The organism is Brevibacillus fortis (assembly GCF_003013395.1).
GTDB classification, from domain to species: Bacteria; Bacillota; Bacilli; order Brevibacillales; family Brevibacillaceae; genus Brevibacillus; species Brevibacillus fortis.
In genome coordinates, this window is the sequence record NZ_PXZM01000046.1 from 1 (window position 1) to 54,453 (window position 54,453).

Sequence of the window (54,453 nt, forward strand, 5' to 3'; positions counted from 1 at the left end):
GGTCTCCTTCCAGACATGTGCCAGGGCTAACGAAAAGCTAGTGTGTAGTAAGGAGCATTTACAACGTTTTGTTAGTGATTCACCGAAGCTTCTTTTGATTTCACTTTCAAAAAGGAAACAAAAGCCTCGTAGAAGAAGCGTATTTCCAGTCCAAGCGCCTCTGGAGCCCTACTTAGCGTAGGAATGAATGGCGGGGAATTTAAGCTTCACTTATGAGATACTTCTCCGAAACTGTCTACGTTTGAAGCGCTCCCGCCATTTATTCCGAAGCGGACAGTCAATCTCCTTTGCAGGGCGGAGGCCGAAGCGTAGACTGGAAATACGCTTCTTCCCCACGACAGCTACGCAAAAAATCCTCTTTCACAGAGAAAGAGGACAAAAATCGACAAGATTCTCGCCTCTTATCTGTCAGGTATTCTACCTGTTGGAGTTAGCACCTTGGCTCGAAAGAACTCAATCTCTCGTGCTAGGTTGCCGGGCTTCATAGGGCCATTCCCTCAGCCTTCTCTTGATAAGAGTAGTTTTTATTTTCGAAACGTTTGTATAAGTATATACAGAATATAATCTGGCAATTACCTATCTGTCAACTAGGTTTAGCGAAAGAATTTTCTTGATAAATATTCCAGTTTCTCGGCAAGTTCAAGAGGGATTTTGTTGTGTCTTGTCGAATTATCGTAGATTGATACAAGCCTAGCAAATATTTGCGATGGGGATGCTACATGAGTCTATTAAAAGAAGTTATTCTTCAATGGTTTTTCGCCATTATCCCGTTTGTGTTTTTCAACATTTATTACCGTGACAAAATGAGGAACTACAGCCGTTCCTTTATTGTCATCACCAGCTCAGCCTGCATGTTTCTCGCGATGACCTTTGCCCCGAGTGTCACGAATGGCATGTTTTTTGATATCCGCCATGTCATCATTCTTTTCGGACTTGTTTATGGCGGAGTCGAGATTGCCTTGCTTCTTCTGATTGAAGCCTTTCTTTATCGTTACTACCTAGGTGGTGAAGGAACATGGGTTGGCATGCTGATCCTGGCAGTCAATTTTCTCTTGTCACTCTTTATTTATCGGCACTACAAAGCCAGTTATCGGAAAACACTGTATCTTTTTATGACGAGTACGATTTTTTCTACAGTTGCTCTAGGGACTACGTATTACTTTTTTCCCACGTATGTAACTCAACACCTCGTTTACTACACCATGGTGATTCCTATACAAAACTTTTTCGGCCTCTGGTTATTGATGTCGCTTTTCAGCAAATGCGTTTCGGATAAGGAGCTGTTTATCCGCCACGCGCAAAATGAAAAAATCCAGACGATGAGCCATGTTGCTGCATCACTCGCACATGAGGTTCGCAATCCGCTGACGGCAGTCAAAGGCTTCTTGAAATTAATACAGGAATGTCCCGAGAATTTGGTAAAAGTCGATCAATACATTCGCATCAGTCTTGACGAAATTCAACGGACAGAAGCCATTTTGACCGAATACCTTGCGATTTCCAAGCCGCTCAAGGAACGGCATGAGCTCATTAATGTTAGCCAGCATCTGCATGCCATCCGTGAAGTCATGCTCCCCTTTGCCAATATGCATAACGTGGAGCTTACGCTGCAAGACTTTGAGAGACCTGTGACGATCAAGGCCAATCCAGACGAGTTCAAGCAAGTATTGGTGAATTTCATCAAAAATGCCATTGAGGCGTGTTCGGATATTTCGGACGGAAAAGTCACCCTGGACTTGCTCATAGAACGAAACAAAGCATTGCTGGTCATCAAGGATAATGGCATCGGTATGGATGCAGGACAGATTAGCCGCCTCGGAACGATTTACTTTTCTACAAAATCGAGTGGGACTGGTCTTGGATTAACGTATTCCTATCATGTCATTCATGCGATTGGCGGAACGGTCAATGTATCAAGCAAACCACGAGTAGGGACCAAATTCACCATTATGCTCCCGTATAAGGCACAGTAACTGCATGCAGGTTTTGCAGTGGGACTGTGCCTGTTTTCGTTTTTCCAAAGCAAAACACCAGGAGTCTCCCCCTGGTGTCCCTCTACTAGAATGGCAGCCATTTTCCGCTTATGGCATCGATTTCCCCATTGCTTTTCAGTACCTCTGCTGAATACACCAGGATCGGTTGCTCTTGGATCTTATTGTTTTCAAGCGGGAATAGATAGCGGGGACTGAGCGGTTTATGTTGGAGATAAACCTGCGCCGCCTCCTCCGCTGAAATCACCTTGGACGCATCTGGGAAGGTCTCGTGCTCATGCGGGAATGTCAACCTTGCCCCGATAATTTCTCCTGTCTGCCCGTCGAGCGTGACCTTATAATACTGATCCCGCACCAATACGCCGTTTACTTCCCGGACAAAGTTCAGTTCAACCTGTCTGCCCATCACGTAAATTTGCTCCTGCATCCGAACAGACTTCACCCGCGAATCCAAATACGGCTCCAAAAACAAGATCGCACGCTCCTGCAATTCTGCGACGGTGAGTGTCGTTTCACCTTCTCTCAGCTCAGGATAAGAAATCTTGAACGCTGTCGCCCGACTATCAACGGTAGTCAGCTGCATGATTCGTTGACCTTTTTTGGCAACGTATTCCCGTTCGTTGTCTCCCATCATATAAGCGGGCACATTGCTCCCCGTAAACGGATAGCCCTCTACCTTCTGACCGAAAAACTCCATGGCAGCCGCAGCCTCTTTTGCCGACGTAGCCATTGCCTTCTTGCCCCCTGGCATGACGGCGATACTGTCGCTAAAGGACTCTCCACCCCACAAGGTGGTTTTCACTTCCTTGCCTGTCTGCGCGTCAAGATACCCGGAGAAGTTTTCTTCGTAGCGAAGGACGTAGTCCACATCCTTCTTTCCAACTCTCTGATACGTCAACTGCATGACTTCTGCAAGCCCACTCTCGGCTTTTTTCGGCGAAGGTAACTCATCTATAGCTTGAAACTGCCCGATGTTCAGATTCATTCCCGTTGTATCGCCTGAATTGATGTAGCCAATCTGCCCCACATCGTTCATGCCGATCACATAGGAGTCTCCTTCTACCTGCACATCATTTACGTAGCGTTGCAATTGGACGGCGTCGTGCGAAACGGCATCTGCTCCCTCTTGCGTATCTAATTGTTCGAACCGATACTGCTCCACATTTTTACCCAGAAACGATTCCATGAATGCCTTCGCCTGTTGCTCTGTTCTCTCCTTGGAAGGCGCTCCCTCGATTTTCTCTTGCCCTGGAATTTTCTCTGCATCGAATCCAAGCAAGGCCCCGCTTTTGGCGTCTAGTTTCGCTCTCGCATATAGCGACACTTCTGTTCGTTCCTTATTGCTGAACGTGCGAAAATCAATGTTGTATACCTCTCGGGGGGCTTTCGTTACATAGACCGATTTTTCCGCTTCCCGAAATGGAGGATATTTCTCGTAGAGCTTTTCCAGCGTTCTGATCGCCGCTTGGCTTAACTCGCCTTCTTTTATTTCTGTCGATAAGAAGGAGCGGGGAACCAATTGCGCTTGCGATTCAAAACGAGATTGTGTGAACAACTCCGGAGTTACACCCATCATCCATACTGCTGCCACCGTTGCAGCGGAAACCGTCCATGTCGCCAGCTTAAGGACGATTCTTTTCGGGCGATTCATTTTGGTGCGCGCGCGTTGCACCAGCTTTGCTTCCAGCGCTTCGACGAATTCGCTCCTTGGCTCCGCATCCTTTGACCGAGGAAGAGCCGCGAAGAATTGCTCGTCATTTGGAGTATTCATTGGCCAACCCTCCTATCCAGTCGACATGCAAAACTTTTTTGAGTTCTTTTGTGGCCCTGTGAAAATCTACGCGAACCTTGGCTTCGCTTGTACCGAGGATTTCTGCCGTTTCCCGAATACTGTAGGCCTTGATGCCACGCAAAATCAGTACATTCCGATGATGTGGCTTCATTCGCTGCATAGCCTGTTCGATTTCCAGCTGTTCTTCCTTGGAAGCCAGCTCCGCTTCCGGCCTTCCCAGCAGAGAAGGTAACCCTTTTAACAATTCCATGCCAAAGAGCGATTGCACCCGCCTCTTCCGGTAATCATCAATGGCGACATGCTTGGCAATATGCAAAATCCATGTCTTCACACTGGAACGCTCTTCATATCTGGCCAAAGCGTCCAAGACCCGGATAAATACTTCCTGCGTCAAATCCTCCGCATGCTCGCGCTTCCCCGTGAAGTAGTAGAGATATTGATAGACATCGCGGTAATGCTCGCGATAGATCGCTTTGATCCGCGCTTCGTAATCGATTGTGTCCTGCACTGGATTTCCTCTCCCTGCTCGCTACTTGATAGATTGACCCGTTACCGCGTCAACCTTTCCGCCTCTCTCTTTCTGTTCATAGACAAGGACAGGTGTTGCCTGGTAACGTCCGTTAGGGGAAGGAAATACGTAGCTCAGTGTAAGCGGATTGGCTTTCAGCAATGCTTGTACCGCTTGCTCGGGCCCTACGACATTGGAGGCATCATCATAGGATAAATTAGCGTTAGCTACCGGAAAACGAGCAGATACAATGTCACCCGTATGCATGTCAACTTTTACGGAATAGACCTGACCCTCTACCATTATCCCTTGGTATACAGGGAAAAACAGAAAAGATTGCATGCCTTCTTCTTTGTTAATCATTTGTGGTATTAGCTCCTTCACTTCTGCGTCTAAATACGGTTGCAGAAACGCCATTGCTTTTTCCTCGGCAGCAGCCTCCGTAAGCCGCTTCTCTCTTGGTAGGCTTTCCATTACGTGGAAATACGTAATTTGATCATTCGTTGTCGTCACCAAGAACCTTTTGTTTCCAACCTTGGCATCATACTCTTTTTCCCCTTCAAGGGCCAGACCACCTTTGGTCATTTTAAACACAGTTCCTTCTGGCACAGGTGTAAACGTGGAGAGCGCTGTAGCTATCTCCTCATTTGTCTTGGCGAATACCCGCTGGTTCCCAGCTGTTACCGTGATTGGTTTGCCATACTTGTTTTTCGTGGTCCATCCGGACTCTATCTCGGCTCCTGATCGTGCATCCAAATATCCCGTGAAAACTGGGCTGTAGACAGGGCGGAAGCCAGCGCTTATGTCTTTTGCTTTTTGCTCGTAGCTGAGGTGCATCATGTCTTCTAAATGCTTGCTGATTTCGTCTGGCTGCTTAACCCCCGACGGAGCGGCGAATTTGCTTGTATCCATCTGTAATCCTGTAGCGTCGCCTGCGTTTATATAGTCCATCTTTCCTGCGCCATTGATGGCCACTACGTACCCATCCTCTTTTACCGGAATCTGATTCACGACACGGACGAATCGTACGTTTGCTACGGCCTCTGTGCCCTCACCATTCACTGTTACCTCTTCTATCCGGTATTGCTTGATGGCGTCACCGATGAAATCCTTCAGGATACTCTGCGCTTTTTCTTTTCCCATCGCTTCCGTAGGCCGTGCAGTTGGTTTCTTTCCGGGAATATCCCGGGCAGAGAAGGACAGTAGTGCACCGCTGTTTACATCGATTCTGGCATCCGCATACAGGGATACCTTCGTCCGCTCCTTGTTACTGAAGATGCGGAATTGGATGTGGATGACATCTCGCATCTGATTGTTTCGCGAAATGGCTTTCTCCGCATTTTTCAATTCCGGGTAGTGTTTGTTCAGCTTGTCTATCGTTTTCTGAACTGCCTGGCTCAATTGGGCTTGTGTCGATGTGGCTGCCGCGGCTTGTACGGTTACTTGTGGTTGCGTAACCCACAATGGGCTTGAGAAGAGCAAAGCAGCAGCTCCTACTGTGATCATCAGCTTTTTGGTTGCGTATGGTTTCATTTTGAATTTCCTCCTGGCTTCCTCTTTTTTACGTTCTTAGCCCAATAGTCGGAAGCAAAAGGGAAATGTTACAAGTGAACCAAAATTTTTATAGGGAACAAATGAACTTTTTTAATAAAGGTAAAAATATAAAAAATATCTAGAATCGAGATTTTCGTACTTATCCATTGGCGAGGCCTGTGGCGTAGTTAGTATTTTCATTCTCAGCTTCCCGATCAATTTCTTGTAAAATCTACAAGGTAAAAAAACAGCATAAAAAAGGCCAGTCAAGCCTTTGACAGGCCGCCTAGCCGTTGCGAGGTTTTGTGAGCAACATCCTTCACCCGTTCAATCAAATACTGGAGCCGTTCCTCCTTCAAATCATACGTGACAAATCCAATGCTCAATGCCCCGATTACCTTCTGGTTGTAGTCAATCACTGGTGCTGCGACGGACGCGGTATTTTCCGTCCGTTCCGCAAAGCTGACCGCATGACCAGCTGCTCTGATCTCCTGGAGCTTCTCCATAAAAGCAGGCATCTGCTCCTCACCCACGAGCTGGACTACCGTTTGCCTGGCTTCTTCCAGAGGCATATGTGCCAGCACCACTTTATTGGCTGCACCGATATGCATCGGAATTCGCAAGCCCAACTGGTCGTAGATGCGGATATTGTGCTGACTGTCTACGCGCTCAACGACAATCGATTCGAGTCCGCTAGGCTGACTGAAGTAAACACTTTCGTTCACTTCTCTGGCGAGTTCCTCGATCATCGGCTTGATTACTTTGCGATAATCAATCCGGTCAAGTACGCGCAAGCCAAACTCCATCCATTTAATGCCCAACGTATATTGCTTGGTCGCAGCATCCTGCTCGACCAGCCCATGCTTCATCAACGTGTACAACAGTCGATAAATGGTGCTGACCGGGAGCTGGCATTCCTTCGCTAAATCATTGATCGTCCACCATTTTCTATGCTCATCCGACGAAAGTGCCGTTGCAATCGCCATCGCTCGATCAAACGATTGAATCACGGTCATGCCCCCTTTTCTCTCTATCTTCTCATATGAAACTATGTTAAACCATTTGCTCTAATTTTGTGAATCGCAAAAAAACTCCAGATGGAATCATAGATTGACAGTCAGAAATCAGAATGTGTAAACTAATGAAGAACATTTCGAAATATGAACAATATTCTGCAATGTGGAAAAAGGGAGGCAACTATGTTCCAAGGCAGCCAATCCATGGTCAAAAAGATGAAAACCGTCATCATCAAGCATCCCCACCAAGCATTTATTAGCCAAGAACATCTCGATCAATCATGGAAAACCTTCAACTATACAGACCGCCCTGACTGGGATCGCGCTCTGCATGAATACGCCAAATTCGAATCGATTTTGCGCGATCATGTGGAAAACGTCCTGCATTTGCCACAATCCGATAAGACCGGACTGGATTCCATTTACGCCCACGACCCGGTGAAATTCACTTCCAAAGGGGCGATCATTCTCAAATCTGGCAAAGAGCTCCGTCAGGGAGAGGCTGAAGTATACAAAGCGTTTTTAGAAGAAAACAATATCCCGATCCTGGGGCAGCTCACTGGAGATGCCTTGTCAGATGGCGGAGATCTCGTCTGGCTGGATGACAAAACGCTCGCCATCGGCCTTGGCTTCCGCACGAATGAAACGGCTATCGTGCAAATTACGGAAATGGTTAAGGATTTTACCGATGAAATCATCGTGGTACAGCTTCCTTATGATCGCGGTCCTGCGGAATGTCTGCATCTGATGTCAGTCATCAGTATGGTCGATCATGATTTGGCAGTTGTTTACTCCAAGCTGATGCCAGTATTTTTCCGCCAGCTGCTCATCGACAGAGGCATTCAGTTAATTGAAGTACCGGATGATGAGTACGAAAATCTCGGCAGCAACGTGCTGGCACTCGCACCGCGTGTGTGCATGGTCGTGGCAGGCAACCCGATTACCAAGCAACGCCTTCTCGATGCAGGTGCAACTGTGTACGAGTATGAGGGTGAGGAGATTTCCTACAAGGGAACAGGTGGACCTACATGCCTGACAAGCCCGGTGGAGAGAAACTAGCAATCATAATGAATGCAAAAAAAGACCACAAGCATTGATATGTGGTCTTTTCGTTATGTCAGTAAAGTTATTTGGTAATAGGTATCACGCCATCCAGAGGGAATCTCTCAAACTCCAAACCGCTCATCTCCAGCTGATACGTATCCTGTTTCGGTACCTCGTAAGTAAGCGAAACGGTCTCTAGATTCTCTGCGATAATAAAATCCTTGCAATACTGACCTTCTACACGCAGAGTAATCTCCTCTGGTCCTTCGTTCGGGATGACGATGAAAAGCTTGCCTTTGTCGTAATACACCTTTTCTATGTTCAGCTTATTCTTTTTACCAAACGGGATGCTTTGCGGATATTTGGCATTCCGATCCAGCACGATGTTTTCTCTAATGGACCTATTCGCAGATACCTCGTCGAATCGAAGCTCGAGTTTTTCCGGTACCTCTTCAAAGAAGAGAGAGGGGAAAAAATGCATGGTATACTTGTCGCTGCCCTGAACCTGGGTAGCATCGCCACCTCGAACCCGTTCCAGATTCTCATTGATTCGGTCATCCAATACCGGATATTCCTTTCCAGTCCCATCTACCAGCTTCACATTCTCCAAGCGATACAACTCGAATCCATCCTGCAAAGCAGCTTCCAGCTCCGCTTCCATCACAGTCGGAGAAGCTATGATCTGATTTACTTTCAGCCTCGTCAACAGGCTGTCTGTTTCTAGCACAGCACCTACTTCTGCATCCGGTTGGATTACTTTTTCTGCTACAGTGACGGACCTTGGCAGGGGCAGCAACACCTCGGCTACCACTTCATCAGCTTCTTTCTTGCGCATATCTACAATTTGCACAGGCAGAACAGGCTTCGTCTGATTCATGAACTCCCGCATTTTTTTCTCGTCAATTCGGTAATTCGGTTTGATGATAAGATAATGCACACCATCGATTAATTGAAAATCTTTCGGAGCATGCCCTATTTCTTTCAGCTCCCCCAAATCTACACGAAGACTCCCATAGAGCATCTCGCTTCTTTTCGATTCATCCGGAATCCGCGCGATCTCCTCCATTTTTTCACCGGAGATTAACAGCGTAAACGTAATCCGTCTGTGATCGACCATGGCATCCCTGATCTGATAAACAAAACCGTCCTTCTCCAATTTCACCTCAGGCAGAATCGGATAGCCGTTCTTCAAAGCATGCATGAAACCTTCATCTGGTGTGATCCATTCAAATACTTCCTGGCCTCGCTCTGCCCCCGTCAGTCCCCACGAGCTTCCCTCAAAGGGCTGAACAATCTGGAAGAAAAAAGTAGCAGCAACAGCTACTCCAGCTACTCCAGCTACCCAAGAGGTTACCTGCCAGCGACGGCGACGCTTCTCACGCTGAATTTTTGTGAGTACTTCCTGCTCGAATTTTCCCAAATGAAACGGATATTTTTCACGAACGGATTGCTTTGCTGATTGACTCCATTCCCTCCACATGCGATCGTCGCTCATCCTTTTACCTCCTTCGACATGGTCTCCTTTAATTGCTTCCTGGCTCGATGCAAACGTGTACGGACGACCTCTTGCGAAACCGACAGAATATCCGACACTTCCGCAATCGACAGGTCTTCATAATAGTGCAGGAGGATAACCTGCCTGTACTTCGGTGCGAGGGATTGAATGTACGTGACGACCTCTTCCCGCTTCACCCGGTTCAAAATCTCTTCCTCTACCTGATTGTTTGCCTGCCGATCCATCAGGTCGCCCAAATGATCATCCATCGTCGGAAAAATGTTGCGAAACGACCACGACCGAAAATGCTTTTTGCTTTCATTCATCGCGATCTTGTAGAGCCAATGCTTGATCTGTCCGTCCCCGCGGAACTGATCGAGATGCCGATACGCTTTGATAAACACATTTTGGGTAATATCGTCCGCTAAGGCATGATTCTTTACCGTGAGACTCACCAGATGAAAAATCTTCTCCCCGTATTGCTGTATCAGCCATTTCAGTCTGGCTTCCCTTGTAACCTCCAGACTCGCTGGCATTGTTTCTGCTTCGTTCAACCCGTTCACCTCATCCGTTGATTGCTTTCTAGTAGGTATGATCCATCTCACGGCAAAAAGGTGACAGAAAATGCAAAAAGAAACCGCTGTGAGTTCCACAACGGCTACTTCGCTGTTTGTTCGTCCTTTTCCAAAAACCAAACCTCGTTCTACAGAAAATGCTGCATCCAAATATTCGGCTCGATATATATCACTTCATCCTTTTCCACGACAACCTGTACCGGAGCTAGTGCGTCTGGAATAATGTACGATCCGGACTCCGGGAATTTCATCCCTGTCCAGCCCTCCCAATCCGTCAAGCTTCCTCTGATCAGCATGGATTCCGGCGCAACCTGCATGATCGCAGCTCCCAGTTTCCAATGCGTGCGCACCCATGGATCAAACGGAGCGTCATCTGTCGTTTTCCACTGAACATATTTGTCCATTGGCGTGAGCGGGTACTTGTGCTTGAGAGATGGACGTACAGGTGCCACCAAGTATGCCAAGCCATTTTCCTTGGCGATATCCTTCATCGCCGTAACCATCTGCTTGCTGAGACCGAGTCCACGATAGTGGGGATCGATTGAGATAGAGAGTGCTGATAACGCGTTTGGCTGCTTTTCTTGGCGATAGTCTTCAATCCCTTGCAGAAAGACATCATCCCAGCCTTTTGGCAGCCCTTCCGCAGTGCCATCCCAATAAAATGGAATCGCATTTCCTACAGCCATCACCTTGTCAGCCTCGTCGTTCAGCATGAATTGATAAGAAGAGAACCAGTCATACAGATGACCGTAATATTCGTTAGCCACTTCGTCATTCAGCATGAAGGCAGACCAGCTTGCCTCGATTAGTGCATCAGCTTGATCGTTTAAATCCGATCTTTGTGCGAACGTGTAGATGTTGTATGACATGCTTGGAATCCTCCTACGAACTCTGATGTGTCTATCCTTCCATCTACTCCCTATTCGATTTTTTTCGACATTTCCCTCTTGGGGTGTGTCACACATTCGCTCCCTCTCTCGTTATATGGTCAAACCAAACGAGGAGCTGATTGGCATGAAAGAACTAACATGTGTGATTGTCGGAGGCGGGTACGCAGGTATCAACGCACTAAAAGCCATTCGCGAGACATGCAAAGGACGCCCGATCCGCTTCATCTTAATCGATAGAGAGCCTCATCACCTTCGCAAAGTCCTGTTGTTCAAACCAGCTGTTGCCAAAACAGACATCTCCATTCCGCTAAAAAGTCTGTTTCCAGAGGGCGTCGAATTCATGCAAGGTACAGTCACATCCATCAAAGGGAAGGAGAAAACCCTCTTATTTCGGAACAAAAACGGCCAAGAACATGCGTTACCCTACGACATTCTCGTCTTGGCAGTAGGAAGCGTCATTCGCCAACCGGAGCCAGAACAAGGCGGCATAGCTTTGACGGGCGTCGAGGCAGCCGAAGCGGTTCGAGATAAGTGGCTTGCCAACATGCGCCAAGCCGTCCATGAGAAACAGCCATCCGAACGCGAGCGATTATTGACGATCGCCGTTGCGGGAGCGGGCATCAGCGGGATGGAGACCTCTGCGGAGCTGGCTTTTGCTATGAGCGAGGAAGCGAAGAGCCTCGGCATCCATCCCAAAGAAGTCAGCGTCTATCTCATCAACGCACAAAATCGCTTGTTTGTAGAAGGCCCTGCCAAAATGGGGCGCAAGCTGGAGAGTGCACTCACAGATAGCGGCGTTACCATTCTCCATGGTCAAAAGGTACTTCATGAGCGGGACGGAATGCTGACGCTAGCCAGTGGTCGCACGCTTGCTGTCGGGCTGTGCGTCTGGTCGCTCGGACTCCTGCCCAATCCCGTATTGCGCAGCATGGGCTTGCCACTGACCACTCGCGGACAGGTGGTCGTCGATGAGTCTTATCGCGTAGCGGGAACACCGGGGGTGTACAGCATTGGCGATTGTGCACGCATCGTAGATCCAGCCAGCGGGCAAGCGGATACGATGACATGCAAGGAAGCCAGCGGTCAGGCGGTGCGTCTGGGCAAAATTGTGTTGGCAGATTTGGACGGTACTCCTGCCCCCGCACACATAAGCTACATGGACTTTTACTGCATTGGACTTGGCCCAGAACGCGGAATGGTTTGGACGAGAAAATGGGGACTCGATATCATTTTGACAGGGAAATTGGGGTGGAAGCTTCGCCAGTTCACCTGGAATATTGCCAGCATGATAAAATGAGGAAAAAAAAGAACGGATACGATGCCAGAGGAAGTGACTCAGCCATGGAAGCTCTGTACGAACAATATAAAGGGCTCATGTTCCGGCTCGCCTATCAGATGCTCGGCTCGGCCACGGATGCAGAGGATGTCGTGCAGGACGTATTCGTGAAGGCCCACGATGTCCCGCTTGCGCACATGTCCGAACCGAAGGCATACCTGTGCAAAATGACCACTAACCGCTGCCTCGATTTGTTAAAATCAGCCCGCAAAAAACGGGAACTGTATACAGGACCGTGGCTGCCAGAGCCCATCTCTACCCCTAATTCTGACAGCTATGATACTGTCATTACAAAAGACTTGCTATCCTATGCAATGCTCGTCCTGTTGGAGCGGCTGTCTCCCGCAGAAAGAGCGGTGTTTGTTCTGCGAGAAGCCTTTGACTTCCAATATGACGAGATTGCCGAACTGGTTGGAAAAACCGAAGCGAATTGCCGCAAGATCGTTAGTCGGGCTAAAAAGAAAATGGGGATCGCCCCAGAGGAACCTCATCACACCCCTGAAAAAGAGATCGGGGAAGAATGGATTGGCCGTTTTCTGTCTGCGTTGGAGCACGGAAATGTCGAGACATTGCTCACGCTGCTTGCCACAGATGCGGTACTGCTCTCCGACGGCGGCGGCAAGGTCACCGCAGCCCTGCATCCGATCTTATCCGGCGAACGCGTGGCTTCCTTCTTGCTCGGCTTGATGCGCAGCTTCTCGAAGCGTGCAGATTTCTCTGTAGAGCTCGCACCTCTTAACAACCAGACCGGGGTTGTAATTAGGCAGGACGGTAAAATCGACACCTTGGTGTTTTTGCATATCGAACACGGAGCCATTCACAATCTCTACTTTGTCAGAAACCCTGATAAGCTAAGATTCGTAGACTCATAGTCAAAGCGAAAAGCCACCATGATCAGGTGGCTTTTCTTCGTTTTATTTTACCGTTACCCGAACCGTTACTTCTTTTCCGCCGTAGCTTCCTGTCAGTGTCGTGCTACCAGTGGAGACTACTGTCACTTCACCACCGTCTACAGTTGCTACCTCAGGATTTTCCGATACCCATTCTACTTCATCGGAGACCAATTCTGTATAACCTCTTTCATACTCGGCATGAACTAGGAGGGTAAAGGTCTCTTCTGGAGACAGACGTAGTGTGGACCGATTCAGCTTTAACTTTTTCGGCGCTTTATCATCAACCACCAAAACTCTTGCTCGCGTGTACTGGTTGTCGTACTTGACAGTCACATAAGCTTTTCCGCTTTTTACTGCTTTGATCTCACCGTTTTTGAGCACTTCCAGTACATCTGGATCGCTCGAAGTCCAAGTGGCTTTTTCTGTGACGTCCTTGCTGCTCTTGTCACTGAAGGAAGCGGTTAAGGTCAACTGCTTATCCTGTTCTGGTTCTAGTATAAGCGTCGGCTCCGACAGTTGAATCGATTGGAGAGTCAATCCAGATACGCTTACCGGAATGATGAGCTCCTCTCCTTGATACTGGACGGTAATGACGGATTCGCCTTCTGTTTCTCCAGCAATAATGCGTCCTTTTTTCAAAGAGATCAGATCATTGTCGATGCTGTACGTCGTTTCTTTGTCATTCGTAATATCCTTGCGTTTTTTGCCGTCTCGTACATACACCTTGAGGTTCTTCGATTGTTTTGGTTTTAGTGTCAGCTCCTCTGGGGATGCTTCCAGGGTAAAGGTTACTTTTCGCTTCACGGTAACTTCTGAACTTGCGGTCTTGTTCCCGTCGAGCGTTCTTACGGTAATTGTTGTCTTCCCTGCGCTCTTCGCGGTTACGTTACCTTCCTTGTCTACCTCTGCTACCTCAGGGTTGCTGCTGGTCCATTCTACGGCTTTGTAGGAAGCGTACGTTGGCTTGATGGTTGCCTCCAGCTTCACGGGCTCGTCCCCAAGCGTCATGGTGAATGCCTCTTCCTCCAGTGTTACTTCGGAAATCGGATAGTAAGTAGGCTGCGGTGGTGGAGTCGGCTTATTCACGACGTTCACGATGCGTGTGACAACGTCAGCTATGTTTCCAGCCGAATCTTTCGCGTGATACTTCAGCGTATACCTCCCTGTTTGAATAGGAAGGATGTAGCCTTGGACCTCAGCCTTCAAGCCGCTTTCACGGTCCGTGATGGTTACTCCAGGATCTGTGAATGGAGTGCCTTTGTACAAGGTCATCGTCGCATCGCCATTTAACGTGATTACCGGCGCGGTCTTGTCGATACGTACCTCTACTTTTTCCTCATCACTCTTCTTTTGCGAACCATTGACCGCAACAGCGACAACCTCTGTGATTCCTTCGGTCGACACTGTAATTTTATCCGTGTATGTTTGCCAGGAGCCGTTGTTCAGCTTGTACTGAATCGTATTTCCTGGTTCGCCCGCCATTGTTACTTTGACATCCTGATTGGTCCAGTTGTTATGGCTAAGTGTCAGGACTGGTTTGGATGGAGCAGCTTCGACAGGAGTAATGGCATTGGAGGGTGCAGAGGGAACTGATTCCCCTATTTCACTTGTAGCCGTTACGGTAAATGTGTACTCCGTATCATAGCTCAACCCTGTTACTGTAATCGGGCTGTCCGTTCCAGTCGCCGTCAGGTTTCCAGGATGGGAGGTAACCGTGTATTTCGTGATTGGTTTTCCATATGAATTTGGTTGACTGAATCTTATGATTGCACGATCTTTATCCAGCACTGCCTTCACATTTTCGGGAGGTTCAGGCTTTTTCATGTGGTATAAGCCAAATTCCATAATGTTTGGATTGTGACCATCATTCGTATCTGTAAAATTGACTCTGACATAACGACTCTTCACAGGAGCAACCAACAATAGATATGTATCGAATGAATCATTTCCTGTTACTTTCGCATTCGCATCTGGAATATCAGAAAAAATAATTCCGTCACTACTTGTTTGCAAGGAATAATCTTTGTTACGATTAATGGCTGCATTTACTTCCCATAAATTAAACTCGGTTTCTTCCCCTAAATCTACCTGGATCCATCCCGTACGACCCGTATCACTTATCCAACTGCTTTCAATCCCCACCTGACCATCTACAGCTTTGTCTGGTGAATAGTTTTGATAGTGCCCGCCGGATGTCACTGTTTTCCCAGAAGCCAAATTCCCTACTCGAAAAGCAGCAACAGGGTTCTCGATCCCCATCGTCAGGAGAATGAAACAAAGCAATGTAGCCATTACTTTTCGAAAATGGAGATGTTCTTCCTTTCTCTTCGAATTTTTGTCTTTTTCGCTAGTCATTTTCACGCCTCCTAGTCATGTACTCGTAGTCGGCTCCTAGCGTATCAAATGATTCTCACAAGAATCTCACAAACAAAATTAAGAAGTCAGTCCCTCCATAATCGTTTCGTTTCGACAAGTACCTCATCCTGAAATTCCATTCTGTATATATCGGGCTTGGACGTCGTAAGTAAAAACTCCAAGTCGTACTGACTGTCAAAGTACCCCATCATCAGTGTCATAACGGCGCCATGCGTTCCTATGACAACTTTCTGCCCTCTATATTGGTCTACTATCTTCCTCAACGCTCTTACCGCTCGATTCTGACAAATCCGAACAGATTCTCCCCCAGGTAAGGAAAAGTCTGGTTCAGAAAACATCTTCTTTACTAGTGGGTACAATTCGTTATCGGCCATGATTTGATCGTTTCCTATAAAAACGAGTTCTTTAAGCTCTTCAAAAACGCTGATCTCTTTATCTACCAACTGCGCTAATTCTTCTATTGTGGCCATTGCCCTTTTATACGGACTAGATATGAACGCATCTATCCCCTCGTCTTTTAATAATTGAGTAATCAGATGGGCATCTGACCTCCCCTTATCAGTCAGACCTCGTGTTCTCTCGTCTCCTTCCGTTTTCGGTGATTCCCCGTGCCTGACCATGTAAATAAAGGTCCTCATATATTCCCTCCCCTGGAATACTTGCCGTTCTTCTGTACTTAAAACTTCATGAAGGTAATCGTAAATTTTGTATAGCGATTTTTCTCACTCTCGACTTTAATCAAGGCATGATGTGCTTCGATAATGGCTTTGACTAGTGCCAGTCCAATCCCTGCCGAATCATGCTTTTTCGAATCTCTTGCTTTGTAGAATCGATCAAAAATATGCGACAATTCCTCCGTTGCAATTCCTTCTCCAAAGTCTTGAATCACCAGCTCCGTATAGATTGGAGTATCTTTGGCTTGAATCATGATTTTATTGCTGGGTTTGGAATGCTCGATCGCATTCTTCAGCAGGTTCAACAACGCTTCCTGCATCCATAGCTTATCGTGAACAACGACGATTTCCTCCGGCGCATCCCACTCAATTGACATATGTTTATCACTGATCATGCTTGCCAAGCGATCCAAAACTTCCTCCATGGTCTCCACCAAATTCGCTGGTTCTTTCTCAAATGAAATCGCTCTGGCATCGATTTTCGCTACCTTTAACAAATTTTGAATCAAAACATTCATTCTGGCGATTTGAGCTTCATTATTTTGCAGGAGTTGAACTTGCTGCTGGCGAGGCAACTCTGCATTCAACATCGTTTCATTGTAGATGGATATCGTTGAAAGAGGCGTTTTTAATTGATGGGAGATATCTTGCAGCATTTGTGCTAAAAACTCTTTTTCTTCAAGAAGATCCTGCATGCTTTTTCTAATAATATCTTTCATGGAACGGAATGAAGCCGCCAGTTTGGCGAGATCCCCTTCTTTATTCTCATTGATGACAACCGAGTAGTCCCCATCGATTATTTTTTTTGCTGCGGAAGTAAGTTGTCTGATTTGATGGAAGACAATCTTGTATTGCCTATAGCCTGTCCCAAACAGCAAGAATCCGAAACAAATCAATCCCCCAAAAATCAATTGATTATGGCTGAAAATATGTTTATTTAAATGGGGAAAAAGCTCAGACTCCAAATCTTCATATAATCCATACTGCCTAAAGAGCTCTCTTCCTTTTTCCTGATACTCACTTGAATCAGATGAATGGCTTGTTAAGACTTTCATAATTTCCGCTTCATTCTCGGGATTTTGTTCAACCAATCTGGCAGTAATTTCGCCCCAACTTGAAATGTAATCTCTTTTCAAATCATCATAAAATAGTTGATGGGCGATCATTTGGTAAAAGGTAAAGAGAGATAACAGAACGGCCAGTATCGTCATATACCCTTTCAATTCGGTATTCTTCATCATCTTACTCTCTGTTCACATCCTTATTCCATCGATACCCCAATCCTCTTTGGGTGACGATAAACTGCGGGTTTTTGGGGTCATCTTCCACTTTTCCTCTTAAACGCTTAATGTATACCGATAACGTGTTTTCATCAAAAAAAGCATCTTCTCCTTCCGATATTTTCATCAGGATATCATCTCTTTTTAGGACTTTATGGGCGTTCATCATGAAAGTTAACAGCAGCTTATACTCTAGATTTGTTAATGGAATGCTTTCATTATTTTTATAAGCCTTGATTAGGTTCGTATCGATTTTGACAGTCTCAGATGCGAAGATCATAGAGGAAGCTTCCAACCGCCCTTGTTTGCGCATTTGCACTTTCACTCTGGACATGAGCTCCTTGACTCGAAAAGGTTTCGTTATATAATCGTCCCCACCAATCTCCAGACCCATTACCACATTTGCTTCTTCATCAAGGGCCGTTAAGAAAATAATGACCGATGATTCTTTTTGTTGTTTGAAATGCAGACATAAATCATAGCCGTTTCCATCTGGAAGGCCGATATCTAGGATCACCAAATCAAAAGTATGCTGATCAAACTGGTGTTTCGCTTCTTTTACACTAGTAGCTCTGACTACCTCATAGCCTTCATTTTTCAATGAGAATTCAATGGCTAGACCAAGCGCTTCGTCATCTTCCACAAGCAATATTTTATTCAAGGATGTCCTCTCCTTTTACTCCAATCACATCAAGAAATCACCAAATCCAAATAGCCCGACTAAAAAGTAGCCAGGCTTTGGTATTACTGTTCCCTGATAACATCTATAAGATTATCTTTTTGGATTTTTCTCAGTGGTATCAGAACAGATAAAAAACTGATGAGCAAAGCGGACACAAACGTAATGAAACAAGCTTCGTAGGGGATCGGCCATTCGATCTTCACGACATCAGAAATAGCCAAGTAAATGATATAAGAAAGGATACAACCGAAAAAGATCCCTTGCAAACTTCCAGACAAACCGTAAATCAGCGCTTCATAGATGATCATTTTTTTCAAATCCCTTTGTGACATGCCTATGGATTTTAGCGCAGCCAGTTCTTTTCGTCTGATGATGATGCTGATCGTAATCGTATTGAGGATATTGAGACTGCCAATCAAAGAAATGACTGTGATAAAACTGTATACCAGCACTTTTATGACGAGCTCTGAATCTCTTTTCACTTTATTCTCATCCATGTGATTAACAATGGTAATGGCGTGTTTTGTTCCAACAGTCTGCTCGATGTTCGCAACGGTTACAAGAGATTGCGTCGTATCCTTCAAATCGATTTCAAAACTGCTATCCTGTTCCTTCACTTCGGATACATTTTCAAGCGACTTCAATAGCTCCAAAATTTGCTGTCTTTCTACTAAAGAATCATCCCTATCCTGTTTCAGATAGACAGTTAGATCCGATTGCGTGGATAAATCTTTCATATATTTGGATGCAAATGCGATATCCATCAATGACGAGAAAGTAATAAACAATACACTCGATATAATAATGGATAGAATCGTAATGGTATACCGATTTTTATTTCTTTTTACATTTTTCAAGGCCAAGCTCAGGGGAAAAGATAGAGGTTTTCTTAATGCGTTATTCTTCTGTTTTTTGATCGCCTCTTTTTTAATGGATAACCTGCTGCTGATCGCCAGCAATGGGGATATCCTGCCTGCAAAAAAAGCCGGATAATAACTGGACGCTAATACGGCCGTCAGAGTAATGATCGAACTGATGAATAAAATCTGCCAATCGATATGAAAGAACGAAATACCTGCACCATCTTCTAAAATGATCGAGAAAATGAATTGGAGAGCAGCAACCGCCAATAAGCTGCATACAAGCCCAACCGGTATGGCGATGACAGCCAACACAACAGCTTCTCTCATCACGATTTGTCTAATTTGCTTTCGCGTAGCACCGATGCTTCGGAGCAAGCCGAACTGCTTCATCCGCTCTACGACGCTGATTTGAAAAGCGTTGTAAATGACAACCACCGTCGCGATCACAACAATACTGATAACGATGACTAGCGTGGCTAAAATCGATTGATTCGATTCCGGATTCATTACTTTGATCAATTGATCATTGATATCAATATTCTCTTCTGCCGTAAGTGTTTTTATTTCCTCTAAAACTTCTTTAACGTTCGCTTTCTGATTTATTTCGAGTAATATCCTGCCTTCTCCCATAGCAAACTCACGTTTATAGGTTAATAAACGGCCCACTTTACTTTTCTGAGTGAACGCGCGATTGTCGAGTACACCAACCAGTTGATAAGTTTTCCCATCCAATTCAAATGAGTCGCCGATCTGAAGACCTTTTTTTATAGAAGGAAGCACCCATGAATCGACAACTGCTTCACGGTCATTGGTTGGTAGTTTGCCATCATCGAGGCTGTAGGTTAAAAACTCCATGGCGCCATGATCAGCGAAATTCATTTGAACAGAAGCCTCTCCAACCGGAACGATGCCGCCCTGAGACATCAAGCCAAACGAAACAATTTGGGGATTATATTTGATCTTGTTTAATAATGCTTCATCGTAATTGGAAATACCGACATGAAAAGAATGTCCATTTATTTTCTTGATGCTCTCCATCTGGGAGATTTGTGAGCCTTTCATAAAAAGACCGATCGTGGAAATTAACGCGACAGAGAGTATGATTCCGATCAAAGTCAAAATCGTTCGTTTCAAATTCCCCTTTAAATACTTGCTGCTTATTTGTTTATAACTGCTGATCAAAATCATTCTCCTCCAGTCTTTGTCTAATTCGCAGCAAGCCTTTGATCTGAAATGATTTTACCGTCTTCGATCGTGATGACCCGGTCAGAAGCCGAAGCAATCGTAAGATCGTGCGTAATCAATACGATGGTTTGATTGTATTTTTTGGCAGTCAGTCTTAATAAATCCATGACTTCCTTAGTATTTCGCGTATCCAGATTACCTGTAGGCTCATCCGCCAAAATTAAATGCGGTCGATTCATTAAGGCCCTGCCGATGGAGACCCGTTGCTGTTGGCCGCCCGATAATTCGGAAGGCAAGTGGTCTTTCCGTTCATCGAGCCCCAGGATTCCCATAATTTCATCCAAATACGTCCCATCTATCGGTTCATCATCCAATAGCATGGGTAACGCGATATTTTCCTGGACATTCAATACGGGGATCAAATTAAAGAACTGAAAAATAAACCCGACTTTTCTTCTTCTGAATATCGAAAGTTCATCATCTGTATAATCGTAAATATTATGGTCCCCAATGAATACTTGTCCGGAAGTCGGCCGATCCAACCCTCCCAAAATATGCAGCAGTGTGCTTTTACCGGAGCCGGAAACACCTACGATGGAGACAAACTCTCCTTGCTGAATCGAAAGGTGAATCCCTTTTAACGCATCTACCCTGTTATTGCCTTCACCATAACTTTTTACTACGTTTTCCATCCGTACAACTTCCATACAGCTCACCCTCTTATCACTCAAACTCAATCTTGTACTTCTACGAAATTTACTTTGTCTGCGCTATCTGCATAAACGTTCCCGATTTCCTGTAAGACCTGGTTCACCATATCTTTCTTCTTATAATCGAAACTGCGATTCTCAAACTGGATCAAGGAGAGTGTTGACTCTGCTTCGGTTAATTTGTTGTAAGTTTGGTCATCAACAATAACAAGGTCCGCTTGTGGAATATAACCGATCCATACCTGATGTTTCACATACTCTACGGGTACCATCTGACCGTTCAAATCGATTTGGTCATTATTCATATCTGCATTATTTGACGAGTAGAACAGATTGTGACCATTCGATAATTCTTTCATGCTGGTAACAGGGTCTGAAATAATGGACGCGCTGTCAGGGTCTTGTCTAGCTCTGAGAATCCCATTCTTGATGAACTGCTCAGCTGTAGATCGAGTAATAACCGAATACTTGATGTCTCTGGTTTCAAATTCTTGACCCGTTTCTTTCTGTACTTGCTCTGTCAATTTCGTGATTTTTTTTGTTGTGACCAATTTCACTTTGTAGTCAATCGCTTGTTTGGTGTTATCTCTATACAACTCTTTAACCTTATTCGCATCTTTTTCTGTGCCTATAACGAGAACGCCATCTACCGCTTGCGATGGACCTTCTACATATCGTTTTACTCCGAATCCAATCCCTGCAAAAATGACAATCACCAACAAGAAACTTATTATTTTTTTCATCTTAACTGCTCCCCTATTAACTATTTATGTCTGGATTATAGACGAGTCTTTCATGTAAATGAATGACTCCTGTCTAACGATTTTGACCTTCTCTCTTACTTTTTAGTAAGAATAGAGATTGTGACTTGACATTATGGGTCGGTAATTAACAAGGTAAGCTTGGCACAAATACAAGGATTTACCATTAACACCGTGCGAATAGTGTCAATGAACACCGTATGAACTTATGCCCGAAACCGCACCACACCGCCATTTGTTGTGTTAAAATCGGCTCGAACAAAGATGTTCAAAACGTATGTAGGAGGAAACCCACATGCAAAATCGTCAAAACGAAATTATTATTCCTGAAAATCCTGTATCACACTTCTTGTTCACCAGCACGAAATCCGCTGCGATCTGGTTGATCATCAGACTTTATGTCGGATATGCATGGATTACCGCCGGATGGAAAAAAGTCCAGGCCGACAACTGGACTGGAGATGTAGCGGGCGGAGCGATTCAAGGGTTCGTAAAAGGATCGCTTGCGAAAGCAGCCGAAGGAAAGGACGTATCGGCGTGGTATGCCTGGTTCCTGGAAAATGTCGTCCTGCCAAATGCCAAGGTGTTTGGCTTCCTCGTCGCATGGGGTGAGGTTCTCGTCGGACTCGGCTTGATCCTTGGTTGCCTGACCGGGATCGCAGCTTTCTTCGGTGCCTTGATGAACGTCAGCTTTCTGTTCGCAGGAACGGTCAGCAGCAACCCGCTCCTCTTTATTTTTGCCACCTGGCTCGTTCTAGCCTGGAAGGTTGCGGGCTGGTATGGTCTGGATCGCTGGGCACTTTCTTATCTTGGCACACCTTGGACGCGGAAATCGCGCGATGGTGTTTTGCCGATGAACAAGTAATTCTGTCTTACCTCCCTAATGACAAAGCCACCTTTTACGGGTGGCTTTTGTTGTCCCTTCGGATAAATGATTAATGAGGTAACGGACAAATTGTATGAATTTATTCCCATCTGTATCCGTGATTTCCCGTGAACATTTATACATTATGTTGAATGACTGGATGATTGCTGTGCATTATTCTTTTGAGGAACTGTTAATTTTCTAACTTTTCAAACAATTAAACAGGAGGTATGTATGAACAAATGGCTACTAGGCATTTCTACTGCTGTATTGTTGTTCAGTCTCTCCGTCGGCTGTAGCTCGAAGCCCGCCGACAATGTCCAATCCCCTCCAGCGGAAGCGACAGCAAAGCCTACGACCGCAGAGCCAATGGTCTTGCAATGGAGCATTACCGGCGAGCCGTCTACGATGGATGCAGGCATTGCAACAGATTCGACCTCAATGGACATGATCAACCTCACCTTCGAAGGACTGACCAGCGTCGACCGTCAAGGCCAGATGATCAACGCCATCGCAGAGAGCTACACGCATACTCCTGACTTCACTCATTTTACTTTTACCATTCGAAAGGACGCCAAATGGAGTAATGGCGATCCTGTTACCGCTCATGATTTTGAGTACGCCATCAAGCGCAATCTCGACCCTAAAACCGCTTCCGGCTACGCGTATCAGCTCTTCTATATCAAAGGGGGCGAGGATTTTTACAGCGGAAAAGGCAAGCAAGAGGACGTCGGGGTAAAAGCAAAGGACGACTACACGCTAGATTTCACCTTGCGCTCACCAACACCCTTTTTCCGCGAATTGACCTCATTCACTACCTACTACCCGCTTCATAAAAAGACCATCGAGAGCAACCCCCAGTGGGCAACAGAAGCCAAAACGATCGTCGGCAACGGCCCGTTTGTCATGGATACGTGGGAGCACAAATCCAAACTCACCTTCAGCAAAAGCCCTACTTATTGGGACAGCACCAACGTCAAGCTAGAAAAGATTCATATTGCCATCATCGAGGATAACAACACCGCCCTGTCCATGTTTGATAATGGCGATCTGGATTGGGGAGGTTACCCTTCCTTTGGCTTGTCGCCGGATGCAGTCGGTCAGATTAAAGCGGAAGGTAAGCTACTCGTCGCAGATAACCCCGGCACCAAAGCTGTTATTTTCAATACAGAGAAGCCCCCTTTCACGAACAAAAAAATTCGCCAAGCGTTTTCGTATTCGATCAACCGACAGCAATTGGTAGATAACATCCTACAGACTGGTGTTCCGCCCGCTTATGGTTGGGTTCCCGTCTCCATGGGGTTGAACCCGGACGGCTACTTTAAAGAAGATGTGGCAAAGGCCAAGCAGCTTTTGGCAGAAGGCATAAAAGAGCTCGGGCTGACACAATTCCCAAAAGTCACGTACTACTACGACACTGGAGAAACGGACAAGAAGCTGGCTCAAGCGCTCCAGGACGAGTGGAAGAAAACACTGGGAGTCGACATTGACATCCGCACCTCGGAGTGGAAAGTTTTCAACGAAGATGTCCAAAATGGCAAATACGACTTCGGCATCTGGCTATGGGGGGCAGATTTCAACGACCCGATCAATTTCCTCGAAATGTATAAGGACTTGGGGGGCAACAACGTCGTTCGCTTCGACAACAAGGAATATCGTGATCTGCTGAACAAGAGCTACTATGAAACCGACGAGCAAAAGCGCAAGCAGCTCATGTTTGATGCCGAAAAAATTCTCATGGAAGAAATGCCGCTGGCACCGCTGCACTTCCGCGGCAACGCTTATGTGAAAAACGACAAGGTGAAGGACTTTGTGATCTTCCCTCTCGGCGGCTCCTACTTTAAATACGCGTATATTGAAAAATAATAGAGCGCGGGCCTCCTCTCTCTGCCAAACAAAGAGAGAAGCCCGCGCTTATGTTTGTTAGCTGGAGGAAAACTGATACGTATGGTACGGCGTATTGCACGGTTGACCGTTGGACAATTCGAACTGTCCCTCTGTCAGATTCATCACGATGGAAAACAAGGTGCGACCGACCAGCTCTTCTGCTCCAGTCGACTCCGCGTCCCCATGTCGGCAAATGGCTTCGGGAAAGCTCATATGGTCACGAAAGATTGCCTTGATGTGATCAGCTTCAATCTGTCCTTTCGCTGCCACCAACTGCTTCGTAGCCCGCCCCATTCGTAGATGCGTATCGGCTTCCCCCATTTTCGCTAGTTCATCTACAGCTATACGGGACCCGACAAAATGATTGGTATGCGCGATATACCCTTCCATTGGATAGAGGACGTCGTGCGCTCTTGAGGTTGTTTCCACATCCACCGTCTCTCCTTCCCGATGCGCAAGCAAATAATTGGCCGACGTGCCGCGCTGTAGTCGGGTTATTTGCCGGATGGCTTGTGAGAGCGTCCCACTATTCAAGATTCCCCGCAATACGATATGGATAGGAACTCCGACAGTACCCTCCGATATTCGCAAAAAATTCAGACAAACACCCATGCCTTTGTCGTTCATTCCGATCTTGCCTACGATCCCCGCCTCGGTAATGATCAAAATGGTCGGACGAGGTGATTGCTCGATCTCCAGTACGACGAGCCCTTTTTCCATGAGGTTTATCCAATCCCAGTTTTGCCCGATGAGTGTTTCTTGCTTTTTCGTCGCAGGTGGTACTGCCGCCACACTAGTGCATCCATCCGTTTTCCCGAAAGGATCGCCTAAGTTAGTCATGATTTCACTACGAACATTGAGCGTCACAATATCAAGCAGATCCCGCTCCGCCCCTTCGCTGATTCCTCTGATTTCCTCCATAATCTCTTGGTCATACTGCTCGATCCAAGGGATGAACTGAGTGGCATAGTCGGTTGCGTCCTTCCAGCGAAGACCTGCTCCCTCGAAAAAGGTTCGTTCGTACGCTTCGAGATTGATCAAAATTTGCTCTTTGGTGAGTTGGCCAATTTGTTGTCCCCGTTCTCGCGCTGTCCCCCTGATCCGATAGACAGGAAAACGTTCCATCGTAAGTGACTCCCCTTCTATAGCGTTTTCTCCATATAATAGCGATCGTTTCCACTACCATATTCCGCTATCCGTGTCTCGATAACCGCAAATCCTGCTTTTTGATAGAGTCCGACTGCTCCCGTATTATCAGGGCTTACGGTCAGGCAAATCTGACGAAATCCATCCTCACGCAGATGCTCCAGCAATCGGTTCAAGAAAGCGAACCCATACCCCATCCCTTTACGATCTGCTCGGATGTAATACCCGTACATGTAGCACTTGTCTGGCTGACGAAAATCCCTCAAGAGCTGGCATACCCCGACAGGACACGCCTCCTCCGCTTCCATGAAAAGAGCAACGCAGCCATGTCTCGCAAGCGGTACGAGCACCCATTCATCAATCGCTCCATGTACGCCAAAAGCCTCCTGCTCCATTACCTTGATCATCTGAAGCTGGCTTTCTGTCAATGCCTCGACGATTTCTACTCGCGTATTTTGCATTCAGTCATCTCCCTATACGGGTTGCCGCTTCACTCCGATGACCTGCTCTGACTTATCCGTTAGTTCGGCAAGCACCGCTTCGTCTAGCTCTACACCTAATCCTGGCTGATCTGACACAAAAATCTGGCTTCCGTGAATCACAAGCTCGGCTACGTCCCGCGAAATGATCGCAGGTCCCGCCAGCTCGTTGGAAATGATGTTTTTCTTCGCCAGTGACAAATGAGCGCCGGCCGCACTGCCAATCGAGGACTCCAGCATCGAACCGATCTGACACTCCATCCCGGCCATTTCCGCCTGATTCACCAGTTTGAGAGCAGGATATATCCCTCCACTTTTCATCAGTTTGATGTTAACTTTATCTGCTGCTTTCTTCGCGATGACCTCCCGCATTTCCTTCGTCCCGTGCAATCCCTCGTCTACCATAATTGGAATAGTTGTTTGCCTGCGAATATCCGCCAAAGCATCCAAATCATCCGCCACAACAGGCTGCTCCATCCAATCAATGTGACAATCCTCGATCTGCTTCAAAGCCAGCAAGGAGTTCGCACGGTTCTCCCAGCCTTGGTTGGCATCCACCCGCAGCCCAATGCCCGGGCCAACTGCCTGCCGAACAGCTCGGATTCGCTGAATATCTGTCCGAAGATCAGCTCCCACCTTTATTTTGATTGAGTCATACCCAGCTGCCACTGCTTGCCTGGCTTCAGCTGCCATGGCCTCTGGCTCCAAAATGCTTAACACGTATGGAAAGGAAAGAGTCGTGTGATATTTTCCGCCCAAGAAATGATAGACCGGTTGACCAGCAGCCTTGCCCATCAAATCATAGCAGGCGATATCGATGGCGGCTTTTGCTGCTGGTGCTCCCCAAACAGTCTGGTTCATCTTTTCATGGATTCTCTCGATATCAAACGGATTCTCACCGATCACAACAGGTGCCAGGTTACGAACGAGCATCGTATAGGTAGACTCCCACGTCTCTCCGGTGACATTTTGATCCGGTACCGCTTCACCTAGTCCGACCAGACCATTGTCTGTCTCCACTTTTACAATAATGGACGGCATATCCTCATAAGAGGCGTACGCGATAATAAATGGGCGTTTTAGCGGCAACCTTATGGCATGAACACATACAGTCGTTATTTTCATATTCGACTATCCTCCGTATCTGCTACTCGTGGAATGATCCGATAATAAAGAGACATGGCTTTTACAGAGCCGTCTTCGCCTGTTACAAAACCAACTGTCAGCTCGCTTCCCTCTCTATCGGTGATAAATTGATGCTCTCCAATTGGTCGCAATAGATAGTTCAGTTGTTTTCCACCAAACGCATCCAACGTCTTATCTATCATCATCAGGACACCCTCTACCACATATACGATGATATCCATTCCTTCCCCACTAGCGTATCGACCGGCATACTCCCCTAACTGGGAAAGAGGGACGCTATATGTCTCGAATTGATACTGTGGCGTATTCAATGGACGCCCTTCTACGGCATGGAGTGCTGTCAGTGTGGCTTTTTCGACGAGACTTCCGGTTAAATTGGCCAAGGCCATGGATGTAATGCCCCGCTCCGGAACAATCGCTAAATTGGCGGCGACACCTTTGATCGCTCCACCGTGCTTGATCAAGGTACCCCCATAGTAGTCGGGTTGAATGGATAAGCCATATCCGTAATACCTGCCGTAGCTGTTCTGGACATGCGGATAGATCATTTGCTTGACGCTCTCCTCCGATAAAATCCTTTCCTTACCCACCCATCCGCCCGTACGGAATATTTCTGCGTAGTTTAACATGTCTCGTACTGTTGAATTCAAATACCCCGAGGCGGCTACCAACAATCCGTCCTCCCACAGTGGATCAGGGTAAATATCAGACACTCCATTGTTCTCTTTCAAATGGTAGATGGTGGTGACATCCGGCAAGTGAGGCAGATCGCTCAGAAGGAAGGTGCTGCTTGGCATGTCTGCTGGTTCCAAAATATGCTCTTTGACATAAACGTCATACGACTTCCCACTCACTCGGGCTATGACTGCTCCCAAGAGAGAATAGCAATCATTCGAATAGCTAAACAATTGTCCTGGAGAGCCCACTAGTTCATATTCCGTCAGGGCAAGAGCTTCCATCAGCTCTTCGAACGTGGAGATCGGTTTCTGGTACTCCTTTTTCAAGTAACGGTGAATCGGGTTATCTTCGTCAGGCATGTCATCGAACATGGAGTTGCGAATCGCCAGGTGATCAATGGGCAGCGGCGGTATGCCCGTCGTGTGCGTCATAAAATGGTGGATCGTCATCTGCTCCGTTTTTTGACGATCCGAGGTACGAAACTCAGGGAGATATTTGATCACTGGATCATGAACAGAGAGCTTCTTCGCTTCCTGTAGCTGCATGATCGCCATGCATGTAAAAGACTTCGTAACGGAGGCCAATCCCATCACGGTATCAGGAGTGATTTCGAGTTCCTTTTCACGATCCCGGTAGCCAAAGCTTTTGCGAAGCAGGCTCTGCCCATTCAAATTCACACCCATGACAAAGCCCGGAACCCTGCCTTCCTTCATTTCTTTTGCAACCAGCTCTTCCCATTCTACTGACCAGCCTTGCTGTCTCATTTCTTCCACCTCTTTCGAATGATTTCGCTTTATTCGTTCACCCACATGTCCTGAATAATCAAGGATGCTAACGGATTTGGTTTGACGCCTTGAATCCGGTTACTGACGACCATGAATGTTTTTGCGGAATAGAGCGGAATCCAATAGGCCTGATCCACGACTCTTTTTTGAATATCTGCAAAAATCTTTTGGCGCTGTGCTTGGTCCGTTGTTGTTCGTCCTTTATCTAGCAAGCTATCGAGCTGTTGATCACTGAGGCGCAAGAAATTCAAGCCCCCGATCTGACTCGAATGCAGTAACAAGTTCAAAATATCTGGATCGACACTGCCATGACCCGTTGAGAATAAATCGAACTCGCCCTTCAGTGCCTGTTCATGAGCTGTCGCCGATTCATACTTTTGGATATGCAATTCGACGCCAATCTCTTTGAACATGCTTTGCACCAACTGATGCCCAGGATTTGAATTTTCGATGAGCATCGTCAGGCTGAGCGTTTTCCCATCCTTTTCCCTAATCCCTTGCGCGTTTGGATTCCACCCTGCTTCATCTAGCAGTTGTCTGGCTTGCTCAGCATTGTACTTGTAGCCATACTGCTCTACTGCCGCATCGTATCCGATCATCGTAGGCGGAATCGGTCCGTAGACAGGCACACCCTCTCCTTGCAAATCCGCTATGATCAATGCGTCTTTGTTGATCGCCAGATTCAGTGCCTTTCTCACGCGGACATCCTGAAGGATTTCATTTTCCAGATTCATCCCAATAAAGTTCTCAGTAGGCTGCATCCCTTCCAACACCGTAAAATCTTTGTGATCCTTGTACTTCTTCGCGTCTTTCGGCGGCACAGCGGCAATATCAATCGTTCCACTATCGAGAGCAGCCATCATGGTCTGGTCGTCTTGAATAAATTTCAGAACGAACTTGTCGGGTCTCACAGGTCCTTGATTCAGAGCAAAAGGAGATGCCCACTTATAATCGTCGTTTCGTACCAGTGTGATCGATTCGCCCGTTTTCCAGCTTTCGAATTTCCATGGACCTACTCCGACAGGATTGCGCCCCAGCTCATTTCCGTATTTGTTTCGTGCCTCTATGGAAATGGGTTGCTGGTAGCCGCCATATGATAAGTTAGAAAGTAACGAAGCGGAGGGCTCATTCAAATGAAAGATCAATGTAGAATCATCAGGAGCTGAAATGGATTTGATCGAAGATACATCCGGTCCCGTAACTGGTGAGGCTGTTTTCGGATCGAGTGCACGTTCATAGCTTTGCTTAAAAACTTTCGCGGTGAGCGGTGTTCCATCATGGAACTTCACGCCAGGACGTATCTTGAACGTCATGGTCTTGCCGTCGTCCGAGATCGTGTACGATTCAGCGAGATGCGGCTTCAACTCAAACGTAAAGGGATCGAGGATCAGCAAGGCTCCCCCCAACAGAACGCCAACAAAATTTCCCGCTGGCATCGACGTCTTTTGCGGGTCCAACGTATCTGGCTCCATCTGGTAGCCCATGGTGATCGTCCCTCCCTTTTTGGGCTGGGAGTTTTTTGCTGTTTGACTTGCTTGCTTCTGGTCTGTAGTCGGAGCGGGAGCAGAGCTGCAGCCAACTATGGAAAAGACGAGTACACACATAAGTAATACGCTGCGTATTTGGCCCTTTAATCGTTCTGATAGCATGTCGCGGCCTCCTTTTTTCGAGTCATTTCCATTCGAAGTATACTTACGTCGGTATATAGTCGCTAATTAGATCGGAGTGCTTTTTAGATGAGGGATGTGGGGGTCCCGGATTTCCTTCGCAAACGGAAAAACCGGGACAGGTTGATGTTACATGAGGAGAATCATTAATGATTAAGGCGATACACAGCCCGCGGGCGTCCTTGCTGATACGGCTGCTCTTCTCCGACGACCTCTACAACCTGATGCTCGATCAGCTTTTTCAAGGTTCTTTCCGAGCTGCGGCGACTGATCTGGAGATACTCGGCTAAATCTGCAGCGGTGAAGCGGTTATCGCGGCGAAGCTTGACATACTGCATAATTTTCGTGATGGTAGCGACACTTGCGCCAGTCTTCTCCGCGATCTCCAATACTTCCTTGTTCTCACTTTTTAATTGGAACGTCTTCGATTCTGTATTCAACGGACCGATCACTTCTTTTTCATCCGTCACCAGATACGCACTGCTTTCATTCGTTTTCCTGGCATGGTAGATCGCAATACGTGCGTTCGCTTCGGCCTCTTTCGCTGTCAGACCAAAACCAAACCCGATGGCAACCGTCACTTTGGCAAGCAGATCGACATTGCCCAATACTTGCATGATCTTGCCGGATTGAATCATTTGTTCAATACTGCCTCTTGTGCCATAGATGATGAATTGATCCATTCCCAATTTTTGAATGGAAGCGTCAGTCTCCTTGACGAGCTCCAACAGCTCTTGCAGCAAAATAATCGTCGCATCCTGCCATTGTGTTTCGACGGGCGGACCATCATTTTGCTGGATCGCTGCAATCCCTACGGAGATCTGCGAATTTTTGCTAATTTTCAATTGACCATAAGCAACGGCTTGATTGACGGCATCGCGAATATTTTTATCAGGACAGACGAGCGATGCGGAAGGGATGTTCAGCTCACGCAATCGACTGTAAACGTAGTCAACGCCAGTCAAAGCAAAATGGCTCTGTTTCTGTTCCCAGCGCTCCTTGTGGAACTGGATAATCTCCTCCACGTCAAATCTCGTCCCGCCTTCTTCAATAATCTCACTGTAGTCTTTTACATACCAAGCCGTAGAGGTAATACCCAATTCTTCGGCGACCTTCTCGATATACTCCGCTTTTGGCATATCTATCGAGATTTGGACCAGTCCTCCTGGTACGTTCAGCAAGGTATGAAACAAAGAGAGGGAAATCGTGTATTCATCGAGCGGGATGTACACCGCAGGCAGCTTCTTTTGCTCTACCTTTTCCTTGGCAAAAAAATAAGGAAGTGGGCCAGCAAAAAGCAGCACGTCGCAGTCATGGATTTGGTCAAGCAACGCAGCGCTCTCTTTGGGGTTCTGGTATGTATACGAAGTCAGTTGAATGTAATCGATGGATTGGGTATGCTTCAAGATCCTTGGTAAAAATTCTTCCGAAGAGATTAACGCTATCGTGATGGTCAATGTTCCACTCCCTCATCTCTCTATAATTTCCACACATCCTTGAACACGCGAATAAAGTTTTTGCCCAAGATACGCTCAATCGCTTCATCCTTGTACCCTCTTTTGGCAAGGGCACGCGCAAGCTCCGGAATCTTGGTATGTCCTTTTACGACATCAAAATCTTTACGTCCTGCTTGGATAAACACATTGGGAGAATCGTATTTCATAAATGGCTCGATGATGTCCAGACCCAGTCCGACGTGTTCAACTCCAACCAGCTTCACGATGTGATCAACGTGGTTGATCATGTGTTCGATATCAGCCTGATCGTCTGTGTCCCCTACGAACACATTGACGCCATTGATGCCGATTACGCCGTTCGTGAATGCAATCGCCCTGATTTGCTCATCGGTCAGATTGCGCATGGAGCTTGCTAATGTCCGACAGTTGGAATGGGAAGCGATGATGGGCTTACGTGCTACCTCAATCAAATCCCAAAAGCCTTCGTCATTCAGATGGCTGACATCGATGATGATGCCCATTGCTTCAGCCTCTTCGACAACGCGGATGCCGAACTCGGTGAGCCCGCCCTTTCGCCCTTCCCGTACCGGACTAAAATGACTGCCGTCTCCGACGAAGTTCCGCCTACTCCACACGAGACCTAAAAGACGCACGCCCAGCTCGTAAAAAACACGGAGCATACTCAGATCATTATATAACGGTTCCGCGCCTTCCAGAGAGAGCACGAAACCTATTTTACCCATTTGCTTCGCAGTCTCGATGTCACTCACACTTTTGCAAACCATGATTTTCTCAGGCGATTCATCTGCCTCCGCATGCAGCGCGCTGATTTGTTGCAGCGCCTTGCGCAAGCCCATCTCCGGCAGAAATTTGTTATCGATATAAATCGCTGCGACAACCGTCTGCACCCCGCCCGCCACGAAATCGGGCAAGTAATCCGTTTCAATAACTTTTCGCCTGCCATGCTCGCGTTGAATGGCAACATCCAGCAAAAGGTCAAAATGCCCGTCGATTACATGTGTCATGCCTCATGCTCCTCCTGTTCTTTCAGGTTTTCCGGGTTAAGTGGTGCAAGCTCCGGTAAAAGAAAGCGTCCGTCTCTGCGAATCAAATGATCATCGAACCAAATCTCACCGCCACCGTACTCCGGGCGTTGAATCATGACCATGTCCCAGTGGATGTTTGACTTGTTACCGTTAGATGCATCGTCATAACATCGTCCCGGCGTGAAGTGGAAGCTGCCGTCGATTTTTTCATCAAACAAAATATCCTGCATCGGTTCCCGAATGACCGGGTGAACCCCCAAGGCAAACTCCCCAATGTACCGGGCACCTTCATCCGTATCCAAAATGCTGTTCAAGCGCTCCGTGTCATTGGCTGTGGCATGGACGATCTTCCCGTCCACAAACTCCAGCCGTACCTTCTCAAAGGTGAAGCCTTGATAAGGAGAAGGCGTGTTAAACGATATGACACCGTTCACCGAATCGCGAACAGGGGCCGTAAATACTTCACCGTCTGGTATGTTGTAGTGCCCCGGACATGGAATCGCTGGAATGCCTTTGATCGAGAAGGTCAGCTCCGTGCCAGGTCCCGTGATTTTCACGCGGTCAGTTCGCTCCATCAGCTCCTTGAGCGGCTGCATTGCTTTTGCCATTTTGGCATAATCCATTGTGCAGACATCGAAGTAAAACTGTTCGAACGCTTCTGTACTCTTATTCGCTAACTGCGCCATGGAAGGCGTCGGATAACGGAGATAGACCCATTTCTTTTTGAGACGCACGATACTTACTTCTTTGACAAAGGACGTAGCCAGCTTCATCTGCTCATCAGGGACATCAGACACTTCATTGATGTTCAGCCCACCCTCGATGATGATGCACGCTTGCATTTTTTCCATCCGCTCTTTGTCCATCTCTGATTCTAAACGGAATTGCTCCTCTGTTCCCGTTAGCAATAATTGACGGCTAATCGAGGATTCACGCAGGCTCACAAAAGAATGTCCGCCTGCTCGCGAAACAGCTTTGACGAGCTCTTTAATCAGAGCGGCGTCCACCTCCATCGCATCGATCAATACGTTATCTCCCGGCTGCACATTCGTCGAGTAATTCACGAGCACATTCGCCAGCTTCGTAAGACGAGGGTCTAGCATCTTAGCATCACTCCTGCTTCCTTATTTTTCATAGAGATGACACGCAACCAGTCTGCCGTCTGTTTCTGTTAATGGAGGGGCTTCTGTCTTGCACACGTCCATGCACGCCCAGCAGCGCGGGTGAAACTTGCAGCCCTGAGGCGGATTGGACGGAGACGGCAAATCCCCTGTTAAAATGATCCGTTCTTTTTTCTCGTCAGGATCAGTGATGGGAATCGCGGAGAGAAGCGACTGTGTATAAGGATGTAGCGGACGTTGAAACAGCTCTTCTTTTTTCGCCAGCTCAATCACTTCTCCCAAGTACATCACCGCTACTCGATCGGCGATATGCTCAACGACACTCAAGTCATGCGAGATAAAAAGATACGTGAGCGAAAACTGCTCCTGCAAATCCTGAAGCAAATTGAGAATTTGCGATTGGATCGATACATCCAGTGCGGATACAGGCTCGTCAGCTATGATGAGCTTTGGCCTGAGCATCAAGGCGCGAGCGATCCCGATTCTTTGCCTTTGTCCTCCGGAAAACTCATGCGCGTATCGCGACAAATGATTTTTGTTCAAACCGACGATTTCCATCGTCTCTTCGATCATGGCTGCTCGTTCGCGCTTTGGGATACCATGGGCAATCAATGGCTCTGACAAAATATGCTGGATCGTCAGCTTCGGATTGAGGGTATCAAATGGATTTTGAAACACCATTTGCATATCACGCCTCAGCTTCTGCATGTCTGCCTTCTGTAAGCTGCGGATATTTTGACCCTCGAACACGATCTCGCCGTCAGTCGGCTCCACCAAGCGCAGAATGCATCTGCCCAGTGTTGACTTGCCACAGCCGGACTCCCCCACGATTCCCAGCGTTTCACCTGCGTTGACAGTCACGTTCACTCCATGGACGGCATGCACGTAACTCGGCGGCTGAAACCACCCTTTGCGGACAAGGAACTTCTTATTTAAATTTTTCACTTGCAAAAGAGGCGTTTTCATCCATTCACCGCCGCGCTTTCCCTGTTTTCTCGATACAGCCAACAACGGCATTCCGACTGTTGATCCACGTCCATTAAAGGAGGATTTTGTTCCAAACAGACAGGCAGCGCCTTCTCACACCGCGGAGCAAAACGGCATCCCTTCGGATAATTATCGGGGGTCGGTACACTTCCCGCGATACTGTGCAATCTCTTCTGGCCTTTGGCGTTATGTGGCGTCGATTTGATCAAGCCCATGGTGTACGGATGCTTGGGACTGCGCAGCAATGTGCGAACATCGGCCGCTTCAATGACCTGCCCGGCATACATCACCAGTACCCGGTCACATGTCTCCGCGACGACACCCAAATCATGCGTGATCATGATGAGCGACATACCCAGCTCTCTTTGGATTTTTTTCATGACATCCAATATTTGCGCCTGGATCGTTACATCTAGTGCAGTTGTTGGTTCGTCGGCTATCAATAGCTTTGGATGACAGGCAATCGCCATCGCGATCATCACGCGCTGTCGCATCCCCCCTGACAGACGATGCGGGTACTCGTGATAGATTTCATCGGCACGTGAAATGCCTACCTGCGTCAATAGCTCGAGCACTCTTTGTCTCGATTGGACTCGGTTTATGCCCTCATGCTTTTCCAGTCCTTCGCTCAATTGCTTGCCGATGGTCAGTACGGGATTCAGCGAAGTCATCGGCTCCTGAAAGATCATGGCTACCTCTTTTCCTCTGATCCGCTGCATCTCTTTTTCGCTATAGCACAAGAGATCGGCTCCGTTCAGTTGAATACGGCCCGCAATGTTTCCGTTTTTACTGAGCAAGCGCATGATGGATAGGGAGGCAACGCTTTTTCCACAACCTGATTCTCCGACGATCCCGACCGATTCGCCTCTTTTGACCTGCAAGCAAAGATTGTCCACTACCTTGAAAGCCTTTTCATTTTTCGAAAACGTGGTAGTCAATCCTGTCACTTCCAGCACGTTCGTCATGTTACTCACTCCTTTTTCGTGAATGGAAGCTCGTAAACTATGATTTGGGATCAAAGATATCGCGCAAAGCATCCCCGAGCAGATACACCGTAAAAACGACTGCTGTAATCGCAAGACCAGGAAAAGTAGCGAGCCACCAAGCTTCTCGCAAGTAATTTTTCCCTTCATTCAGCATCGTTCCCCACTCCGGCGTAGGAGGCTGGGCACCCAAACCGATAAAGCCCAGCGCCGAGGTTCCCAAAATGGCACTGCCAATGAACATGGTCGTATAGACGATCAGCACGTTCGAGATGTTTGGAATGAACTGGCGCGTAATGATCCACCAATTCGAGCTGCCGATGGAGCGGCTTGCTTCCACATATCCGGATTGCTTGATCGAGAGTGCCGCACCACGGATCAGAATCGAAAAGGCCGGGATCGATGATATTCCTATCGCTACCATTGCATTTTCCTGACTTGGTCCGAGTACAGCTACAATTGCTAGAGCAAGCACAATACCGGGCAACGCCAGCATGATGTCCATGATTCTCATGACAAGATTGTCGACAAATCCACCGAGGTAAGCGCATGTCACCCCAATCAGCGTTCCTGCTACAAACGTCATGACAGACGCCAGCACAGCTACGGTCAGTGTCACTCGTGTTCCGTACAGCATCCGGGATAAAATATCGCGGCCAATTGCATCTGTCCCTAGCCAAAAGTCTTTCGACGGCCCTTGCATGAACGCTTCGTAGTACGTTTTCGTAGGATCATGCGGAGCAATCCACGGCCCGATGATTCCCAGCAATACAATGCAGAGCATCATCAGGAAGCTGTATTTTGCTTTCTTTTGCTGCATGATCTTCTCCCATAATTCGAGACGAGGCATGGACCATTGCTTGCTCCAAAACATGCTACACTCCCTCCTTCGTGGTGTAGTCAATGCGGGGATCGAGAAGGGCGTACAGGACGTCAATCAAAATGACGACAAGGACATAAACGATTCCAATAAACAGGGTCGTCCCTTGAATCATCGGAAAATCCCTAGAGCTAATTGCTTGAATCGCCAAGGTCCCTACTCCTGGCCAACCGAATACTTGCTCGACAATCACAGCCCCACCCAGCAATCCAGCCAGTTCCAGGCCAATGACCGCCACAACTGGAATCATCACATTGCGAAAAGCGTGTCGCAGCAGCACAATTCGTTCATTCATGCCTTTCGCACGTGCTGTTCGGATATAGTCATTGGACAAAACCTCTACCATTCCGGCGCGAGTGAGTCGGCTGAGTGCCGTCGCCATCAACGTCCCCAGAGTAAACGCTGGAAGAACCATGTCTTTTAGCCCCGTCCCCCCTGCAATCGGAAACCAGCCCAAATGGACGGAGAACACAAGGATGACGAGTAAGCCTAACCAAAAACCGGGGATGGACATACCAAAGGTGGAAAAGGTCATAATCGCTCCGTCGATGGGTGTATCCTTGTATTTCGCTGCCAGGACACCCAGCCCGATACCGATCACAACTGCCACCACGAGGCTGGCTACTGCCATTTTTGCTGTCGCGGGAAAACGGTCCGCAATTTCTGCGGTGACAGGTCGGCCCGTTTTCAGGGAAGTGCCGAGATCCCCTTTCAAAACACCAGAAGCATAGTCGAGATACTGGACGACAAGCGGTTTGTTCAAGCCCAGCTCTTCACGAAGCGTATCGATTTGTTCCGCAGTCGCTCGCTGCCCCAGCATGATCCGCACAGGGTCTCCGGGGATGAGATGAATGAGCAGAAACGTAAAAATGGAGAGTCCAAACAAGACAATTATGCCCGACAATAGGCGCTTCACTAAATATTGCTTCATGATGTCTTCACCCAAATGTGAGTAACCGTATGAATTGGCTTCTTCTTGCTGTATTCCGGCACTTTGCTCTCCTCCCTATTTTTCCACTAACGACACACGTCGTTATAGTGTCGTTATTATTTAAAAATAGTCTATTCTAAATTAACAGAAAGTTCAACTCGTTTTTTCTTGCTCCTGTCAAAAGGAGCATGGCCTCTTTCAGCCATGCCCCTTCTAAGGAATCGCTACGCTGTCATTCCTTGCCGCGTCTCATCTGTAGCAATACGTTTGCCGTAAGCTGCGGGTGACTAATCGGAAAATAATGAGCGGCAGAGAGCCTTTCAATCTCTACATTTGCTTTCATGAAAGCATCCTCTGTTTCTTTTGTCAGCTCATACGTTTTATCCTGTGTCCCCCATACGATCTGGGCTGGAAAAGGGAACGGCTGTGTTGTCACCGCCATTTGCCGGAATTCATTCATAAAATAGCGCAGCACGTCTGTATGCGTCTTGCTGATGCGTGGGGATTGCAAGAGCTTCCCTGCCTTCTCTACATAGCCCATTGGCATTTCTTCCGAGGACTGAAATACCCCTTGCTCAAGCAATGCTTTTTCCATTTTGGCTGGCGTTAACTGCTTTTGCAAAAAACGCTGAAGAAGGGCCGGACTTTTCCCCAATCCCGCCAGCAGAGGAGAATACTTTGGCGCATGCAGGGGCGGCTGCAAAAGGTATATCTTCTCGATTTTTTCCGGCACTCGCTTTGCTGCCTCCCACGCCAAAAATCCACCAAATGAATGTCCTGCAAAATGAATGGGAGACGGCAGCTGTCGCAAAGCCTCTGCCACTGCCTCGATAAAGCCCTCGATCGGTTTTTCGTGATGGTGATAGGGCGATCTGCCAAACCCGGGCAAATCTAGTAACCATACAGGATGTTCACCCAGCTGTTCAGCTAGCGGGAGCAAATCGCTCATCTCACTGAAAAGCCCGTGCACGAGCAGCCACGGAGTACCAGAGCCTTCCTTTTTGTACGCGGCCATGCCTGCGATTTGCTCTCGATGATAGCGAGGAGGTACTTTCTGATCCTTGACCGACAAACGATAGTCGAGGTCAGCAATCACACTGGGAAGATGAGTAGCTACGTCGTATGCATCGATGCCTTTTCTCGCTTTCATTTGTTGAAAGGGTGCGAGCGGGAAGTCTTTCTTTACGATGAAATCCATCGAATTGGCGGGTACCCCGAGCAAGCGGCTACCGCCGTTATGCAGCATTTTTTTCAAAATCGATACCGGGAAAGGAATTGCCGGTGGCTTCATCCGTAATTCTTTGGCCATCAACGAAATGAGCTCTGAAAAAGATGGCGTGGCCATCCGCTCATTTAAGGCGTAATACGTTTGATGTTCGATATGATTTGCCTCGACAATCCCCACAATGACCTCGGCCAAATCGTCGACGGCAAGCAAGGGCAGCCACCACTCCCTGCCACCCGGAAGAACAGGGAATTTTCCACGTCGCATGGAGCTGACTACGAGCCCCAAGCCATCTGTTTGCTCTGTGTTCCCGGTGCTTCGCGGTCCAATGATCGTGCTTGGATTCACCACGACCAGTGGCATTCCTTTTTGATACGCCTCTTGTCGGAAATATAAATCGGCCAGAAACTTGTATTTCTCGTAGCCTCCTGCCTCGCGGAAAAATTCGTTTGGCGCAAAAACATCCGTCACCAGCTTCCCGCTATCATCGTCAAACGGACTCATGTAGCCAACGATATGGATCAGCTTTTGCAGACGCTGTTGTTTATGCAATTCATTTGCTACTGCTGCGAGGTGACTTGCTCCTTGTAAAATCACTTCCCTCCCCACCGTTTCATCCATCGAGATATCCATCGGGACACCTGCATGGATGATGACAGTAGCACGTAACACCTGCTCGTAATCGCTCGCTGATAATCCCAAGCCCGCTTTTCGCAAATCCCCCCGCAATGCTAGGCAATGGGAACTTTCTGTTGGTGTCATCTGCATAAGCAATTCATCCCACTTCTCAAGCGAACGAACCAGCGCCAGTACGGTATGACCAGCCCTCGCCAACTGCTTTGTTACCTCCTTGCCGATAAATCCAGTTGCGCCTGTTATAAAAACAACAGCCATTATTGCTTCCTCCTTTACGTCTTTAGTACTAATTAGTACTAATCCATTTCAAAAAAATCCTACACTTGAATCAAGTGTAGAAGTGTCTGACCAGCGTTTACGAGTACTTGTGCATGGCCTTGCGATTCAGCCATGAGCATCGCTCCTTCCACAATGGTCACGAGCAAGACTGCCGTTTGCGGAATCGAGATATTTTCCTTGAATTCTCCACGGGCGATTCCCTCCACGAGCAGCTTTTCCGCTAGATTCTGCCATTCGATCAAGAACTCGTTGATTCGCGCTTTTACTTCTGGTATTTGTGCCGACAGTAAGGAAAGAATCGGACAGCCTCCCACGCAGGAGCGCCCCTCCAGTTCCTCTGCGATGGTGGTAAAAATCAGCTCCACCCGCGCAGAAAGAGACAGGTCTGTTCGTTGCAGGATGGCTTCCAGTGCCCCTCTCAGCACGTTCATTCTGTAGCTGAGTACAGCTACGACGAGCTCCTCCTTGCTTTTGAAGTGGTAGTAGATGTTGGACTTGGAGACTCTGCTATGTGCTACGACGTCATCCATGCTGGTATTCATGAGTCCTTTTTGCAAAAACAAATCAGATGCAGTGACGATGACATGGTCACGGTTTGAGGTTCGTTTCATAATTAGAACTATATAGTCCTAATGGGTGATTGTCAAACGTTCTAGTGTGGAGGAGAAGAAAAAGCGCAGTTCTCTTCGACTCTGACGCGCCAGCAGGGGGGAATTACTGTCCGTCTATACTTAAAAAAGGGGACCGTCGAGCCAAAGCCACCCTACGGGCGGAAGTATCTCAAAGATGAAGTGTTCGACAAGCGTTGTCCCCTTTTTGAAGTTCCGACTGGGTAGGCGTTGTCAAGGTCTACGAGCCCTTCGCTTTTTCTTCTTACTAGCTTTGTAGGTTGACCGCTACTTTTAATACTTAGTATAAAAAAAGGTTGATGCCGTCTGTCCCGGCATCAACCTTCATCAATTAACTGATCGCAAACCTGTTACATTTCGTTACGGCAGCAAGCATGGTAGCCGTCAGCTCGTTTTCCTGGCTATCACGTGCCCTTCTGAGATAAAGACAGCGTAAAAAGTTTTTGCTGTTCACTCGAGAGATTGCTTGGGTACGGCTTTTCGGCAGTTCTGCACAGCTTGCCAAACCGTTGATCCAGTCAGCGAGCTCCTGCTCGGTAAGCAAACCTTTGTCTATCATGGTATCTACGATGCTCGCGAGTCGTTCGTCCTCTTCCTCATTGAAAATGTGCTTTTCGTTATGCAGCACATGCTGGATCGCATGAAGAATGTCGCGTTGTACCGCTTGATCGCTCTCTGGGCACTGCACTAGCTCTACGAACACGTCTGCACCGTGAGCGGTACTGTGAGCCCAGCCTCCCTCGGACAAATAGCCGCGCAAATCCTTCTCCTCTTGAAAATAGCGGAGCATGGCAGTTTTCACGTGCTGGAAATCAGCTTGCTCCAAAAAAGGCTTCTGTCTGTGACGGCGCATAATCAATGCAATCGGCAACGAAGAGAATGTCCTGGTAAATACGGATGGGTCGCTATCGCTGCCGATCTGATAGAACAAATGCTTTTCGTCGGTCAGTTCTCGCAGGAGGCTGCGCAATTGTGCTTCCGTCAGCTGGTTCTCATCGAGAATCCAATAATAAAATGTCGGGTAGATGAGGTTATCTCGCAATTCCGGGTCAGGGTCCCCGATGTATTGCAGCAATAGTCCGACGAAATCCTGCAGCTGCTCACCTTCACGCAGCTGGTATTGTTCCTGCTCTAATCTTTGCAAATCCAGTATGAGCTTGGTTCTTGTTTCGCTCACGTGTTCATCCCCCTCAACATGATTAAAATTTCCTCGATTACGATATCCGGTTCATCGTGATGAATATAATGCCCGCTGCGAGTAGCCATTCTTTGCTTACTCGATGTGGAAAGCCGCCTGAAATCAGCTTGCAGATGCTGTTCGATTGTTAAGATTTCTTCGTTCGGCCATTCCTCATCCCACACGTCCGGTAAGCCTCTCGTGATAATCGAGACAGGTATGTCGCTTTGCCGAAAATAGTCCACGATCTCTTGATAGCTCCGTATCTTATCAATCTTCTCGCTGTTTCGCATCGGATTCTCGTAATATTCTCGATTGGCTGCGATAAGGTTTTCAGGCAAAACCTTCTCATAGGCGAGCTCCTTATATTCGGGAGCAGCGTCAACCAGAACCAGCCCCGAAACGAGATGCGGATACAGGCTGGCAAACAGTCTAGCGACCAAACCGCCAAAAGAATGTCCGACCAAAATACATGACGGTTCCACCTCAATCTCTTGCAGCAACTCATACAGCTCCTCGACCAGATCACGACAAGTCCGCGGTACGACTGCCGCCGCTGGACTCCTGCCAATACCCGCCCGATCATAGGATAAGGTAGACGCTTCCTGCGAGATGCGGTTTTGAACGATCTTCCATGTCTCACAGCTATCGCCCATTCCGGCTAGAAAGATCACACACGGTGTCCCACTTTTTCGCGTATACAGCCTATGTATCCGTCGACACATGATCCCAGTCGTCCTCCATATAACGGACCAGCCAATTCAATGCTCTATGTCTTTCCACAACAACTTCGTCATTCAAACCGCCTGCAACCGTGCGATTGTTGATGCGCGCATCCACGCATGCCCAGTCATAGCGATAGACTAAATCCGCCTGGTCGAGAATCTCTTGTTTGCTTCTCACAACCGCATTGCTGTAGAAGGTGTCATAGTCACCTGCGCTTCTGAGAGCGTCAATCGCAGTGGTCACATCACAAATCTCAGCTGGGAAATTCAGCTCTTCTACATAACCGAGTGCCCACAGCAGTACCCAGTAGCATTCGTACATCCATACCATCTGAATCATATCGGTACGATCTGGCTGTGGATCATTCAAGAAGTCTCTCTCTTTTTCGGTAAAGAATTCAGCAGCGCCAAACTGCTCGATAATTCCCTCGATGAACTCCCGCTCTTCCTTGATTTGTCCGTTTTCAGCGATCCCTCCTGCATATACCGCAATCAAGCAGAGGGCAATCGCTCGCTGAACAATCTCATCCTTGCTCCTGATGACAGCGTCCTCATCCCCTACGATGATAGGAAGATGCGGGATGTACGGAATGCCTTGCTCTTGCAATAGCTTGATGCTCCGCTCTTTGCGTGCTTCTCCTGACTGAGAGGGCTGAATATGTCCATCGATCAGGTCTACGCTGACCGTCACCAGAAAATCGTCCACTTCCGATTCTCCTGCCGTATTGAGAATCAGCATTCCTTGTTTATCGAGCATGTCTCCGGTAGGGAGAAAGACGATCCCGTGCACTTCTTCGGCAATCGCCATAATGGACGCAAACGTTTTCTGGTCGATTTCCTTGCTCGCCACGATTCCTACCGCCACATTGAGCGCTGTAATTTGGTACAACAGCTTTTGCTGGACTTTCTCGTGGGGCGTTTCAATCTGCGCGAAGAAGCCGTACATCCCTTTTTTCATCTGGAGAAACTCTTCTTGGTCATCGTCCTCGCGCATCAGATTGAATGTTATATTGCTTTTGCTAAACCATTTTTTATCTGTCACGGTCACGGCCCGCTCGTCTGCGGATACCTCTACCAATTGATCACGAAAAGCCTCGACAATCGCAGCGACTACTTTCTCGCATTGTTGGATGGAGACATAGATGGTGCATTGATTCATCTGGTAACCTCCTTGGCTGGGGGGGGAAAATTTTCACATTGCTGAATTTTGTAATCAATAGTCAATTATGGTATCCTAACGCTGTTTAATCAAGCACAAATCTTTATAGTTATCGGCGAATCTATCACGATGATTGAAGGTGAATCCTATGAAAAACATCCTAGTAGAGGAGTTTTCCCCCATATGTCCGATTCAAGCTTTTGTTGAAGAAGATGAGAACGGCGTCTTTTTTTATTTGTGGGACTATCCCGGTGAGGAGCATGCAAGCATTCGTTCCTGCTGGGTAATAAATTACGGACCTGCACCGGACTCGATCGATTTTTCTGCCATGGAGGATGGTCAAGCTCCGATGCTTCCACGCGATTGCTGCGCTCATCCGGATGGAGCAGACAGGCTAGACCCGGAGCTGCTCTCGATCGTTTGGCTGGAGGAAGGCGATGCAGCGGCACTTTTGTATGAGAATGAGGTGCTGTGTGTGATTCCCGGCTGGGCTGGTCCTTCCCCGGACGGCTCGCACTATCCTTCGTATGCGCGAGATTGCACCGGAGAATCTCATCTATGCTTCCCGCTGGGAACACCAGAGTCGAACGCCATGTTTGCCCGCATCGAGGCAGCTAAGCATTTTTGGGCGAGCTGGGATGGCAACCCTTGGCCTGACCTCCAGCAGCAGTTCATGGACGCAATTACCTCCACTCTCGGCCCAGTGAAACAATATTACGGCATCGACGGCGGTCACTGGCCTCCGAAAGCATTGGTGACAATCGAAAAAGGAGACGTTACCTATGCGCTGACCCTCGGCGTGTCCATCTTGCGTCAGCCAAAGGTCGAACAGTATACAGAGGAGCCGGAGTCGCTGCGCCGATTCGAGCTGGCTTTTGCCTGCGAAACCAAATGGCTCGCCCAAAACGAAAAGCAATTGCTGGCCTACATCAGCGGTCAAACCTCTCTACCGTGGTCATACATGACCTTCCTCGCACAAGGTCACACCATTCCGTGCCAGGAAATCAGTCAGATCAACAGCCGCTTCTCCTCCATGCTACTCGCACAACCTGAGGATGCACCGGCTATTCCACTTCCGCTCATCGCAGGCGATCCCGTGAATCTGTTATGGTTGATTCCGATTACCGCAGAGGAGCAGCAGTATGCAGAAATGCATGGGTCTGAACAATTGCTTCAACACTCCACTGGAGATGGGGCGGATTGGATTTTTAATGGGGTAGCGAAGTTTATGAAATAAATGTTGTCCCCCGCCAGTTGTGGTCGGGAAGAAGTCCTGCCACATGTTTTCCAGTCGCCTGTATCCTCTCTTCGTTCGGGCGGTCTCCTTCCAAACATGTGACAGGGCTTCCGACCAGCAGTGGTCTTCTTCCCCCACTACAGCAGCTACTTAATAGAAAAAAACCACCCTAATCTAGGTGATTCCAGTCACTACAGATCAAGAAGCTCCATTCTCTCCATCTCTTTCTTCCTCTTCGCCTTCATCGCTCTTCTGCCTTCCGACCATGCTAGTGATAGAATCGCGATCCCACCAATACCTACTAAAACAATAGTGAACTCACTACCTTCTTTAAATAGACCACTCGTATAACCGTAGGCCAAATACCCAAGAAAGATAGCCGGGAAAATCGCACCCCAATAAGCGTGATTCAGCCTGCCGAGTAAATTTTGCATGCCCACAATGCCAAGCCCAACCAAAAATTGAATCAGTCCCGTACTCATCTGTCCTCATCTCTTTCTTGTTTATATTTTTCAATAACGAGCTTGGCTACCTCCAAACTCATCCGTTCGTCAATGACCAGGTTTTTGATCATTTGCACGAACTCTACTTCCGCTTCCTTGCTATGTAATTCAATCTTTTTAATGATTCGGTCGAGCTTGGCCCTCACCGTTGGGTACGATACACCGTACTCATCGGCCATACCTTTGAGAGAGCCCGAACTGATAATAAACTTCCTGATAAATTCGAGGGTCTCCTTGTCCAGAGCTAACACCCAAGATGGAATTTCGTCGCGTTCCATAATCGCCTCGCCTCCCACCTTTAATTATATTAATAAAAACCTTAATTTTATTCAAGTATTTTTTAACAAAATGAAAATCAACCATAAAAAAGGAGCATCCTCACCTGATGCTCCCGCTCGTGTCCTCATCCTTCTACTCAACCTTCCTTAGTCGAATATCCATCCAATGTGCCCAACTCTCATTATTGCCTAGTAATTCCCAAGTGCCAATGAGCGTGTTGCCATCAACACTGAACTTACCGGTAAAACGTTCGGTTTTCCCTGTGATCGTCCAATCTCTGCCCAATAAATTCGCATAGTAGGAAGCTCTGCTTCCATAATTGTCATATGCGTGCGTGAAGTACATTTGACTAGTCGTATCATAGCCGATGATCTCAATGGTCTTGACTTCTTTATCCCCCATCATGCCATCTACATGGTGAATTAGAAAATACCCTCCAGGCAGCCATTCGTAGGTATCGGTTGCTTTCAACTTCGCGGCTTGCCCAGCAGGACTTTCCATAATTAGTCCGTCTGTCACCCATTTCCCCACAAAAATGTTCAGATGAGTAAGAGCCGGATCTGGCTCGGGTACCTCTTGAGAAATATGATTGACATGTTCATTTATCATTCGGAATACCTCCTTATCGAGCAGTGAATTACTTTTAATTCTAGGGCTTTCATGGATGGCATGTTTCTTATGGATTGCTATTTTACTAACCCGAGCGAATAAAAACCCCGCCCCTCATGATGAGAAGCGGGATCACGTTTATCCTCTGGAGAAAATTTGGTCATAGAAAAACTGCACCTCCAATCGTTAGTTGTGTCTAACAATTGGGGTGCAGTTCACAGGTGGCAGTTTTCATGACCCGTTAGCAGTAGATAGAGACTCTCCTGTAGCATCTGTTTGAAAATGCTCTCCCCACTCTCGCAAATAATCAATGACTGGTCCCAAGCCTTTCCCTAGCTCGGTCAGTTCGTACTCTACTTTTGGCGGAACGACGGGATACACTTCACGCTTGACGATTCCTGCTTCCTCCAACTCCCGCAATTGCTCTGCCAGCATTTTATGATTGACACCGGTTATATTTTTCTTTAACTCTCCGTACCTTTTTTTCCCTTGAAGCAGCTGACAAATGATCGATATCTTCCACCTTCCCGCAAAAACCGAGACGGCAAGCTCGATCGGGCAAGGATATTCCTTGCCGTTTAACAGGTACATCATCGATGGCCTCTTCATCCCACTCACTTCCCTTTTCGTAAGTATTAACCGAAAAAGTGCGTACTTACTTTTCTTTAGTGTATTCGGTATGCTCAGTTTTGTAAAACACTTTTAAAGGAGGTAGCTCATGGAAAAACAATTTCGAGTAGGGCAAGTGGACGTCGCTTACGCAGTGGAGGGAAACGGTCCCGCTCTGTTATTGATCCACGGTACAGGCGGCAGTTACGAAACGACTTGGAGCGAGATGGTTAAAGCATTGTCCTCCCAGTACACCATCATCACCCCTAACTATAGTGGTTCAGGAAACACCGTCGATCACCGCGAAAAATTGGAGCTGGATGATCTGGTGGAACAAAATGTTCAAGCCATGAGCAATGAAGGCATCGAGCAGTTCCATGTCGTCGGCTATTCCCTTGGTGCCGTGATTGCAGCTGCCATCGCCGCCAAGTACCCGAATCGAGTAAAATCGGCATCACTGATCGCTGGCTGGGCCGAAAGCGATTTGGCCACTGCCTATCAATTTGACCTGTGGCAAAAGCTGTTCCAGACCGATCGTACACTATTTGCTCAATTTGTGATTCATACGGGATTCAGCCAACAATTTTACCGCCGATTCCAAAACACAGAACAATTGCAGCAGTTGGCAATAGACTTCGCAGCGACACTGGCAGAAGGAACCGGTCGCCAATCCGAGCTGGACGGTCGCATCCATATTCGTCCGCTACTCGATCACATCACAGCGCCAACTCTCGTCATCGGCTTAACCCACGATCGGATGGTTCCGGTTGAGCAAACCAAAGAGCTCGCCTCGCTTATAAAAGGAGCCTCCTATCATGAAATCAACTCCGGGCATTTAGTACCGTGGGAACAGGGAGAGACCCTCATCGAGGAAATCACCCGTTTTCTAGCAACTGTTTCATAAACCTTTTCGAAAGTAGGATGATATCATGCGTAAAGATCAAATTATAGAAGCCTATCAATTCAGACATGCCTGCAAAGAGTTTGATGCAGCCAAAAAAATTACGAATGAAGACTTTGACTTTATTATGGAGACAGCTCGACTGTCGCCCAGCTCCTTTGGTTTTGAACCATGGAACTTCCTCGTGGTGCAAAATCCAGCTCTTCGAGAAAAGCTGTTACCCGTCACATGGGGTGCGCAAAAACAACTGCCGACTTCAAGCCATTTCGTAATCGTACTGGCGCGGACCAAACAAGAGATGGCCGCTGATTCCGACTATATCCAACATATGATGAAAGACACGCAGGCCTTACCAGAAAACGTCGTACAACAAAAAGGCGCTGCTTACGATCACTTCCTGAAAAACGATTTCGCCCTGTTTGACGACGAGCGAGTCATGTTCGAATGGGCGTCCAGACAGACCTACATCGCGCTTGGCAATATGATGACGTCCGCTGCCATGATCGGCATTGATTCCTGCCCCATTGAAGGCTTTGCAAAAGAAAAGGTCGAGGATATCCTTGCGGCGGAGGGACTCCTCGACAGAGAGCGCTTTGGCATCGCTTGCATGGTGGCTTTTGGCTACCGGAAAAATGAGCCCCGTGGGAAAACCAGACAATCGAAGGAAGAGGTTATTCGTTTTATCGGGTAAAACCAGTGATTGGCTCCACGTAGAAAGCATTCGTATTCCGAATGCTTTTTGGCGTTCACCTACACAAAAAAGCAGTCGCCCGCAAACGCAAGCGACTCTCTTCCCTACCTATTTCCTTACTCATCCATATACTGAAAGCCTGTGATACGACCTGCTTCATCCACGGAGATCGTGATTCCCTTGCCTTTGGCTGGACGGAACGTCACGTTTGCATACACAAAGCCATAATTATAGTCTTCAAACATGGCACCGCCACCCCCCTGCTCGACCTTTGCCTCTACTTTATACTGGCTTGCTTGATCGCCTACCAGCTGTTTCAGGAAAACGGCTGCTTTATCTTTTGCCACCTTTTCGGCAGGGAATTTTTTCGATACCCACTCTGGATTTTGAATCAGTACTTTACTCAATTCGTTTGTACGGGTATCCATGATAACGAAAGCCTCTGCACGAGGAGTCGGACTGTACACGCGTTTTTGCGTTTCCAACATTTTCAGGAGCTGCCAGTTACCTTCGACGCCGTAATCATCATAATCGGAAAACTGTGCGGTGTCTGGGAAATGCTTTGTCACCTCGGTAATTACCTTTTCCACCTCAGGGGAAAACTTGCTTTGCTCGACACCTTCTGGAATGCTCACTTCGAATGTTTTCTCATCAAATACGGGTTGGAAATCCACCTTGTCTACGGTGTACGCAAAGGCTTGTACTTGATTGTGATGGAATGTGCGCTTGAGCAGCAGCCCTGTTTCTTTGTCAATCCACAGGTCATCTTGGTAATGATGAGGCTTGCCATCGATTTTCGCGTCTTCTTTTTTGGCGATGTGATATACGGCTCGATTCAACAGTTGTGCTTCCTTCACGGTGATCGCCACCTTCGAATCTGGCAACGCTACTTTCAATCGCTGTAACTCTCGCTTCGTCTTGTTGATCTCATTATCGTATATGCCAATCGCTGCGGAGTGGACAAACCCTCTGCCGCCTTCTTGATACGCCGCCACCTGTCCTGCCTTCCCTACGGCATGCTGAACCCTTTTCCCATCTGAGATTTCCTCTCTCCATTCTCCTTTGAGCGTGTTATCCCATGTTTTCGCCTTTTGAGTCTCGGTGCCTTGCTTCGATTTTGATGTATGCGTCGATTCGATGTACATGGAGACAGGCTGTTTTTTGTCCATTTCTTTGAAGAGCTGGTCAAAAGTGATCGCTTGAGCTTTATTCGCTGCGACTACCATGTTGGTTTGTGCTTGTGCTTGTGCGATCCCGAACGGGGATACCGCGGAGAGAAGGAGTGCTGCCATGCTTACGGTAACAAGTGCTTGCTTTTTCATGCCGGTTCATCCTTTCGACTCGTTGAATGCTGTTCACTTGTTACGATCCTCGTCATGCACAGCTTGTGACACAAATCCCTGAAAAAATTTGTTTTTCAAATTCCTGTCACGTTTTTCTTCCCGGCAGGGTCATCCCTTTTAACAAATCGCTATATGACGACAAACAATATCTGAAAATAGGAAAATACACCCATTTTCCTATTAATTAAATGAGTGTATTTGGTCCTAGTACCTATGAGCATGTAAGAACGGAGGGATATTATTAGAATATTCTCAATTAACCTCATCTATTTCCATTATTATACACCGCATGATAGAATCGGAAAGGAAATTCCGCACATTTCCAATTATGTATAAAAAGGTGGATCTATTCAGATGAAAAAACTAGTATCCGTAGCTTTGCTGCTCTCCATGTTGGCTGTCTCTGCTTGTTCAAACAAGCCAGCTGATACAAAGCCAGCTGAGCAAAATGCAGCACAAACCACAGAAACCGCTAAAACAACTGAAGCTCCAAAAACAGATTCGGCTACACCAGCGCCAACTGCAACAACAAACGACAAGCTGGAAGCGAAAAAGGTACTGAACGACAAAGTGGAAATCTTGATTCCAAAAGGCTTTACTGTCATGTCTGAAGAGATGGCGAAAGTAAAATACCCAATGGAAAACCGTCCTTCCTTGATTTATACCGATGAAAAAGGCTCCATCAACATCGCGTTTAGTCATACGGAAACTCCTGTTCTGGAGGACAGCATCATCAAAGACATGAAGGACCCGATGAAACAAGCGTTCTCCAATTTGTACAAAGATGCAACCTGGTATCGTGATGAAGTAATCCAAATCAACGGGAAAAACGTTGGTGTGTTCGAACTACTGACACCTGGCGCTGATACGAAAATTTACAACCTCATTTTCTTTACAGAGCTCGACGGCAAAATGCTGATGACCACTTTCAATTGCACCGAGGCACAAATGGAAGAGTGGAAGCCGCTCGCACAAGAAATTTTGATGTCTTATAAAGTACAATAAGGAAACACTATTCCCCCTCATAGAGTAAAAGCACCCTCCCATGGGTGCTTTTTTAGCTTTTTCTTTTTGCTGCATCCAACTCTTTCTTCCAACGAAGCAAAGCCTCCCGAGAAGGATACGGATTGGGAAACTGCAATGCTTGCTCGATGGATTGAAAAGCTTGAGCATACATCCCTGCTTTTCTTTGCGCGTCCCACCTATACACCTCTACTTGAAACGCTTTTCCGCTATCATGTATCCACAGCGCAAGCTCAGCGTTGCCATCTATTCCATTGACCCCCGGCATATCCTCCACCTCAACCCTGCTTGCTCGTGTCTCTTGATGGAGCATGTGCATAAATCCATTCGCCGTCCACTGCAAAACATCTATGTTCGACCATAACCCACCTGTTTGCCACCCAATCAATAAGCTATCCATTTGGGCATCTACTATGGGGGCAGCCAATAATTCGGAAACCGTGTAGCCTTGTCCTTTAAAATTGCCAATCAGATGCCAGCGATCCTCGTCCTGCTTGGCGATCATGACGTACATTTCGCCTTGGTTGCGATAAACACAGGCTATTTCCTGACGTGTATCCCCATCGAGATCAGCTAAAATAATCGCTGGTTGATCATGTGGCTTTGGCATGACCACTAGTTCTGCCGTAGGAGGGATCAAGCTCTTTATGACGCGCCAATGCTGCGTTCCGATTCGCTCCATAATGTCTCATCCATTTTTCCAGTCTCAACAAAATATATGCTCCTTTTTTCACTACATGCTCGCAGTATCTAGCGGTCATTATTGGAGCTGCCAGCGGCATCGGTCGTGCATTGGCAATGAGGCATGAATGTGAACTTGTTGGGTGCCATTCACGCTACACAAATTTTCGTACCCATGATGTTAAAACAAGGGACTGAATACCACATCGTGAACACTTAACTCCGATCAAACGAAAAAGCCACGCTCTCGTAGGAACGTGGCTCTTATATTACATGTCAGTTAATTCTCGATCTCGCAAGGAAACCAAAATCACAAAACCAATCATCACCTCTGTAATGTTAAACGCTACCTGCTGACCATTCCATACTTGTGATTGCCACATGGCGAACCACTCTGCGCCTACAATCACAAATCCGAAAAACCAGATACAAAAAGCAAACATATAAGCGATGTATGCGAATGTTTTTGAGTTATTGAATGTTTTTGCATCCTTTTTTATATTACGCAGCATTTTTCCTGCAGCGATCCAACCAAAAAGAGAAAATACCCCTTCCGCCATGATGATTCCGATATAAGCAATGGTATGAGCAGTAGGATCAGTAATCGCTCGCCACATAAGCGCGTTACCCTCGAACGTGGTGTCCATGGACAGAACATGTTGGACAAATTGATAATTGGAATTGTAGTCCATAAGATTCCCTAAGAAAATGGATGTTCCAAATGCTGCGGATAATGCTACGACCAAAACCTTTAAGTACCGTAACATCAAATTACTCAATTGTGATCACGCCTCCTTTCCCTACTTCTTTAACAATCCGCCGAAAAGGTAGAAGTACTTGTCTATTATCATTCTCGATTGGCGTGGCCTCCCCTTTCCATTTGTAAGAGAAATCCATATATTTTTATCACGAGTATTCATCACCACTACATGGAAACCTAAGCTTACTCGATCATGTCTAGTCTTTCTTTATACAAAATCCCTTCGAAAATGAAACCATCCAATTTATGATTTTTTTACCCATCCATGTTCAACAGTTTGGAACGGTTTTGTCACATGTACTTTTCCTAACAATGTTATGATGAAATGGATTCCCTCATATAACAAACAATGAATATGTGCAAGGTTGTGATTATCATTTGGAAGCCTGATCGGTCGAGTACTCAAACTCTATACCACCAAATAGCCGATGAGATTGAACGCAGAATTTCGTATGGAGAGTTTCCCCCTGGGAGCCTGCTCCCTTCTGAGAGAAAACTGGCTGAGCAATTAGGAGTAAACCGAAGCACTGTTATTTTAGCGTACGAGGAACTTCGGGCATTAGGCATCATCGAGAGCAGAACAGGAAGCGGTACTCGTGTGAGTAAAAATAAATGGGAGGCAACTCCGAAGCATACACCCAACTGGCATCGATATGTAGAAGGTGGTCAATTCCTCCCGAATTTGTCTTATCTACGTCGAATCAGAGAGGCCCTGCAAAAAGACAGCAGCCTCATCGATTTTGCGAGTGGAGAATTGTCTTCTCAACTCTCACCAGGCAAGGAAATCAGTACCCAGATGAAGGAAAACCCCTTCACGGAATATCTGGGCTACGACAATCCGCAAGGCTTTACGCCATTGCGTGAAGAGCTGGTCTCGTATTTGTCACGATATCGGAATGTGCAGACAACCGACTCTTCCATTCTGATCACGTCAGGTTCTCAGCAATCTCTGTATTTGATCACACAATGTCTGCTTGCCCCCGGCGATGCAGTGGCCATCGAAGATCCCTCTTATTGTTACTCGTTGCCCATGTTTCAATCTGCTGGACTTCGCCTGTTCCGTCTTCCTGTCAGCAATAACGGAATCGACCCAGAAGATATTCGAGCCTTGTATAAAAAACATCGAATTAAGATGATCTTTATCAATCCAACTTTTCAAAACCCGACAGGGATATGTCTTGATCCAGCTCGGCGCACGCAGCTGTTGGATGTAGCAAGCGAACTCGGTCTTCCGATTGTAGAGGACGATCCTTTCAGTCTGACTTCCTATGACGGCAAGCCTCCACTGCCTCTCAAATCATTGGATCAGCTTGGCTCCGTTGTCTATATTGGTTCCTTTTCCAAAATTGCTGCATCCGGTTTACGAGTCGGTTGGATGGTGGCACCTCACTCCGTTGTCGAGCGTTTGGCAGATGCCCGCCAGCAGATGGATTTTGGCCTGAGCGTCGTGCCACAAAAAATTGCAGCCCAGTTTTTACATTCCGATAACTTCCTGCCGCATTTAGAGCGATTGCGTATGCATTTACAGTACAGAAGAGATTTGCTTGTGGAAGCACTGCAAAAGGAGCTGCCCGATGATATCTCGTTCACCATTCCCCAAGGCGGATTACACTTGTGGTGTAAAATTAACCCGGATGTGAACGACAACCAATTGTTTGAAGAAGCGGTTCGCAGAGGCGTTGTTTTTGTGCCAGGTAGTGTCTACGGTTCAGACTCCGGCTACATTCGTTTTACCTTTGCGCGACCAAAAGAAGAGGAAATTACGCTTGGTGTCGCTAAATTTGCGGCTGCGTTGAAGGCTGTTTTGTCGTAAAGATGGCGGTCGGCCAACGATTGTGGTCGGGGGAAGTCCTGCCACATGTTTTCCAGTCGCCTGTATCCTCTCTACGTTCGGGCGGTCTCCTTCCAAACATGTGACAGGACTTTCGTACAGTTGTTGATTCTTTCGTGTTTTTAAGACGTTTTGCAAGTTAACACAGAGGAAGCTTCTGAAAGTCATTCGAGTTGGCACGAAACATCTTAGAACTACATTCAGCGAATTATTGAATAGCTACACGTGAAGAAGCGCATTTCCAGTCCAAGCGCCTCTGGAGCCCATCCCAGCACCGGAAGAAATGGCGGGGAATTTAAGCTTCACTTATGGAATACTTCTTCGAAACTTCTACGTTTGAAGCGCTCCCGACATTTATTCCGGTGCGGACAGTCATATCTCTCCTTGCAGGGCGTAGGCCGAAGCGTAGACTGGAAATGCGCTTCTTCCCCCACCACAGCAACTACAAAAAAGACCTCCACCGCTTTATCAAGCTGATATGCTCCCCTTCAGGT

Annotated in this window: 49 protein-coding genes and 1 riboswitch; of the genes, 11 read left to right on the forward strand and 38 right to left on the reverse strand. The window is 47.2% G+C overall.

All coding sequences use genetic code 11. The features are described 5' to 3' along the window. Nucleotides 1-398: 398 nt before the first annotated feature. A riboswitch (SAM riboswitch) is annotated at nt 399-518 on the reverse strand. Between the two features lie 201 nt (nt 519-719). Then, nucleotides 720-1,973, forward strand: a complete 1,254-nt coding sequence (locus C7R93_RS25655; protein WP_167402505.1) for an ATP-binding protein — start codon at nt 720-722, stop codon at nt 1,971-1,973. An 85-nt stretch (nt 1,974-2,058) separates the two neighbouring features. Here C7R93_RS25655 and C7R93_RS25660 read toward each other — a convergent pair whose 3' ends face one another. The 4 genes from C7R93_RS25660 to C7R93_RS25675 all read right to left on the reverse strand — a co-directional run bounded on the left by C7R93_RS25660 (nt 2,059) and on the right by C7R93_RS25675 (nt 6,834). Continuing rightward, nucleotides 2,059-3,762, reverse strand: coding sequence for a hypothetical protein (locus C7R93_RS25660; protein ID WP_106841448.1), 1,704 nt, complete (start codon nt 3,760-3,762; stop codon nt 2,059-2,061). Next, nucleotides 3,746-4,291: an RNA polymerase sigma factor gene (locus C7R93_RS25665; RefSeq protein WP_106841449.1), complete on the reverse strand. Its 546-nt coding sequence runs from the start codon at nt 4,289-4,291 to the stop codon at nt 3,746-3,748. Before C7R93_RS25665 ends, C7R93_RS25660 begins: the two co-directional genes overlap by 17 nt. Before the next feature lie 21 nt (nt 4,292-4,312). After that, a complete protein-coding gene (locus C7R93_RS25670) occupies nt 4,313-5,824 on the reverse strand; it encodes a YcdB/YcdC domain-containing protein (RefSeq protein WP_106841450.1) in 1,512 nt (503 codons plus the stop codon). A gap of 266 nt (nt 5,825-6,090) precedes the next feature. Further along, nucleotides 6,091-6,834, reverse strand: coding sequence for an IclR family transcriptional regulator (locus tag C7R93_RS25675; protein WP_106841451.1), 744 nt, complete (start codon nt 6,832-6,834; stop codon nt 6,091-6,093). A gap of 189 nt (nt 6,835-7,023) precedes the next feature. Between C7R93_RS25675 and C7R93_RS25680 the strand changes: the two genes are divergently transcribed. Next, complete coding sequence (locus C7R93_RS25680; protein ID WP_106841452.1) at nt 7,024-7,899, forward strand: dimethylarginine dimethylaminohydrolase family protein; 876 nt, start codon at nt 7,024-7,026, stop codon at nt 7,897-7,899. A gap of 67 nt (nt 7,900-7,966) precedes the next feature. On the opposite strand, the gene C7R93_RS25685 is transcribed toward C7R93_RS25680, so the two are convergent. The 3 genes from C7R93_RS25685 to C7R93_RS25695 all read right to left on the reverse strand — a co-directional run bounded on the left by C7R93_RS25685 (nt 7,967) and on the right by C7R93_RS25695 (nt 10,823). After that, entirely contained in the window at nt 7,967-9,379 is a 1,413-nt protein-coding gene (locus tag C7R93_RS25685) for a hypothetical protein (protein ID WP_106841453.1), read from the reverse strand. After that, nucleotides 9,376-9,942 (reverse strand): sigma-70 family RNA polymerase sigma factor, encoded by a 567-nt coding sequence (locus C7R93_RS25690; RefSeq protein WP_425266743.1) that lies wholly within the window; start codon nt 9,940-9,942, stop codon nt 9,376-9,378. Before C7R93_RS25690 ends, C7R93_RS25685 begins: the two co-directional genes overlap by 4 nt. 140 nt (nt 9,943-10,082) lie before the next feature. Then, a complete protein-coding gene (locus C7R93_RS25695) occupies nt 10,083-10,823 on the reverse strand; it encodes a GNAT family N-acetyltransferase (RefSeq protein ID WP_106841454.1) in 741 nt (246 codons plus the stop codon). 145 nt (nt 10,824-10,968) lie between these two features. On the opposite strand from C7R93_RS25695, the gene C7R93_RS25700 reads away from it, so the two are divergent. Continuing rightward, nucleotides 10,969-12,141: an NAD(P)/FAD-dependent oxidoreductase gene (locus C7R93_RS25700; protein ID WP_106841455.1), complete on the forward strand. Its 1,173-nt coding sequence runs from the start codon at nt 10,969-10,971 to the stop codon at nt 12,139-12,141. Nucleotides 12,142-12,185: 44 nt separating this feature from the next. After that, a complete protein-coding gene (locus tag C7R93_RS25705; protein WP_106841456.1) occupies nt 12,186-13,052 on the forward strand; it encodes an RNA polymerase sigma-70 factor in 867 nt (288 codons plus the stop codon). A 42-nt stretch (nt 13,053-13,094) separates the two neighbouring features. Here C7R93_RS25705 and C7R93_RS25710 read toward each other — a convergent pair whose 3' ends face one another. The 7 genes from C7R93_RS25710 to C7R93_RS25740 all read right to left on the reverse strand — a co-directional run bounded on the left by C7R93_RS25710 (nt 13,095) and on the right by C7R93_RS25740 (nt 21,586). After that, the gene (locus tag C7R93_RS25710) at nt 13,095-15,428 is read right to left on the reverse strand and encodes an Ig-like domain-containing protein (protein ID WP_106841457.1); all 2,334 of its coding nucleotides are present in this window, start codon (nt 15,426-15,428) and stop codon (nt 13,095-13,097) included. An 86-nt stretch (nt 15,429-15,514) separates the two neighbouring features. Further along, nucleotides 15,515-16,087: a histidine phosphatase family protein gene (locus C7R93_RS25715; protein ID WP_106841458.1), complete on the reverse strand. Its 573-nt coding sequence runs from the start codon at nt 16,085-16,087 to the stop codon at nt 15,515-15,517. A gap of 38 nt (nt 16,088-16,125) precedes the next feature. Beyond that, entirely contained in the window at nt 16,126-17,361 is a 1,236-nt protein-coding gene (locus tag C7R93_RS25720) for a sensor histidine kinase (protein ID WP_106841493.1), read from the reverse strand. 4 nt (nt 17,362-17,365) lie between these two features. Then, the gene (locus C7R93_RS25725; RefSeq protein WP_106841459.1) at nt 17,366-18,064 is read right to left on the reverse strand and encodes a response regulator transcription factor; all 699 of its coding nucleotides are present in this window, start codon (nt 18,062-18,064) and stop codon (nt 17,366-17,368) included. Nucleotides 18,065-18,147: 83 nt separating this feature from the next. Beyond that, nucleotides 18,148-20,130, reverse strand: coding sequence for an ABC transporter permease (locus C7R93_RS25730; RefSeq protein WP_106841494.1), 1,983 nt, complete (start codon nt 20,128-20,130; stop codon nt 18,148-18,150). Between the two features lie 23 nt (nt 20,131-20,153). After that, entirely contained in the window at nt 20,154-20,840 is a 687-nt protein-coding gene (locus tag C7R93_RS25735) for an ABC transporter ATP-binding protein (protein ID WP_106841460.1), read from the reverse strand. A 26-nt stretch (nt 20,841-20,866) separates the two neighbouring features. After that, nucleotides 20,867-21,586, reverse strand: a complete 720-nt coding sequence (locus C7R93_RS25740) for a lipoprotein BA_5634 family protein (RefSeq protein ID WP_106841461.1) — start codon at nt 21,584-21,586, stop codon at nt 20,867-20,869. Nucleotides 21,587-21,899: 313 nt separating this feature from the next. Between C7R93_RS25740 and C7R93_RS25745 the strand changes: the two genes are divergently transcribed. Together C7R93_RS25745 and C7R93_RS25750 are read left to right on the forward strand one after the other, a co-directional pair. Beyond that, nucleotides 21,900-22,469 (forward strand): DoxX family protein, encoded by a 570-nt coding sequence (locus C7R93_RS25745; protein ID WP_106841462.1) that lies wholly within the window; start codon nt 21,900-21,902, stop codon nt 22,467-22,469. 234 nt (nt 22,470-22,703) lie between these two features. Then, nucleotides 22,704-24,335, forward strand: coding sequence for a peptide ABC transporter substrate-binding protein (locus tag C7R93_RS25750; RefSeq protein WP_106841463.1), 1,632 nt, complete (start codon nt 22,704-22,706; stop codon nt 24,333-24,335). A 57-nt stretch (nt 24,336-24,392) separates the two neighbouring features. Here C7R93_RS25750 and C7R93_RS25755 read toward each other — a convergent pair whose 3' ends face one another. The 17 genes from C7R93_RS25755 to C7R93_RS25835 form a co-directional block, all read right to left on the reverse strand. Further along, nucleotides 24,393-25,481 (reverse strand): C45 family autoproteolytic acyltransferase/hydrolase, encoded by a 1,089-nt coding sequence (locus C7R93_RS25755; protein WP_106841464.1) that lies wholly within the window; start codon nt 25,479-25,481, stop codon nt 24,393-24,395. Nucleotides 25,482-25,498: 17 nt separating this feature from the next. Further along, a complete protein-coding gene (locus C7R93_RS25760; RefSeq protein WP_106841465.1) occupies nt 25,499-25,963 on the reverse strand; it encodes a GNAT family N-acetyltransferase in 465 nt (154 codons plus the stop codon). Between the two features lie 12 nt (nt 25,964-25,975). Then, nucleotides 25,976-27,106 (reverse strand): mandelate racemase/muconate lactonizing enzyme family protein, encoded by a 1,131-nt coding sequence (locus tag C7R93_RS25765; RefSeq protein ID WP_106841466.1) that lies wholly within the window; start codon nt 27,104-27,106, stop codon nt 25,976-25,978. Beyond that, a complete protein-coding gene (locus tag C7R93_RS25770) occupies nt 27,103-28,569 on the reverse strand; it encodes a serine hydrolase domain-containing protein (RefSeq protein ID WP_106841467.1) in 1,467 nt (488 codons plus the stop codon). The genes C7R93_RS25765 and C7R93_RS25770 overlap by 4 nt, the downstream gene beginning before the upstream one ends. Before the next feature lie 29 nt (nt 28,570-28,598). Further along, nucleotides 28,599-30,239 (reverse strand): ABC transporter substrate-binding protein, encoded by a 1,641-nt coding sequence (locus tag C7R93_RS25775; RefSeq protein WP_106841468.1) that lies wholly within the window; start codon nt 30,237-30,239, stop codon nt 28,599-28,601. A gap of 164 nt (nt 30,240-30,403) precedes the next feature. Then, on the reverse strand, nt 30,404-31,714 hold the full coding sequence (locus tag C7R93_RS25780) for a helix-turn-helix domain-containing protein (RefSeq protein WP_106841469.1): 1,311 nt from the start codon (nt 31,712-31,714) through the stop codon (nt 30,404-30,406). A gap of 20 nt (nt 31,715-31,734) precedes the next feature. After that, nucleotides 31,735-32,739: a dipeptidase gene (locus C7R93_RS25785; RefSeq protein WP_106841470.1), complete on the reverse strand. Its 1,005-nt coding sequence runs from the start codon at nt 32,737-32,739 to the stop codon at nt 31,735-31,737. Next, on the reverse strand, nt 32,736-33,863 hold the full coding sequence (locus C7R93_RS25790) for an aminopeptidase (protein ID WP_106841471.1): 1,128 nt from the start codon (nt 33,861-33,863) through the stop codon (nt 32,736-32,738). Before C7R93_RS25790 ends, C7R93_RS25785 begins: the two co-directional genes overlap by 4 nt. Nucleotides 33,864-33,884: 21 nt before the next feature. Continuing rightward, nucleotides 33,885-34,847 carry an ABC transporter ATP-binding protein gene (locus C7R93_RS25795; protein ID WP_106841472.1) on the reverse strand — a complete coding sequence of 321 codons (963 nt, stop codon included), beginning with the start codon at nt 34,845-34,847 and terminating at the stop codon, nt 33,885-33,887. Further along, nucleotides 34,844-35,833, reverse strand: a complete 990-nt coding sequence (locus C7R93_RS25800) for an ABC transporter ATP-binding protein (RefSeq protein WP_106841473.1) — start codon at nt 35,831-35,833, stop codon at nt 34,844-34,846. Before C7R93_RS25800 ends, C7R93_RS25795 begins: the two co-directional genes overlap by 4 nt. 37 nt (nt 35,834-35,870) lie before the next feature. Further along, nucleotides 35,871-36,725, reverse strand: a complete 855-nt coding sequence (locus C7R93_RS25805) for an ABC transporter permease (protein WP_106841474.1) — start codon at nt 36,723-36,725, stop codon at nt 35,871-35,873. A gap of 1 nt (nt 36,726) precedes the next feature. Further along, on the reverse strand, nt 36,727-37,662 hold the full coding sequence (nikB, locus tag C7R93_RS25810; RefSeq protein ID WP_106841475.1) for a nickel ABC transporter permease: 936 nt from the start codon (nt 37,660-37,662) through the stop codon (nt 36,727-36,729). Between the two features lie 232 nt (nt 37,663-37,894). Next, nucleotides 37,895-39,781, reverse strand: coding sequence for an alpha/beta fold hydrolase (locus tag C7R93_RS25815; protein ID WP_106841476.1), 1,887 nt, complete (start codon nt 39,779-39,781; stop codon nt 37,895-37,897). Nucleotides 39,782-39,840: 59 nt separating this feature from the next. Then, a complete protein-coding gene (locus C7R93_RS25820) occupies nt 39,841-40,413 on the reverse strand; it encodes a TetR/AcrR family transcriptional regulator (protein WP_106841477.1) in 573 nt (190 codons plus the stop codon). A 349-nt stretch (nt 40,414-40,762) separates the two neighbouring features. Beyond that, nucleotides 40,763-41,608 carry a DUF2785 domain-containing protein gene (locus C7R93_RS25825; RefSeq protein ID WP_106841478.1) on the reverse strand — a complete coding sequence of 282 codons (846 nt, stop codon included), beginning with the start codon at nt 41,606-41,608 and terminating at the stop codon, nt 40,763-40,765. After that, on the reverse strand, nt 41,605-42,333 hold the full coding sequence (locus C7R93_RS25830) for an alpha/beta fold hydrolase (protein ID WP_106841479.1): 729 nt from the start codon (nt 42,331-42,333) through the stop codon (nt 41,605-41,607). Before C7R93_RS25830 ends, C7R93_RS25825 begins: the two co-directional genes overlap by 4 nt. After that, a complete protein-coding gene (locus tag C7R93_RS25835) occupies nt 42,314-43,492 on the reverse strand; it encodes a DUF4272 domain-containing protein (RefSeq protein ID WP_106841480.1) in 1,179 nt (392 codons plus the stop codon). The genes C7R93_RS25830 and C7R93_RS25835 overlap by 20 nt, the downstream gene beginning before the upstream one ends. Before the next feature lie 148 nt (nt 43,493-43,640). On the opposite strand from C7R93_RS25835, the gene C7R93_RS25840 reads away from it, so the two are divergent. Next, on the forward strand, nt 43,641-44,729 hold the full coding sequence (locus C7R93_RS25840) for a suppressor of fused domain protein (protein ID WP_106841481.1): 1,089 nt from the start codon (nt 43,641-43,643) through the stop codon (nt 44,727-44,729). Between the two features lie 191 nt (nt 44,730-44,920). Here the strand turns inward: C7R93_RS25840 and C7R93_RS25845 are convergent, their stop codons facing one another. From C7R93_RS25845 to C7R93_RS25860, 4 genes are all read right to left on the reverse strand, one after another. After that, nucleotides 44,921-45,211, reverse strand: a complete 291-nt coding sequence (locus C7R93_RS25845; protein ID WP_106841482.1) for a hypothetical protein — start codon at nt 45,209-45,211, stop codon at nt 44,921-44,923. Beyond that, on the reverse strand, nt 45,208-45,510 hold the full coding sequence (locus C7R93_RS25850) for a DUF2089 family protein (protein ID WP_106841483.1): 303 nt from the start codon (nt 45,508-45,510) through the stop codon (nt 45,208-45,210). The genes C7R93_RS25845 and C7R93_RS25850 overlap by 4 nt, the downstream gene beginning before the upstream one ends. 133 nt (nt 45,511-45,643) lie before the next feature. Next, on the reverse strand, nt 45,644-46,120 hold the full coding sequence (locus tag C7R93_RS25855) for a DUF1579 family protein (RefSeq protein WP_106841484.1): 477 nt from the start codon (nt 46,118-46,120) through the stop codon (nt 45,644-45,646). A 231-nt stretch (nt 46,121-46,351) separates the two neighbouring features. Next, nucleotides 46,352-46,714 carry a winged helix-turn-helix transcriptional regulator gene (locus C7R93_RS25860; protein ID WP_106841485.1) on the reverse strand — a complete coding sequence of 121 codons (363 nt, stop codon included), beginning with the start codon at nt 46,712-46,714 and terminating at the stop codon, nt 46,352-46,354. A 124-nt stretch (nt 46,715-46,838) separates the two neighbouring features. On the opposite strand from C7R93_RS25860, the gene C7R93_RS25865 reads away from it, so the two are divergent. Both C7R93_RS25865 and C7R93_RS25870 read left to right on the forward strand, forming a co-directional pair. Next, complete coding sequence (locus tag C7R93_RS25865) at nt 46,839-47,633, forward strand: alpha/beta fold hydrolase (RefSeq protein ID WP_106841486.1); 795 nt, start codon at nt 46,839-46,841, stop codon at nt 47,631-47,633. Nucleotides 47,634-47,658: 25 nt separating this feature from the next. After that, nucleotides 47,659-48,321: an NAD(P)H-dependent oxidoreductase gene (locus C7R93_RS25870; protein WP_106841487.1), complete on the forward strand. Its 663-nt coding sequence runs from the start codon at nt 47,659-47,661 to the stop codon at nt 48,319-48,321. Nucleotides 48,322-48,437: 116 nt separating this feature from the next. On the opposite strand, the gene C7R93_RS30475 is transcribed toward C7R93_RS25870, so the two are convergent. After that, entirely contained in the window at nt 48,438-49,643 is a 1,206-nt protein-coding gene (locus C7R93_RS30475; protein WP_208637855.1) for a hypothetical protein, read from the reverse strand. A 375-nt stretch (nt 49,644-50,018) separates the two neighbouring features. Here C7R93_RS30475 and C7R93_RS25880 point away from each other — a divergent pair, with 375 nt between their 5' ends. Beyond that, the gene (locus C7R93_RS25880) at nt 50,019-50,669 is read left to right on the forward strand and encodes a hypothetical protein (protein ID WP_106841488.1); all 651 of its coding nucleotides are present in this window, start codon (nt 50,019-50,021) and stop codon (nt 50,667-50,669) included. A 52-nt stretch (nt 50,670-50,721) separates the two neighbouring features. On the opposite strand, the gene C7R93_RS25885 is transcribed toward C7R93_RS25880, so the two are convergent. Both C7R93_RS25885 and C7R93_RS25895 read right to left on the reverse strand, forming a co-directional pair. Beyond that, nucleotides 50,722-51,369: a hypothetical protein gene (locus C7R93_RS25885; RefSeq protein ID WP_106841489.1), complete on the reverse strand. Its 648-nt coding sequence runs from the start codon at nt 51,367-51,369 to the stop codon at nt 50,722-50,724. Nucleotides 51,370-51,637: 268 nt separating this feature from the next. Continuing rightward, nucleotides 51,638-52,147, reverse strand: a complete 510-nt coding sequence (locus C7R93_RS25895; protein WP_106841490.1) for a DUF2165 family protein — start codon at nt 52,145-52,147, stop codon at nt 51,638-51,640. A 330-nt stretch (nt 52,148-52,477) separates the two neighbouring features. On the opposite strand from C7R93_RS25895, the gene pdxR reads away from it, so the two are divergent. After that, nucleotides 52,478-53,941, forward strand: coding sequence for a MocR-like pyridoxine biosynthesis transcription factor PdxR (gene pdxR / locus C7R93_RS25900; protein WP_106841491.1), 1,464 nt, complete (start codon nt 52,478-52,480; stop codon nt 53,939-53,941). Nucleotides 53,942-54,453 lie beyond the last annotated feature (512 nt).

Coding starts and splice junctions, on each gene's coding strand:
- C7R93_RS25855 (WP_106841484.1), bottom strand. CDS start 46,120: ATGATAAATGAACATGTCAATCATATTTCTCAAGAGGTACCCGAGCCA.
- nikB (WP_106841475.1), bottom strand. CDS start 37,662: ATGAAGCAATATTTAGTGAAGCGCCTATTGTCGGGCATAATTGTCTTG.
- C7R93_RS25670 (WP_106841450.1), bottom strand. CDS start 5,824: ATGAAACCATACGCAACCAAAAAGCTGATGATCACAGTAGGAGCTGCT.
- C7R93_RS25740 (WP_106841461.1), bottom strand. CDS start 21,586: ATGAAAAAAATAATAAGTTTCTTGTTGGTGATTGTCATTTTTGCAGGG.
- C7R93_RS25705 (WP_106841456.1), top strand. CDS start 12,186: ATGGAAGCTCTGTACGAACAATATAAAGGGCTCATGTTCCGGCTCGCC.
- C7R93_RS30475 (WP_208637855.1), bottom strand. CDS start 49,643: ATGAAAAAGCAAGCACTTGTTACCGTAAGCATGGCAGCACTCCTTCTC.
- C7R93_RS25680 (WP_106841452.1), top strand. CDS start 7,024: ATGTTCCAAGGCAGCCAATCCATGGTCAAAAAGATGAAAACCGTCATC.
- C7R93_RS25685 (WP_106841453.1), bottom strand. CDS start 9,379: ATGAGCGACGATCGCATGTGGAGGGAATGGAGTCAATCAGCAAAGCAA.
- C7R93_RS25765 (WP_106841466.1), bottom strand. CDS start 27,106: ATGAAAATAACGACTGTATGTGTTCATGCCATAAGGTTGCCGCTAAAA.
- C7R93_RS25715 (WP_106841458.1), bottom strand. CDS start 16,087: ATGAGGACCTTTATTTACATGGTCAGGCACGGGGAATCACCGAAAACG.
- C7R93_RS25700 (WP_106841455.1), top strand. CDS start 10,969: ATGAAAGAACTAACATGTGTGATTGTCGGAGGCGGGTACGCAGGTATC.
- pdxR (WP_106841491.1), top strand. CDS start 52,478: ATGAATATGTGCAAGGTTGTGATTATCATTTGGAAGCCTGATCGGTCG.
- C7R93_RS25820 (WP_106841477.1), bottom strand. CDS start 40,413: ATGAAACGAACCTCAAACCGTGACCATGTCATCGTCACTGCATCTGAT.
- C7R93_RS25790 (WP_106841471.1), bottom strand. CDS start 33,863: ATGCTAGACCCTCGTCTTACGAAGCTGGCGAATGTGCTCGTGAATTAC.
- C7R93_RS25735 (WP_106841460.1), bottom strand. CDS start 20,840: ATGGAAGTTGTACGGATGGAAAACGTAGTAAAAAGTTATGGTGAAGGC.
- C7R93_RS25850 (WP_106841483.1), bottom strand. CDS start 45,510: ATGGAACGCGACGAAATTCCATCTTGGGTGTTAGCTCTGGACAAGGAG.
- C7R93_RS25835 (WP_106841480.1), bottom strand. CDS start 43,492: ATGAATCAATGCACCATCTATGTCTCCATCCAACAATGCGAGAAAGTA.
- C7R93_RS25830 (WP_106841479.1), bottom strand. CDS start 42,333: ATGTGTCGACGGATACATAGGCTGTATACGCGAAAAAGTGGGACACCG.
- C7R93_RS25800 (WP_106841473.1), bottom strand. CDS start 35,833: ATGACGAACGTGCTGGAAGTGACAGGATTGACTACCACGTTTTCGAAA.
- C7R93_RS25885 (WP_106841489.1), bottom strand. CDS start 51,369: ATGGAGCGAATCGGAACGCAGCATTGGCGCGTCATAAAGAGCTTGATC.
- C7R93_RS25785 (WP_106841470.1), bottom strand. CDS start 32,739: ATGACACATGTAATCGACGGGCATTTTGACCTTTTGCTGGATGTTGCC.
- C7R93_RS25860 (WP_106841485.1), bottom strand. CDS start 46,714: ATGATGTACCTGTTAAACGGCAAGGAATATCCTTGCCCGATCGAGCTT.
- C7R93_RS25655 (WP_167402505.1), top strand. CDS start 720: ATGAGTCTATTAAAAGAAGTTATTCTTCAATGGTTTTTCGCCATTATC.
- C7R93_RS25695 (WP_106841454.1), bottom strand. CDS start 10,823: ATGTCATACAACATCTACACGTTCGCACAAAGATCGGATTTAAACGAT.
- C7R93_RS25845 (WP_106841482.1), bottom strand. CDS start 45,211: ATGAGTACGGGACTGATTCAATTTTTGGTTGGGCTTGGCATTGTGGGC.
- C7R93_RS25720 (WP_106841493.1), bottom strand. CDS start 17,361: ATGAAGAATACCGAATTGAAAGGGTATATGACGATACTGGCCGTTCTG.
- C7R93_RS25840 (WP_106841481.1), top strand. CDS start 43,641: ATGAAAAACATCCTAGTAGAGGAGTTTTCCCCCATATGTCCGATTCAA.
- C7R93_RS25815 (WP_106841476.1), bottom strand. CDS start 39,781: ATGGCTGTTGTTTTTATAACAGGCGCAACTGGATTTATCGGCAAGGAG.
- C7R93_RS25710 (WP_106841457.1), bottom strand. CDS start 15,428: ATGACTAGCGAAAAAGACAAAAATTCGAAGAGAAAGGAAGAACATCTC.
- C7R93_RS25750 (WP_106841463.1), top strand. CDS start 22,704: ATGAACAAATGGCTACTAGGCATTTCTACTGCTGTATTGTTGTTCAGT.
- C7R93_RS25660 (WP_106841448.1), bottom strand. CDS start 3,762: ATGAATACTCCAAATGACGAGCAATTCTTCGCGGCTCTTCCTCGGTCA.
- C7R93_RS25805 (WP_106841474.1), bottom strand. CDS start 36,725: ATGTTTTGGAGCAAGCAATGGTCCATGCCTCGTCTCGAATTATGGGAG.
- C7R93_RS25880 (WP_106841488.1), top strand. CDS start 50,019: ATGAAAAAACTAGTATCCGTAGCTTTGCTGCTCTCCATGTTGGCTGTC.
- C7R93_RS25755 (WP_106841464.1), bottom strand. CDS start 25,481: ATGGAACGTTTTCCTGTCTATCGGATCAGGGGGACAGCGCGAGAACGG.
- C7R93_RS25775 (WP_106841468.1), bottom strand. CDS start 30,239: ATGCTATCAGAACGATTAAAGGGCCAAATACGCAGCGTATTACTTATG.
- C7R93_RS25865 (WP_106841486.1), top strand. CDS start 46,839: ATGGAAAAACAATTTCGAGTAGGGCAAGTGGACGTCGCTTACGCAGTG.
- C7R93_RS25745 (WP_106841462.1), top strand. CDS start 21,900: ATGCAAAATCGTCAAAACGAAATTATTATTCCTGAAAATCCTGTATCA.
- C7R93_RS25870 (WP_106841487.1), top strand. CDS start 47,659: ATGCGTAAAGATCAAATTATAGAAGCCTATCAATTCAGACATGCCTGC.
- C7R93_RS25770 (WP_106841467.1), bottom strand. CDS start 28,569: ATGAGACAGCAAGGCTGGTCAGTAGAATGGGAAGAGCTGGTTGCAAAA.
- C7R93_RS25760 (WP_106841465.1), bottom strand. CDS start 25,963: ATGCAAAATACGCGAGTAGAAATCGTCGAGGCATTGACAGAAAGCCAG.
- C7R93_RS25795 (WP_106841472.1), bottom strand. CDS start 34,847: ATGAAAACGCCTCTTTTGCAAGTGAAAAATTTAAATAAGAAGTTCCTT.